General features: G+C 70.3%; 42 protein-coding genes, 2 tRNA genes and 1 pseudogene. 36 read left to right on the top strand and 9 right to left on the bottom strand.

Annotated elements, in window-relative coordinates; genetic code table 11:
• Window positions 1-248 precede the first annotated feature (248 nt).
• The 3 genes from rplU (at window position 249) to obgE (ending at window position 2434) form a co-directional block, all read left to right on the top strand.
• Complete coding sequence (gene rplU / locus ACWD4G_RS27315; protein ID WP_004931419.1) at window positions 249-569, top strand: 50S ribosomal protein L21; 321 nt, start codon at window positions 249-251, stop codon at window positions 567-569.
• A 14-nt stretch (window positions 570-583) separates the two neighbouring features.
• Window positions 584-838, top strand: coding sequence for a 50S ribosomal protein L27 (rpmA, locus tag ACWD4G_RS27310; protein WP_451297843.1), 255 nt, complete (start codon window positions 584-586; stop codon window positions 836-838).
• 150 nt (window positions 839-988) lie between these two features.
• Window positions 989-2434, top strand: a complete 1446-nt coding sequence (obgE, locus tag ACWD4G_RS27305; protein ID WP_451297841.1) for a GTPase ObgE — start codon at window positions 989-991, stop codon at window positions 2432-2434.
• A gap of 374 nt (window positions 2435-2808) precedes the next feature.
• Here the strand turns inward: obgE and ACWD4G_RS27300 are convergent, their stop codons facing one another.
• Window positions 2809-4812, bottom strand: a complete 2004-nt coding sequence (locus tag ACWD4G_RS27300; RefSeq protein ID WP_451297840.1) for a hypothetical protein — start codon at window positions 4810-4812, stop codon at window positions 2809-2811.
• A 466-nt stretch (window positions 4813-5278) separates the two neighbouring features.
• On the opposite strand from ACWD4G_RS27300, the gene proB reads away from it, so the two are divergent.
• The 5 genes from proB (at window position 5279) to ACWD4G_RS27275 (ending at window position 10375) form a co-directional block, all read left to right on the top strand.
• Window positions 5279-6385, top strand: a complete 1107-nt coding sequence (proB, locus tag ACWD4G_RS27295; RefSeq protein ID WP_451298045.1) for a glutamate 5-kinase — start codon at window positions 5279-5281, stop codon at window positions 6383-6385.
• Between the two features lie 194 nt (window positions 6386-6579).
• On the top strand, window positions 6580-7047 hold the full coding sequence (locus ACWD4G_RS27290; protein ID WP_451298043.1) for a hypothetical protein: 468 nt from the start codon (window positions 6580-6582) through the stop codon (window positions 7045-7047).
• A 91-nt stretch (window positions 7048-7138) separates the two neighbouring features.
• Window positions 7139-8425, top strand: coding sequence for a glutamate-5-semialdehyde dehydrogenase (locus tag ACWD4G_RS27285; protein WP_451297838.1), 1287 nt, complete (start codon window positions 7139-7141; stop codon window positions 8423-8425).
• 131 nt (window positions 8426-8556) lie between these two features.
• Window positions 8557-9141, top strand: a complete 585-nt coding sequence (locus tag ACWD4G_RS27280; protein ID WP_451297836.1) for an SCO2584 family spore wall biosynthesis protein — start codon at window positions 8557-8559, stop codon at window positions 9139-9141.
• Window positions 9142-9310: 169 nt separating this feature from the next.
• Window positions 9311-10375 (top strand): SCO2583 family membrane protein, encoded by a 1065-nt coding sequence (locus ACWD4G_RS27275; protein ID WP_451297834.1) that lies wholly within the window; start codon window positions 9311-9313, stop codon window positions 10373-10375.
• Between the two features lie 248 nt (window positions 10376-10623).
• Here ACWD4G_RS27275 and ACWD4G_RS27270 read toward each other — a convergent pair whose 3' ends face one another.
• The gene (locus tag ACWD4G_RS27270; protein WP_451297832.1) at window positions 10624-11754 is read right to left on the bottom strand and encodes a M48 family metallopeptidase; all 1131 of its coding nucleotides are present in this window, start codon (window positions 11752-11754) and stop codon (window positions 10624-10626) included.
• Window positions 11755-11854: 100 nt separating this feature from the next.
• Between ACWD4G_RS27270 and ACWD4G_RS27265 the strand changes: the two genes are divergently transcribed.
• The 9 genes from ACWD4G_RS27265 (at window position 11855) to ACWD4G_RS27225 (ending at window position 17891) form a co-directional block, all read left to right on the top strand.
• Window positions 11855-12025: a hypothetical protein gene (locus tag ACWD4G_RS27265; RefSeq protein ID WP_451297830.1), complete on the top strand. Its 171-nt coding sequence runs from the start codon at window positions 11855-11857 to the stop codon at window positions 12023-12025.
• Between the two features lie 277 nt (window positions 12026-12302).
• Window positions 12303-12470, top strand: a complete 168-nt coding sequence (locus tag ACWD4G_RS27260) for a hypothetical protein (RefSeq protein ID WP_451297829.1) — start codon at window positions 12303-12305, stop codon at window positions 12468-12470.
• A gap of 67 nt (window positions 12471-12537) precedes the next feature.
• Complete coding sequence (gene nadD / locus ACWD4G_RS27255) at window positions 12538-13170, top strand: nicotinate-nucleotide adenylyltransferase (RefSeq protein WP_451297827.1); 633 nt, start codon at window positions 12538-12540, stop codon at window positions 13168-13170.
• Between the two features lie 16 nt (window positions 13171-13186).
• Complete coding sequence (locus tag ACWD4G_RS27250) at window positions 13187-14911, top strand: LCP family protein (protein ID WP_451297825.1); 1725 nt, start codon at window positions 13187-13189, stop codon at window positions 14909-14911.
• Window positions 14912-15756: 845 nt separating this feature from the next.
• Entirely contained in the window at window positions 15757-16203 is a 447-nt protein-coding gene (rsfS, locus tag ACWD4G_RS27245) for a ribosome silencing factor (RefSeq protein ID WP_451297823.1), read from the top strand.
• A complete protein-coding gene (locus ACWD4G_RS27240) occupies window positions 16200-16868 on the top strand; it encodes a histidine phosphatase family protein (RefSeq protein WP_451297821.1) in 669 nt (222 codons plus the stop codon). The genes rsfS and ACWD4G_RS27240 overlap by 4 nt, the downstream gene beginning before the upstream one ends.
• A 105-nt stretch (window positions 16869-16973) precedes the next feature.
• Window positions 16974-17046 (top strand) — tRNA-Ala (locus tag ACWD4G_RS27235).
• A gap of 409 nt (window positions 17047-17455) precedes the next feature.
• Window positions 17456-17689, top strand: a complete 234-nt coding sequence (locus ACWD4G_RS27230; protein ID WP_005479297.1) for a hypothetical protein — start codon at window positions 17456-17458, stop codon at window positions 17687-17689.
• A gap of 129 nt (window positions 17690-17818) precedes the next feature.
• Window positions 17819-17891: transfer RNA gene (locus ACWD4G_RS27225), tRNA-Ala, on the top strand.
• Between the two features lie 145 nt (window positions 17892-18036).
• On the opposite strand, the gene ACWD4G_RS27220 is transcribed toward ACWD4G_RS27225, so the two are convergent.
• Together ACWD4G_RS27220 and ACWD4G_RS27215 are read right to left on the bottom strand one after the other, a co-directional pair.
• Window positions 18037-19653 (bottom strand): NADH-ubiquinone oxidoreductase-F iron-sulfur binding region domain-containing protein, encoded by a 1617-nt coding sequence (locus tag ACWD4G_RS27220; protein ID WP_451297819.1) that lies wholly within the window; start codon window positions 19651-19653, stop codon window positions 18037-18039.
• The gene (locus ACWD4G_RS27215) at window positions 19650-20987 is read right to left on the bottom strand and encodes a cytochrome b/b6 domain-containing protein (RefSeq protein ID WP_451298041.1); all 1338 of its coding nucleotides are present in this window, start codon (window positions 20985-20987) and stop codon (window positions 19650-19652) included. Before ACWD4G_RS27215 ends, ACWD4G_RS27220 begins: the two co-directional genes overlap by 4 nt.
• Window positions 20988-21533: 546 nt before the next feature.
• Here ACWD4G_RS27215 and leuS point away from each other — a divergent pair.
• The 6 genes and pseudogenes from leuS (at window position 21534) to ACWD4G_RS27185 (ending at window position 31219) form a co-directional block, all read left to right on the top strand.
• Window positions 21534-24431, top strand: coding sequence for a leucine--tRNA ligase (leuS, locus tag ACWD4G_RS27210; RefSeq protein WP_451297817.1), 2898 nt, complete (start codon window positions 21534-21536; stop codon window positions 24429-24431).
• 215 nt (window positions 24432-24646) lie between these two features.
• A complete protein-coding gene (locus ACWD4G_RS27205) occupies window positions 24647-25387 on the top strand; it encodes a hypothetical protein (protein ID WP_451297815.1) in 741 nt (246 codons plus the stop codon).
• 82 nt (window positions 25388-25469) lie between these two features.
• Window positions 25470-26315 carry a DegV family protein gene (locus tag ACWD4G_RS27200; RefSeq protein ID WP_451297813.1) on the top strand — a complete coding sequence of 282 codons (846 nt, stop codon included), beginning with the start codon at window positions 25470-25472 and terminating at the stop codon, window positions 26313-26315.
• A gap of 616 nt (window positions 26316-26931) precedes the next feature.
• Window positions 26932-27730, top strand: a pseudogene (locus tag ACWD4G_RS27195) (helix-hairpin-helix domain-containing protein).
• A 218-nt stretch (window positions 27731-27948) separates the two neighbouring features.
• Entirely contained in the window at window positions 27949-30408 is a 2460-nt protein-coding gene (locus ACWD4G_RS27190; protein ID WP_451297811.1) for a ComEC/Rec2 family competence protein, read from the top strand.
• A gap of 4 nt (window positions 30409-30412) precedes the next feature.
• Window positions 30413-31219: an arylamine N-acetyltransferase family protein gene (locus ACWD4G_RS27185; RefSeq protein WP_451297809.1), complete on the top strand. Its 807-nt coding sequence runs from the start codon at window positions 30413-30415 to the stop codon at window positions 31217-31219.
• Between the two features lie 47 nt (window positions 31220-31266).
• Here the strand turns inward: ACWD4G_RS27185 and ACWD4G_RS27180 are convergent, their stop codons facing one another.
• Complete coding sequence (locus ACWD4G_RS27180; protein ID WP_451298039.1) at window positions 31267-31650, bottom strand: VOC family protein; 384 nt, start codon at window positions 31648-31650, stop codon at window positions 31267-31269.
• A gap of 93 nt (window positions 31651-31743) precedes the next feature.
• Between ACWD4G_RS27180 and ACWD4G_RS27175 the strand changes: the two genes are divergently transcribed.
• Both ACWD4G_RS27175 and holA read left to right on the top strand, forming a co-directional pair.
• Window positions 31744-31989, top strand: coding sequence for a hypothetical protein (locus tag ACWD4G_RS27175; protein WP_451297807.1), 246 nt, complete (start codon window positions 31744-31746; stop codon window positions 31987-31989).
• Window positions 31990-32150: 161 nt separating this feature from the next.
• Entirely contained in the window at window positions 32151-33137 is a 987-nt protein-coding gene (gene holA / locus ACWD4G_RS27170; protein ID WP_451297805.1) for a DNA polymerase III subunit delta, read from the top strand.
• A 467-nt stretch (window positions 33138-33604) separates the two neighbouring features.
• On the opposite strand, the gene rpsT is transcribed toward holA, so the two are convergent.
• The gene (rpsT, locus tag ACWD4G_RS27165; protein WP_451297803.1) at window positions 33605-33871 is read right to left on the bottom strand and encodes a 30S ribosomal protein S20; all 267 of its coding nucleotides are present in this window, start codon (window positions 33869-33871) and stop codon (window positions 33605-33607) included.
• Between the two features lie 259 nt (window positions 33872-34130).
• On the opposite strand from rpsT, the gene lepA reads away from it, so the two are divergent.
• Window positions 34131-35999, top strand: coding sequence for a translation elongation factor 4 (lepA, locus tag ACWD4G_RS27160; RefSeq protein WP_451297801.1), 1869 nt, complete (start codon window positions 34131-34133; stop codon window positions 35997-35999).
• A 457-nt stretch (window positions 36000-36456) separates the two neighbouring features.
• On the top strand, window positions 36457-38334 hold the full coding sequence (locus ACWD4G_RS27155; RefSeq protein WP_451297799.1) for an AMP-dependent synthetase/ligase: 1878 nt from the start codon (window positions 36457-36459) through the stop codon (window positions 38332-38334).
• Between the two features lie 15 nt (window positions 38335-38349).
• On the opposite strand, the gene ACWD4G_RS27150 is transcribed toward ACWD4G_RS27155, so the two are convergent.
• Complete coding sequence (locus ACWD4G_RS27150; RefSeq protein ID WP_451297797.1) at window positions 38350-42477, bottom strand: HAMP domain-containing protein; 4128 nt, start codon at window positions 42475-42477, stop codon at window positions 38350-38352.
• A 337-nt stretch (window positions 42478-42814) separates the two neighbouring features.
• Here ACWD4G_RS27150 and ACWD4G_RS27145 point away from each other — a divergent pair, with 337 nt between their 5' ends.
• The 3 genes from ACWD4G_RS27145 (at window position 42815) to ACWD4G_RS27135 (ending at window position 47157) form a co-directional block, all read left to right on the top strand.
• The gene (locus tag ACWD4G_RS27145; protein WP_451297795.1) at window positions 42815-45127 is read left to right on the top strand and encodes a SpoIIE family protein phosphatase; all 2313 of its coding nucleotides are present in this window, start codon (window positions 42815-42817) and stop codon (window positions 45125-45127) included.
• A gap of 118 nt (window positions 45128-45245) precedes the next feature.
• Complete coding sequence (hemW, locus tag ACWD4G_RS27140) at window positions 45246-46478, top strand: radical SAM family heme chaperone HemW (RefSeq protein WP_451297793.1); 1233 nt, start codon at window positions 45246-45248, stop codon at window positions 46476-46478.
• 100 nt (window positions 46479-46578) lie between these two features.
• Window positions 46579-47157 (top strand): Uma2 family endonuclease, encoded by a 579-nt coding sequence (locus ACWD4G_RS27135; RefSeq protein WP_451297791.1) that lies wholly within the window; start codon window positions 46579-46581, stop codon window positions 47155-47157.
• Here the strand turns inward: ACWD4G_RS27135 and ACWD4G_RS27130 are convergent.
• Together ACWD4G_RS27130 and ACWD4G_RS27125 are read right to left on the bottom strand one after the other, a co-directional pair.
• Window positions 47135-47950: a DUF3097 domain-containing protein gene (locus ACWD4G_RS27130; RefSeq protein ID WP_451297789.1), complete on the bottom strand. Its 816-nt coding sequence runs from the start codon at window positions 47948-47950 to the stop codon at window positions 47135-47137. The two genes, ACWD4G_RS27135 and ACWD4G_RS27130, sit on opposite strands and share 23 nt — an antisense overlap.
• A 68-nt stretch (window positions 47951-48018) precedes the next feature.
• Entirely contained in the window at window positions 48019-48765 is a 747-nt protein-coding gene (locus ACWD4G_RS27125) for an MBL fold metallo-hydrolase (RefSeq protein ID WP_451298037.1), read from the bottom strand.
• A gap of 167 nt (window positions 48766-48932) precedes the next feature.
• Between ACWD4G_RS27125 and hrcA the strand changes: the two genes are divergently transcribed.
• From hrcA to ACWD4G_RS27095, 6 genes are all read left to right on the top strand, one after another.
• On the top strand, window positions 48933-49949 hold the full coding sequence (gene hrcA, locus ACWD4G_RS27120) for a heat-inducible transcriptional repressor HrcA (RefSeq protein ID WP_451297787.1): 1017 nt from the start codon (window positions 48933-48935) through the stop codon (window positions 49947-49949).
• The gene (gene dnaJ / locus ACWD4G_RS27115) at window positions 49950-51086 is read left to right on the top strand and encodes a molecular chaperone DnaJ (RefSeq protein WP_451297785.1); all 1137 of its coding nucleotides are present in this window, start codon (window positions 49950-49952) and stop codon (window positions 51084-51086) included.
• A 267-nt stretch (window positions 51087-51353) separates the two neighbouring features.
• Window positions 51354-52439, top strand: coding sequence for a nitronate monooxygenase (locus tag ACWD4G_RS27110; RefSeq protein ID WP_451297783.1), 1086 nt, complete (start codon window positions 51354-51356; stop codon window positions 52437-52439).
• Complete coding sequence (locus ACWD4G_RS27105) at window positions 52439-53188, top strand: 16S rRNA (uracil(1498)-N(3))-methyltransferase (protein WP_451297781.1); 750 nt, start codon at window positions 52439-52441, stop codon at window positions 53186-53188. Before ACWD4G_RS27110 ends, ACWD4G_RS27105 begins: the two co-directional genes overlap by 1 nt.
• A 384-nt stretch (window positions 53189-53572) precedes the next feature.
• On the top strand, window positions 53573-54163 hold the full coding sequence (locus ACWD4G_RS27100; protein WP_451297779.1) for a hypothetical protein: 591 nt from the start codon (window positions 53573-53575) through the stop codon (window positions 54161-54163).
• Window positions 54164-54277: 114 nt separating this feature from the next.
• A complete protein-coding gene (locus ACWD4G_RS27095) occupies window positions 54278-57496 on the top strand; it encodes a S41 family peptidase (RefSeq protein WP_451298035.1) in 3219 nt (1072 codons plus the stop codon).
• Window positions 57497-57671: the final 175 nt, after the last annotated feature.

The raw sequence follows: 57671 nt of genomic DNA, 5'->3' as shown, positions 1-57671 counted from the left end.
CGCACCCCGCACACCCATGCTCTTCGGCGTAGCCCCACGCAGTGGACCCGGTTTGACCCCTTCAGGCGTCGGACCGTAACCTTGACCGTCGGCGTGTCCACAGATATCCGCCTCGGATGTCGCATCGGACGCGCCACATCCCCGTAAACCTCATCCTTCCGGGCGCCGGGCGCCTCGGGAGAGGCCGCATCGTTGTCGGGTGGCTGGACTGCGGGGGTGCCGTTCCCGAGCGAGAGAGTGAGTTCCGCGTGTACGCCATCGTGCGCAGCGGTGGTCGCCAGCACAAGGTTGCTGTCGGCGACATCGTTGAGGTTGACAAGATTTCCACTGCCAAGGTTGGCGACACGGTCGAGCTCTCGACCCTGCTCGTTGTCGACGGCGACGCTGTGACCAGCGACCCGTGGGTGCTGGCCGGCATCAAGGTCCAGGCCGAGGTCGTGGACCACCACAAGGGGCAGAAGATCGACATTCTGCGCTACAAGAACAAGACCGGCTACCGCCGTCGTCAGGGCCACCGCCAGCAGTACACGGCGATCAAGGTCACTGAGATCCCCGCGGCTGCGAAGTAAGGGACTGAGGAGAGATGGCACACAAGAAGGGCGCATCGTCCACCCGGAACGGTCGCGACTCCAACGCTCAGCGGCTCGGCGTGAAGCGCTTCGGCGGTCAGGTCGTCAACGCCGGTGAGATCCTGGTCCGCCAGCGCGGCACGCACTTCCACCCGGGCGCGGGCGTCGGCCGTGGCGGCGACGACACGCTGTTCGCGCTGCAGGCCGGTTCGGTGCAGTTCGGCACCAGCCGTGGCCGCAAGGTCGTGAACATCGTCCCGGTCGGCTGACCGGACGTTCACTTCGCGAGGCGGACCTCACTTCCCGGTCGGGAAGGCGGGTCCGCCTTTCGCGTGTTGAAGCAGGTAAAAAGCTGAAGCAGCTAAGGCAGCTGAAGCAGCCAAGGCAGTAAACCCGTACGTATCTGGAGGCACTGAACCATGACCACCTTCGTGGACCGCGTCGAGCTGCATGCCGCCGCGGGTAACGGAGGTCACGGCTGTGCCTCCGTCCACCGTGAGAAGTTCAAGCCGCTGGGCGGCCCGGACGGCGGCAACGGCGGGCGTGGCGGTGATGTCGTCCTCACCGTCGACCAGTCCGTCACCACCCTCCTCGACTACCACCACTCGCCGCACCGCAAGGCCACCAACGGCAAGCCCGGAGAGGGCGGCAACCGGTCCGGCAAGGACGGGCAGGACCTGGTCCTTCCCGTGCCGGACGGCACCGTCGTACTCGACCGGGCGGGCAACGTCCTCGCCGACCTGGTGGGCCACGGGACCTCCTTCGTCGCGGCTCAGGGCGGCCGTGGTGGACTCGGCAACGCGGCGCTGGCCTCCGCCCGTCGCAAGGCGCCCGGCTTCGCGCTGCTGGGCGAGCCCGGGGACCTGCGGGACATCGTCCTGGAGCTGAAGACCGTCGCCGATGTGGCCCTCGTGGGTTACCCGAGCGCCGGCAAGTCCTCCCTGATCTCCGTGCTGTCCGCCGCCAAGCCGAAGATCGCGGACTATCCGTTCACGACGCTCGTCCCCAACCTGGGTGTGGTGACGGCCGGTTCGACCGTCTACACGATCGCTGACGTGCCCGGTCTGATCCCGGGTGCCAGCCAGGGCAAGGGGCTGGGCCTGGAGTTCCTGCGGCACGTCGAGCGGTGCAGCGTTCTCGTCCACGTCCTCGACACGGCGACGCTGGAGTCCGACCGTGACCCCGTCTCCGACCTCGACATCATCGAGGAGGAGCTGAAGCAGTACGGCGGGCTCGGGGACCGGCCCCGGATCGTCGTCCTCAACAAGATCGACGTGCCCGACGGCAAGGATCTCGCCGAGATGGTGCGGCCGGACCTGGAGGCGCGGGGATACCGGGTCTTCGAGGTGTCGGCGGTCGCTCATATCGGGCTGAAGGAGCTGTCGTTCGCGCTCGCCGACCTCGTCGGCAGGGCGCGGGCCGCCAAGCCGAAGGAGGAGGCGACCCGGATCGTCATCCGGCCCAAGGCCGTCGACGACGCGGGCTTCGCCGTGTCGCGTGAGGACGTCGGCGGGGAGCCGTTGTTCCGGGTGCGGGGTGAGAAGCCCGAACGCTGGGTGCGGCAGACCGACTTCAACAACGACGAGGCGGTCGGGTATCTCGCGGACCGGCTGAACCGGCTCGGTGTCGAGGAGGAGTTGATGAAGGCGGGGGCCCGGGCGGGGGACGGCGTCGCCATCGGGCCCGAGGAGAACGCGGTCGTCTTCGACTGGGAGCCGACGCTGCTGTCCGGGGCGGAGATGCTGGGGCGGCGGGGTGAGGACCATCGCTTCGAGGCGCCCCGGCCGGCTGTGCAGCGGCGGCGGGACCGGCAGGCGGAGCGGGACGAGATCGAGCGGGAGTACGACGACTTCGAGCCGTTCTGAGACCGCCGGGGGGTTTGGCGCCCTGGGCGGGCCGGAGCCTCGCTCACCGGCGCTCGCAGGGTGCCGCTCTCTTTGGGATGGGCGCCGCCCCAGCGGCACGATTGCCCGCGTCTACGACGGCTGTGGTCGCCTGGCGGCACGGTTGTCTGCGGTTGCGGCGGTTGTGGGGTGGGTGCGCAGGGCCACTTGGGGCCGCCGGATGCCTAAGGGGCGCGGGGAACTGCGCGATCAGCCACCTACCACCCGCAGTCGCCCTCTTGCGTATCCCCCGAGCTGTCAGGCGCCCCACCCCCGAACCAAACCGAACCGAACCGAACCGAACAAGAAGGTGCGGCCCCCGGAGGTATCCACCTCCGGGGGCCGCACCTACCCCGCTACTGCAGCGGAGCGTCAACGCGGGAGTCCATCCGGACCCGCCGATCGTCAGCCTTGGCGCACAGCGCCTCGACCGCCTCCGTGAAGCGGACGATGGACGGCGGATCGGACGGCCCGAGGAGGTGTTCCTTCAGAGTGGCCCGCGCCTTGGCGAACGTGTCCTTCTCGGGGTCCCGAACCGCCTCCAACAGCCCGGGAACCTCCGTGGCGGCCGGAGAGAGGACCACACCCGCCGACACCGTCGGGAACGCCTTGCGGAAGGCCTCCTCGTCCAGCCCGGACGTATTGCCCACGGCATACGGCTTCTCACTCGACAGCCAGTCCGAGACGACCGACGAGACATCGCTGATCAGCAGGTCGGCCGCGTTGAAGCAGGCGAAGATCGCGGGGCGTGCCTCGGTGATGACGAGGTGCTCCCACTCGGGGAAGGACGCCCAGTACGCCTTCTCCCAGGCGAGCGTGGCCTCGGAGATGAGCGCCTCACGGTCGCCGGACGGAGTCCCCTGCAGCAGCATCCGCTCCAGTTCGTCCGCGCTGGCCCGGAAGGAGGTGGAGGTCAGCTCGTCCAACTCCGCCGTACGACGGGCCAGTTCGGCGGCGGCCTCGGGGCCCGGCCGCGCGCCCGAGCGCCGCGTGTTGGCCTCGCGGATCATCGCCTTGATGCGCTCGTTCGCCGCACCCGCGCGCGGGTCGACCGAGCCGGTCATCGGGTGCGGCTTGTACAGGAGCCGCACCTTGTCGTCGGCGAGCAGCGCGCGGACGATGTTCTCACCGGCGAGGACCACGGACGTGTTGCCGGGGTTGCCGTCCCAGCCCTCCCAGGTGGGGGCGTAGAGGACGGTCGTGTACGTGCCGGCGGGCGGGCCCGCGTAGGGGCGGATCGGCGCCAGCTGGGGGCGGCCCACCTCGACGACGTCCTTGTCCTCGACGCCGACCTCGGCGAGCGCGTACCGCTCGCGCGCCGCGGGACCGGCGACCCACACCTCGTCGTACGCCTTGGCGTAGGGGTTGCAGGAGGAGAGCTTGTCGCTCTCGCCGTGGTTGGTGAAGGCGTGCTTGATGGTGGGGATGCGCAGGACCTGTGAGGTCTTCGCGGCGTTGGCCGGGTGCAGCATCATCTTCAGCGTCGAGTTCTCCAGCGAGAACATCGTCGACACCTTCGGGAAGCAGATGATCGGTACGTCCGTCGCGTCGATCTTCTGCACCATGAACCGCTCACGCAGCACGATCAGCGGCTTCTTCTGCCGGGCGAGTGTGGAGAGCCACATGTTCGCCTGGTACGCGGAGGTCGTGCCGCCGGAGAAGTACATGGCGGTCGTCGGCCGGTACGCGGCGAGCCAGTCGTCCAGCCACGCCATGACCTGCTCCTCGCTCTTCGCCCGCCGCTTCGGCAGCAGCCAGGACGCGAGATACACCGTGCCGGCGGCGATCAGGACGAGACCGACGCCGAGGCCGAAGCCGCCCCAGGTGGCGTCCTTCGAGGTGGCGGTGGCCAGCAGTCCGGCGGTGATCGGCAGGGAGAACGTGAGCAGCCGGTGGGCCTGGCGGCGGGCCAGGATGCGCGGCGGGGCGGCGCTCAGGCGCAGCGCCGAGGCGTCGATGTTGCGGGTGACGATCGGCAGGGTGCGGCTGCGGCGGACCAGCACCGAGACGGCCTGGCAGAGGAAGTGCGCCGCGTAGAAGACGATCACGCCGACCACCAGGGGCGCCGCCTCGGTGCGCGGGTCGATGCCGTCGATGCGCAGCAGGCCGATGAGGATCAGCATGTCGCGCAGCAGCTGCCGTACGACCGCGTCGAAGCGGACCTTGCCCAGCGGGGCGAGCAGACCGGGGTCGCGGTACTGCAGGAACGTGTCCAGGACGAGGCCCGCCGCGCTCGCGGCGACGAACACGGGGATGTTCGGCAGCAGCGCGGAGACGATCTGGGCCGTGAAGAGCGCGAACATCGCGAGCAGCGCTGAGAGCTGCGCGATGCGGCGGGGGGCGAGGCCTGCGGAGGGCACGGGCTGGGCTCCTGCGGAGGGTGCGACGGACTGTGAGGGGGCACACGAGAGTAGTGGGGGTGACCCGCCTCGCCACGCGCGCCCCCGGGCGCCTTCCGACCCGGGGATGCCCCGTACGAGGAGGCCGATCCCAGACGGTATGACCTAGGGCGGTCGAGGGGCAATCTTCGGACCGGGCAATAGGGGTCAAGCGGGCATAGCGCCCGGAATCTCGGAGGACTTCTCGCTTCCTCCATGCAACGGCCGCAATCCGTTCACCGTGGCGCGGTGAGTTCGTTCACCCCTTTGAGGAAGGGGTGGGGTGGTCGTCGAGGGTGTGCCCCGGTGTCGTCCGTCGGCGAAGTGGCGCCGTCCGCCCAGCGAAATGGCGACGCGGCCGGTCCGCAACCTCACGTAGATTGCGAAGCACACACACTGGGCTGGTCGGAACGACTTGGGGATACGCGTGTCAGCGGCAAGGCAGGCGGTGGCGGAAGCGCACCGGATCGTCGTCAAGGTGGGTTCCTCGTCGCTGACGACGGCCTCCGGGGGCCTCGACGCGGACCGGGTGGACGCCCTCGTCGACGTCCTCGCCAAGGCCCGCAGCGGGGGTGAGCGGGAGATCGTCCTCGTCTCGTCCGGCGCCATCGCCGCCGGACTCGCCCCGCTGGGCCTGCGCCGCCGCCCCAAGGACCTCGCCCGGCAACAGGCCGCCGCCAGCGTCGGCCAAGGGCTCCTGGTGGCCCGGTACACGGCCTCCTGCGCCCGCTACGGCATCCGTGTCGGCCAGGTGCTGCTCACCTCCGACGACATGAGCCGCCGCTCCCACCACCGCAACGCCTCCCGCACCCTCGACAAGCTCCTCGCGATGGGCGCGCTGCCGGTCGTCAACGAGAACGACACCGTTGCCACGGACGAGATCCGTTTCGGGGACAACGACCGTCTCGCCGCCCTCGTCGCCCACCTCGTCAGGGCCGATCTGCTGGTCCTGCTGTCGGACGTGGACGGCGTCTACGACGGCGACCCCAGCAGGCCCGGCACCTCCCGGATAGCGGAGGTCAGGGGCCCCGAGGACCTCGCGCACGTCGAGATCGGCAGCGCCGGCAAGGCGGGCGTCGGCACCGGCGGCATGGTCACCAAGGTGGAGGCGGCCGGGATCGCCACCGGCGCGGGCATCCCCGTGGTGCTGACCAGCGCCGTCCACGCGGCCGACGCCCTGGCCGGCCGGGACACCGGTACGTACTTCCACCCCACCGGCAAGCGCTCCGCCGACCGGCTGCTCTGGCTGCAGCACGCCTCCACCCCGCAGGGCTCGCTCACCCTCGACGACGGTGCCGTCCGCGCGGTCGTCGACCGGCGCAAGTCGCTGCTCCCGGCTGGCATCGCGGCCGTCGAGGGCGACTTCGGCGCCGGGGACCCCGTCGAGCTGCGCGACGCCGAGGGCCGGGCCGTGGCACGCGGGCTGGTCAACTTCGACGCCAAGGAGATCCCCCAGCTGATCGGGCGCTCGACCCGGGAACTGGCGCGCGAGCTGGGTCCCGCCTACGAACGAGAGGTCGTACACAGGGACGACCTCGTCCTCCTGCACCCCTGACCAGCGGCCCCACCGAGGGCCGAAAGCACGGCCCTCCACCGGTGTCCGTTCCGTAAAACGGCCACACGAACGCCCTGAGCCTGCTCAACTTTGTCTCGGGGGGATTCCGCACGACCCATTGCCCAGCACCCCACTGCCCGGCACCGACGATTGCGAAGCACGAACCGTTGCGTAAGGAGGCCGTCGTGAGACGAGTGCGCCCCGGGGCCACGACGTCCCGTGGTGGTGGTACCTCCCGTGCGGCCGGCGAGGAACGCGCGCTCACCAGCGTCACCGCCTCGGACGCGTACGAGGGCGAGAGCACCGAGGAGCCCCAGGACCTGCCCCGGCTGTGGCATGTCACCCTGAGCGTCTCCGGGCCCGACACCCCGCTGCAGGAGGTACGGCGCGGCCTCGAACAGCTCGCCCACGACCATCCCTTTCTGCTGACCAGCCGCTATGCGGGCGACCACGCCGAGATCCGCTACTGGGAGGAGGCCCGCGACCTCCACGACGCCGCCGCCGTCGCCCTGCGCCTGTGGGGCGAGCACCGCCGCACCGCCGGACTGCCGCCCTGGGAGATCGTCGGTCTGGAGGTCATCGACCGCCAGACCTACCACCAGCGCATCGCCGAGGGCTACGGGCCCCCTCCGGCGACACCCGTAGGGGTTCACCCGTTCTGACCTCCGGGTCCGGCGTCCGTCTCGCGTCGGACGTGTCTCGCGTCTTGGGATAGTCGATGGACGCCTGAGCCGGGCGCACTACCCTTCCCGTATGACCACGCTCTCTCCGTACGACTCCATGTCCCCGGTCACCCGGGCCGCCTACCGTGCCAAGGCCGCCGCCGCCGACCTCGCGCCGCTGCCGCGCGCCGAGAAGGACGACGCGCTGCTCGCCATCGCCGACGCGCTGGAGGTCCGTACGAGTGAGGTCGTCGAGGCCAACGCCAAGGACATCGCCAAGGCCCGGGAGGCCGGCACCAGCGAGGCGATCATCGACCGGCTGACGCTCACCCCGGAGCGCATCCGCGCCATCGCCGCCGACGTCCGTGACGTGGCCGCGCTGCCCGACCCGGTCGGCGAGGTCGTCCGCGGCTCCACCCTCCCCAACGGCATCGACCTGCGCCAGGTCCGCGTCCCGCTCGGCGTAGTCGGCATCATCTACGAGGCCCGCCCGAACGTGACGGTGGACGCCGCCGCTCTCTGTCTGAAGTCCGGCAACGCCGTGCTGCTGCGCGGCTCGGCCTCGGCGTACGAGTCCAACTCCGCCCTCGTCCGCGTGCTGCGCGACGCCGTGGGCGGGGCCGGGCTGCCCGCCGACGCCGTCCAGCTGGTGCCCGGCGAGAGCCGCGACAGCGTGCGCGAGCTGATGCGGGCCCGGGGCCTGGTCGACGTCCTCATCCCGCGCGGCGGCGCCTCACTGATCCAGACCGTCGTCAACGACTCCACGGTCCCGGTGATCGAGACCGGCACCGGCAACTGCCATGTCTACGTCGACGCCCACGCCGACCTCGACACCGCGATCGAGATCCTGATCAACTCCAAGGCCCAGCGCGTCAGCGTCTGCAACGCCGCCGAGACCCTCCTCGTCCACCAGGACATCGCCCCCGAGTTCCTGCCCCGCGCCCTCGACGCCCTCGCCGACGCCGGGGTCACCGTCCACGCCGACGAGCGGGTCATGGCCTACGCCAAGGACTCCAAGGCGACGGTCGTCGAGGCCACCACGGACGACTGGGAGACCGAGTACCTGTCGTACGACATCGCCGCCGCCGTCGTCGACTCCCTCGACCGGGCCGTGGAGCACATCCGCCTGTGGTCCTCCGGGCACACCGAGGCGATCGTGACGAGCTCGCAGCAGGCGGCCCGCCGCTTCACCCGGCTGGTCGACTCCACCACCGTCGCCGTCAACGCGTCGACCCGTTTCACCGACGGGGGCCAGTTCGGCTTCGGCGCCGAGATCGGCATCTCCACCCAGAAGCTGCACGCCCGGGGCCCGATGGGCCTGCCCGAGCTGACCAGCACGAAGTACATCGTCACCGGTGACGGCCACGTACGCCGCTGACCGGGGCACTCTTCGACGCCGTCCGGGGCCCGTGCGGGGGCGCCGGACGGCGTCCCTGTGAACCACCTGGCAAAACGGATGAATTTCCTTACCGTCTGCCCAAATTGACCACCCCGGTCTACTCTGGATTCGTGCCGGAGGACGTGGGGGGCACGCCGTTCCCTGACGGCTGGGAGCCCGACGACGACCGCGACCGCGGAGGTATGGACGAAGAGTTCGCCTCCGTGGTCTTCGACGAGGACTTCGTACGGGCGGCAGTGGTCCATGAGCCGACCGCTGTCGAACGTCTGCTCGCAGCCGCGGAGGCCCGGGCGGCGGCCCAGGAGGCCGAGGCCCGCCGGGCGCACTCCAGAGGCGCCAGAGGCGACGACGACCGCTACGACGACGGCTTCGGCCCCGATTTCGGTCACGGCCGTGACGACGGGCCGGCCGATCTCGACGACCACGAGATCCTGGAGGGCCACTACGGCTCCGACGGGCCGTACGGCAAGCAGACCCGCTGGCATCGGCCGGTCGCCTGGGTGCTCGCCCTCGTCATGGGCATAGGCATGGTCGCCCTGGCCTTCACGGCCGTCTACCGGGGTGCCTCCTCCAGCCGTGGCGACCAGGTCCCGCCGCCTCCCACCACCGGAGTCGAACAGGGCGCCTCGGCCGGCCCCTCCGCCTCCGCCGACTTCTCCCAGCCCGCGGCCTCGGCGACACCGCGTATGCCCTGAGGGACGCGGTCCGGGCGCGGTACCGGAGGCGCTCCGGAGAGTGACCGAGCGGCCTTGGGAGAGCCTTGGTCATGGGTTCGACAGGTGTTCGAAAATCTGGTGAGGACCTGTCAGAACTTGGCGTGCGGCCGGGCGTTTACCGGCGGCCTCGGCGACCTACTCTGAAGATATGGGCGGGCCTGGCGACCCACCAGAGGGGACACCCGAGGGCGCCCCCGGCGGTGGAGAGGACGAGTACCGATCCGTCGTCTTCGACGAATCGTTCGTGCGGGCTGCCCGTCTCCAGGAGTTCTCCGCGCAGGAACGCCTCAGTGACCACGCCCCGGCCGTACGCCGCCGCGCGCCCGTCCGGCGCGGCCTCTCCCGCCAGGCCCTGGTCCTCGTCCTGCTGATCGCCCTCGCCTTCGGCACCGCGATCTACATGGGCGTCCGGCACCCGTACGAGACGCCGGCCGCGAGCCCCGCCGAGCCGCTGCGGATGACGGTGATCCCGCTGGCGCCGCAGTCCGCCGTGCCCGGTGCGCCCGACCCCGAGACCCTGTTCGAGAACAGCCCGGCCGCCGGGTTCCGGGTCGGCGCCGACGGCATCACGATGCCCGTCACTCGGCGCACCGAGCACTTCTCCGACAGCGAGGTCGTCACCTCGCTGAGGATCGCCAAGGAGTATCTGGTCGCCTCCTCGCTGGACCCGCAGGTGCTCGGTGGCACCACCGTGCAGCCGGTGCGCAGGCTGGTGGACTCGGATCAGCTGGATCAGTTCGAGCAGAGTTTCGAGCACCCCGAGGCGGACGGGCGGCACGCCCCCACCGGCTGGCTGGTCCGCTTCGATCCCTCCCGGGCCAGGCTCGCCGACCCCGACATCCGGGTCCACGGCACCCTTCAGGCCGCCGAGTTCGACTCCGGCACGCTGGAGGTCGTCGCCGCCCACACCCTGGTCTACGCGCTGCGGCCCGCGACCGAGGCCAAGGCCGAGGCTTCGCTGTTCACCGTGCGGCGCGAGCTGCACTTCCGCTTCGACCAGGACGACCTGCGCACCCGCCAGGCCGAGGTCGTCGTCTCCTACGTCCAGGCCGGCCCCCTCGCCTGCGCCGACGACACCGCGAACCATCTGCGCCCCCTCCTCGCCGGCCAGACCGACAAGAAGGGCGGCCCGGCGGGCACCGACCCGTACGCCACCGGCGGCGCCACGGCCCTGTGCGGGACGCTGGCCGCTGTGGCCCAGCCGAAGGTTTGACGGCGTTTGACGGGGGCGCCCGTCGTCCGGCGCGCGGCGGAGGAGCCGAGGGCCGAGGGGCCGAGGGGCCGACCGCCGCGCAGACCGCCGGGCCGCGCCGCTCGGGCCGCTCGCCGTTGCGGCGGAGAGAAGAGCGGGGTGTGCGGGGTTGGGTGGATGCGGAAGCGCCCGCTCGAAGGGGGCCTTCTGAGCGGGCGCTTCCGTATGGGTGAGCCGGTGGTGGTGGGCTCAGCGGGTGTCGCCGTGGGTCACTCGTCGTCCGGGCGGCGGTCCTCGGTGGCGGTGTCGGTGGCCGTGTCGGTGGCCGTGGAGCCGCCCGAGGTGGAGCCGCCGCCACCGCTCGCGAAGCCGGTGAAGCCCCGGCGGACTCGGCCGCCCAGGTCGCCGGCGCCGCCCGCGATGTCGGTGACCAGCTTCATCAGCGGGTCCTTGGAGTTCTTGACACTGGTCGTGTAGTGGGCCGCCGACTCGCGGAAGGAGTCCGTCACCGAGGTGTCCTTGTCCTCGGACCGGCGCGGGTAGTGCCCGTCCATGATCCGCTGGTAGTCACGGGACTCGGCCCACTTCTTCAGCTCGGCCGCGCGGATCGTGGCGAAGGGGTGCGAGCGGGGCAGCACGTTCAGGATCTTCAGCACGGAGTCGCGCAGATCGCCCCCGGCCTCGTACTCCTCGGCCTGCTTCAGGAACGCGTCCACGTTCATCTCGTGCAGGTGGTTGCCGCCCGCGAGCTTCATCAGGCCGCGCATCGAGGCCCGCAGATCCTGGCCGACCAGCAGCCCGGCGCGGTCGGCGGACAGCTCCGACTTGCGGAACCACTCGCGCAGCGCGGTCACGATCGCCATCACGGCGAGGTTGCCCAGCGGAATCCAGGCGATCCGCAGCGCCAGGTTCGTCAGGAACAGCAGGATCGTGCGGTACACCGCGTGACCGGAGAGGGCGTGGCCCACCTCGTGGCCGATCACCGCCCGCATCTCCTCCTCGTCGAGCAGCTCGACGAGCCCGGTCGTCACCACGATGATCGGCTCGTCCAGGCCGATGCACATCGCGTTCGGATTCGGGTCCTGGTTCACATACATCGGCGGGACCTTCTCCAGGTCCAGGATGTAACAGGCGTCCCGCAGCATGTCGTTCAGGTGTGCGAACTGCTGGTCCGAGACCCGTACGGAGTCGGAGAGGAACAGCAGCCTGAGGCTGCGCTCCGGCAGCAGACCGCTCAGGGCCTTGAACACCGTGTCGAAGCCGCTGAGCTTGCGCAGCGCGACCAGCGCCGAGCGGTCCGCGGGGTGTTCGTACGCCCGCGAGGAGATCCCCTCGAAGCGCCTGCGCTGCCTGCTGGGCACGTTCTCGTGCCCGGTCTGGTCAGGGTTGTCGTCGGACATGTCTTCCCCCATGCGTCTGTTTGCCCATGTTGGCCCCCGAAGCCGGGTCCAGCCTAGGCGGAGTTACCGTGGCAGGGCATCAACCGTAAGGAGCGAACTGATGGAGCATCTCGCCCACCTCCCGGCCACCGCCTGGTTCACGGAGGCGACGGACGCCGCCGCGAAGGAACAGGGCGCGGGCAATCTGCTGCGTGTGGTGCTGGTCGTGATGATCCTCGGCTCCGTACTGATGGCTTGGTTCCTCCTGAGGGGATACAAGCGGGACGACTGATGGCCTTCGGACAGTAAGGACGCGGGGGATTCGGAAACGGTTGTCCGGCACGGGAAGCTGTTGATGCGGCGGTCGATGGTCGATACGGCGACGGTTGTCCGGCACGGGAAGCGCGAGCGGCTCACGGTCCGGGAACGACGGTCTCGTACGAGGAGTACGCGCCCGGCGGTGGCCGCGTTCACTCCTGGGCGGAGTCGGGGTGATCGCCGACGAGGCCCCCGCTTACGATGGGCCCAGTCTTTATCCCGATCCCACACCCGGATAGGTCACGCCGACGATGAGCTTCCACCGCACAGCTGCCGACTTGGTCACGTTCGCCTCCGAGGGCGGCGGGGAGCACGGCGGCAACCACGAGAGCCTCAGCCCCTACCTGACCGGCGGCGGAGCCTTCTTCGTCCTGCTGCTCCTGCTGTGGATCACCACGCGCTTCAACCGGGACCGCTGATTCCGCCAAATCCCGCAAATGGTCGTTCGAACAAGTGACGTCGACCGGGCCGGTAGTGTTCCAAGGCATGGGAGAGCAGGAAATGCCTACCGGCCCCGTGTCCCACCAGGGCCGGCGTCGTCGTCTGGGCGTCATGGGTGGGACGTTCGACCCGATCCACCACGGTCACCTGGTGGCGGCCCAGGAAGTCGCCTCGCAGTTCCACCTCGACGAGGTGGTGTTCGTACCCACCGGCCAGCCGTGGCAGAAATCGCACACCAAGGTGTCGGCGGCCGAGGACCGCTATCTGATGACCGTCATCGCGACGGCCGAGAACCCCCAGTTCTCCGTGAGCCGCATCGACATCGATCGCAAGGGACTCACGTACACCATCGACACCCTTCGTGAGCTGCACGAGCTCAACCCGGACACGGATCTCTTCTTCATCACCGGCGCCGACGCGCTCGCCCAGATCCTCACCTGGCGCGACGCCGACGAGTTGTTCTCGCTCGCGCACTTCATCGGGGTCACCCGTCCGGGTCACACTCTGGCGGACCCCGGTCTGCCCGCGGGCGGAGTCTCGCTGGTGGAGGTCCCGGCGCTCGCGATCTCGTCCACGGACTGCCGTGCGAGAGTCGCGAAGGGCGACCCCGTCTGGTATCTGGTGCCGGACGGCGTGGTGCGCTACATCGACAAACGGCAGCTGTACCGCGGCGAGTGAGCCGAGAGGGGCACCGGTGAACGACCGATACGACGCTGGCCACGGGGGCGACCAGCAGTTCGATCAGCAGTTCAATCAACAGTACGAACTCGTGGGTTACGACGAGTACGGACAGCCGGTGTACCGCGAGGTGCCCCAGCAGCAGGCGTACGACCCCTACTGGGCGCAGCAGCAGTCGCAGTCGCAACTGCCGCAGCAGCAGCCGCAGTGGCAGTCACAGCATCAGCCGCAGCAACAGCCTCAGGGGTACGGGTACGACCCGTACAACTCCTACGACCCCTACGGGCAGGCGACGAGCACCGGGCAGCAGCAGGGTGCCCAGGTGGCTGAGCAGACCGCCTACATTCCGCAGCAGCAGGTGGGGGGCGCGGAGCGCGTTCAGGAAGGGGAGCGCGTTGCGGAGGGGGAGCGGGTTCAGGAGGGGGAGCGCCTGGGTGGTGACACCTCTGGGGGGCTGGATTCCGGGGAGCGGTACCGCACCGAGCAGTTCGCCTTCGTCGATCAGCCCGACGGTGACTCCGAGGACGTCATCGACTGGCTGAACTTCACCGAGAACCGCACCGAGCGGCGCGAGGAGGCCAAACGGCGGGCCAGGAGCCGGCTGATCGCCCTGACCGTGGTGCTCGCGCTCGTCGCGGTCGGCGGAGTTGGGTACATGTGGTTCGCGGGGATGCTGCCGGGGGCGTCCTCCGGGGAGAAGAGCGGGACCACGACCTCCGCCGCCGCGCAGAAACGCGATGTGATCGTCGTACATCTGCATGACACCAAGAAGGACGGCACCTCCACGGCGCTGCTCGTGGACAACACCACGACGAAGCAGGGCGCCACCGTTCTGCTGCCCAACTCCCTCGCCCTCACCGGCGACGACGGGACCACGACCACCCTCGCCAAGTCCGTCGAGGACGACGGGTCCTCCGGTACGCGCGAGGAACTCGACACCGTGCTCGGCACCGACATCCAGGGCACGTGGCGGCTGGACACGCCCTACCTGAACAACCTCGTGGAGCTGGTCGGCAACATCGACATCGACACCGACGTCGATGTGCCGGACCCCGAGGCGAAGAAGGGGGAGGCGCCGCTGGTGAAGAAGGGGGAGAAGCAGACCCTCAGCGGCAAGATGGCCGTCGCCTATGCCACCTACCGGGCGTCCGGGGAGTCCCAGGACGCCCAGCTGAAGCGGTTCGGGCAGGTCATGCAGGGGGTGCTGCGGAAGATGTCCTCCGACGCCGATGCCGCCACGCTGACCGTGCAGACGCTGGGGCAGATTCTCGATCCCTCGCTCAGCGACAAGGACCTGGGGGCGTTCTTCGCGAAGCTGGCCGAGCATGCCAAGGGGGGTGACTACAGGACCGAGCTGCTGCCTGTGGAGCAGGACGGGACTGTGGGGGCCGAGGCTTCCGACGGTGTGGTGAAGGAGCTGCTCGGCGGCACCGCGAAGAGTCCCGACGCCGGGGACGCGCTTCGGGTGGGTGTGCGCAACGGCACCGGGGAGAAGGACAGCACCGAGCAGGCTCGGGTGACGCTGTTGAACGGTGGCTACACCTTCCTGGACGCCGGTACGACGGACACGGCCCAGGCCGCCTCCCAGGTCACGTACGCCGACGCCGCCCGGAAGCAGGACGCCGTGGAGGTGGCCAAGACGCTGGGGTTGCCTACGAGTGCGGTGAAGAAGGGCGAGACCACGTCCAACGCGGATGTCTCGGTGGTGTTGGGGCAGAACTATGCGCCGGGGGCTGGGTGACGCCTGGGGTGTGGGGGTGGGGCGGGGCCGGGCCGGTGTGTCAGTCCGTCGCAGGCGGACGTACTGCTCGGGGGTTGAGAGGCGTGGACTTTGCTGAGCCGGCTGTACGCGACGGACATATGACACACCGGCCCGGCCCCTTCCGTCCGTACGCGGCTGACCCGCCGTCTCGTCAGCCGTCCCAACTGCGGGTGGCCATCCCGCTCCGGCTGCGGGCCGCCGTCCCATCCCAGCTGCGGGTCGTCGTCCCATCCCAGCTGCGGGTCGTCGTGCCGCTGGGCGGCTGCCTACCTAGCGGTGGTCGTGGTAGCTGTGGGCCGTCGTGCTGCCGGGCGGCTGTCCACCTAGCGGTGGTCGTCGTAGCTGTGGGTCGTCGTGCCGCTGGGCGGCTGTCCACCCGGCGGTGGTCGTCGCTGTGGGTCGTCGTGCTGCCGGGCGGCTGTCCACCCGGCGGTCGTCGTCGTAGCTGTGGGCCGTCGTGCCGCTGGGCGGCTGTCCACCCGGCGGTGGTCGTGGTAGCTGTGGGTCGTCGTGCTGCTGGGCGGCTGCCTACCTAGCGGTGGTCGTCGCTGTGGGCCGTCGTGCCGCTGGGCGGCTGCCTACCTAGCGGTCGTCGTCGTAGCTGCGGGCAGTCGTGCCGCTGGGGCGGCACGGGTGGGCGCAGCGGCACCCTGCTCGCGCCGGTAAGCGAAACCCCGGCCCGGCCGACACCCGCGGCGGCTGAGCTTGCTGCAGCGGGGCCGGAGCGGCGGTGGCTTCGTTAACCCGTGGGGGCCTGTCGGTGGGGCGTGAGACCCTGGGGGTAGCCCGTATGGGTTTCCCGACCGTCTAGCGAAAGCCTCGTAGTGACCGCAACCGATCGCTCTGTCGAGCTCATCAACACCGCCGCCCAGGCGGCCGCCGACAAGCTCGCGCACGACATCATCGCGTACGACGTCAGCGATGTGCTGTCCATCACGGACGCCTTCCTGCTGGCCTCCGCGCCCAACGACCGCCAGGTCAAGTCGATCGTCGACGAGATCGAGGAGCGGCTGAACAAGGAACTCGACGCCAAGCCGGTCCGCCGCGAGGGCGACCGCGAGGCCCGCTGGGTGCTGCTCGACTACGTCGACATCGTGGTGCACGTCCAGCACAGCGAGGAGCGGGTCTTCTACGCCCTGGAGCGGCTGTGGAAGGACTGCCCCGAGCTGGAGCTGCCCGAGGACGCCAAGGCCACCCGTGGCAAGGGCGAGGAGCACGCCAAGCTGCAGGCCGCCGAGGAGGCCGCCGAGCTGGGCGGGGACCTGCGGTGACTGCCGGAATCGACTCCGCGGACCGCAAGGGCCGCGGGCGTCGCATCATCCTGTGGCGGCACGGGCAGACCTCGTGGAACGTGGAGCGCCGGTTCCAGGGGACTACGGATGTCGAGCTGACCGAGACGGGTCTTGGTCAGGCTCGGCGTGCGGCCCGGTTGCTCGCTTCTCTCAAGCCGGATGTGATCGTCGCCTCCGATCTGCTGCGCGCCGCGCGCACCGCCGGCGAGCTGGCCGTGCTCACCGGGTTGGAGATCACCCACGACGAGGGCCTGCGCGAGACGTACGCGGGTGTCTGGCAGGGGCTCACGCACGACGAGATCATCGGGCGGTACGGCGAGGAGTACGCCGCCTGGAAGCGCGGTGAGCCCGTCCGCCGGGGCGGTGGGGAGCTGGAGACCGAGGTCGCCGACCGTGCGGCTCCCGTCGTGCTGCGGCATGCCGAGAAGCTGCCCGAGGACGGCACTCTGGTCGTCGTCAGCCACGGCGGCACCATCCGCACCACCATCGGGCGCCTCCTCGGTCTGGAGCCCCGCAACTGGGAGAGCCTCGGCGGTCTCTCCAACTGCTGCTGGTCCGTCCTCGGAGAGGGCGCCAGGGGCTGGCGTCTGCTGGAGCACAACGCCGGCACCCTGCCGGAGCCGGTGCTCGGCGACGACGACTGAGGTGCGTACCGGGCACGGTCGGCCGGGGCGGGGAGCGGATTTCACTTTCCGGCTGGTCGCAGGCTAGAGTTCTTCTTGTTCGCCCCGCCGAGCGGGGGAACACGAGGGGCTATAGCTCAGTTGGTAGAGCGCCTGCATGGCATGCAGGAGGTCAGGAGTTCAATTCTCCTTAGCTCCACAAGATCACTGGAGATCGGTACAAAGATCCCGCCCACGTCAGGGGGCGGGATCTTTCGTGTGTGACCTGCGTCCCTGCTTGAGCACACACGCCATCGGAGGCGTATACCTCTGCGGACGGCCTTCTTCCCTGCCCCGTGTCCGGACTGGTACGAAGGCGTCGCTGACCGTATTGGTCCGGCCGTGGCAGAATCAAACGGCCGGAAGGGGGCGCGGCCCGACGGGAGGGAGAAGCGATGCCTGCGAGCATCCGCGGGGAGGTCCACGACCTTCCCCGGCCGGTGGTGATGCGGAGCAAAACCACCCTCCTGTGCCCTTCCTGCGGCTCGCTCCACGTTGCCCAAGTCCTCGGTGACAACGGAGGGATCTCCTACGTGTGCACGGCCTGCGGCCACATCTGGAGCTGAGCGATGGGTGCACACAGGAGGAAGTGCGACTGGTGCGGCAGCGGTACGCCGATCGTCCGCGACATGGAGCCCGTGAACGCCGACTACCAGTACTGGTGCGAGGAATGCGCAAGGGCGCTGATCATAAAAGGCGACCCCATCGAGACGTACCGCGAGCTGGAGGGTGAGCCGATCTACGGCCGGCTCCTCGAAGAGCACTGCACCCTCAAGCGGTTCTACTCGTTTGTGACGGCTTGAGGGGGTTAGGGGGCGGTGATCCGCCGTCCAATACGGTGCCAATCCGTACAGAGCGGAAACGATTTGGAAGTCCGCCGGGGGGACCGGTAATGTTTACCTCGTCGCCAGGGAGACCGGCGGCAGAAGCAAGGGGCTATAGCTCAGTTGGTAGAGCGCCTGCATGGCATGCAGGAGGTCAGGAGTTCAATTCTCCTTAGCTCCACAAGAAGGTAGAAGATACGAAGACCCCGTCCGCTTGGGCGGGGTTTTTGTGTTGTCGGGGCGTCAGGTGGTTGTTGACGGGCGCGGGACGACCGAGGGCGGGTCCACCCGGTCGGTGACCCGCCCTTCGGCTTCGTACGAGCCGCTCAGCGGCCGCTGCCCAGGGCCCTGCGGCCTCGGCCCTGGGAGAGGACCGGGAGGTTGCGGGACGGAGCCTGGGCGCGGTTGTCCTCCTCGATGCGGAGGGCCAGCGCGGGGCAGCGGCGGACCGCGCGGAGCGCCTTCGCCTCGGCGTACTGCGGGACCTTCGCCTGGGCGACGGTGGGGAAGCCGTCGGCGCCCAGTTGGAAGACCTCCGGGAGGATGTCGGCGCACAGGCCGTGGCCGCGGCAGAGCGTCCAGTCGACGTAGATCTTCTGGCGGCTGGCTCCGCTCTCCTCCGGCTGGGCGCCGCCCGGGATGCCCGTCGGTGCCCTGCCGCCCTCGAACAGCGGCAGCACACCTTCCACGGGACGGCCGCAGCCGTTGCCGAGGACATGGGCGGCGAGATCGTCCGTGAACGCCTTGACCGTCGACTCCAGGAACATCGCCGAGCCGTCCGGGTGTGAGCAGGCGCCGCGCCGCTTCACGTTCTTCGCGACCTGCTTGAGGGCCTCCAGGGCGGCCGGACCGCCGCCGTTGAGGATGTCCTCCATGCCGCGCGCGGCGGCCGGCAGCCCCAGGTAGCAGGGGCCGCACTGGCCCGCGCTCTCCTCGGCGAGCCACTTGGCGACCTGGAGGGACTCGCCGAGCGGACAGGTCTCCTGGCTGATCGGCAGGATGGCGCCGGCGCCGAGCGCACCGCCGACCGCGTCCAGCGAATTGCGGGAGACGACCGCCTCGTTGACGGTCGCCGCGTCGATCCACTTGCCGTGGTAGCCGCCGGTCAGCACGCCCTGAGGGACCGGCGGTGCCCCGGCCAACTGCAGGATGTAGCGGAGGGGGACGCCCGTGGGCGCCTCGATGACCATGGGGGTGGCGACCGCGCCGGAGACGGTGAGCATGACGGTGCCCGGCTCGTCGTACAGGCCGGTGTTGCCGTAGCGCTCGGCGCCGATACGGGCGCCGATGGCCAGTTGGGCGAAGGTCTCGGCGTTGGAGAGCAGGGTGGGCGCGCCGCCGACGCCGCTCTTGGAGGCGCTGGTCTTGCGGCCCGGCGGGATGGCGGGGCCGCCGTCGATGGAGCGGATCAGTGAGGCGGCGGCGCCCGTGACCATACGGACCGGGTTGCGCTGGACGCTCGCCCGGATCGCCGCTCCGCGCCGGTTGCTCAGCCCGCGTTCGGCGAGGGCGGCCTCCATGGACCGCTGGGTGGATTCACGTGTCACCCCCACCACCAGCTGGCGGGCGCCCAGGGCCTCCGCGACGAGGAGGGCGCCGTCCAGGATGAGATGCGGGGCACGGTTGATCAGCACCGTGTCCTTGCGGCAGGCGGGTTCGTCCTCACTGCCGTTGACGACCACGACCGGACGGATACCGCGTTTGATCGCCGACTCGGCGACCGAGCGCAGCTTCTTGTGGAAGGGGAAGCCCGCGCCTCCGCGCCCCTTCAGGTTGATCCGGTCGGCCAGCTGGGCGAGTTGCTCGCCGCCCATCGGTTCGAGCGGACCGTGCACCTTCAGGTGCATGGGGAGGTCGAGTCTCTCGACGAGGTCGAAGCCCGAGGTGAGCTGGGGGAGCCCCACCACTCGGACTTCGGGGACGTCGGGAAGGGCCTCGTTCACTTAAAGCCTCCGGAAGGCGCGTTCCAGGGTTCGCCTGAGCCCGGCTGCTGGTCGTAGTCGTAGCCGGACAGCGTTTCAGTGGCGGGACCGCTGTTGTACGTGTCGTTCGGGTTGTACGTGCCGAAGGGGGCGTTCGTCTCAGCCGTTCCGTAAGAAGTTTCCTGACCCGTCTGGTACGCCTGGCCCGGGTAGGTCTGACCGGTCGCGAAGGACTGGCCCGCGAAGGTGTCCTGCATCGGGTCGTACGCCGACGGGGGCGCCTCGCCGACCGGCGGCGGGGACGGCGCCGGCCAACGGGTGCTCCCCGTGGTCGAGCTGTCGTCCAGGCGGGGCATGGCCTGCGTGGGCTGCATGTCCAACGGCGGCTGCTGCTGGGTCAGATACGGAGCGGTGGGCTCCGCCTTGCGTGGGGTCATCGACGTGGCGCGGTACGCGGCGGCGAAGCCGGGGCCGGAGTCGGCCGTCGCGGGGGAACCGCCGCGCTGCGGGGGCACCAGGGGGTCGCCCATGTCGAGCGGGGCCTGTCCGCCGCCGAAGCCGGGCAGCGGGAACTGGCCGGTGTCGCGCATCTGGTCGCGCCCGCCGCCCGCCCGTACCTGGTCCCGTCCGTCGCCCTCGCGTTCACGGCGACCGCCGCCGGGCTCCTGGTTCTGGGCCAGCGCCGTACGGGACTTGACCAACTCATCGACCTCCGGGGGACGCTGGCCGTCGGTGCCCAGGATCGCGGTGACGCGCTCGACCACCTCGCGCTTGACCGAGCGGGGCGCGGCACGCAGCAGCAGGGCGGCGGCCACGGCGACCAGGCCCAGCGAGTAGAGGATCACGAAGATCGGCTTGGCCTCGCGACCCGCGTAGAGCCCGTGGACAAGGGCCAGACACCAGGCCGGGTACGCCATCATGTGCATCGCCCGCCAGCGCGCGGCGACCGGCGCCGGGGAGGCGAAGTTGCTGCGCAGCGCGCCGGTGATGGCGACGAAGACCATCAACGACCCCGCGGTGGCGCCGAATCCGATGAGCGCGCCCGAGCCCGTCACCCCGAGGGCGAAGGGGAACAGGGCGATCGCGGAGACATGGTCGAGGGCCAACTTGACCGTGACGTGCAGGAAGAGGAACGCGACCGAGGCGATCGCGGCTGTCCGGTGCACGGCCTGACCGATGATGCGCTGGCGCACGCTGAGGAGGGTGCGGTCCTGGGCGACGAGCCCCCAGAGCACCGAAAGGGTCAGCGACACCAACGAGAGCACACCGGCGCCGAAGTCGAGGAACTCCCGGTACGCGTCACCTCCGACCGTCACGCTTATGGGTATCAGCAGCAGAGCGGCAGCCGTCGCCATCCCGTAGGCCGAGCGGCCGGGTTGAGGCATCGAGCTGTTACTGCGACGAGGGTTCATGGGGGCAACTCCGAACAGTTCGGGAAAGCGGTCCCGTCGTCGAACTGTAAGTGGTGCCAAACCGAGCGGTACGAGGTTTGAGTTATTGCGTTGTTATCAAGGGGCAATCTCACATCTGTGATGTCCCTTAGAGGTCGTTACGCGAAGTAATATTTGAATAATGTTCAACTTTTTTGGCCGGATGCGGTGGCTGACACGCCGCGCCCGGGTGTCCGGGGCGGGTCCCTGTGGCGGTGCCGCGCAGGGGATGCGGCCGTGCTGTGTGCGCGCCGGAACCGCGTCGCGACCGCCTCCGGGCCTGCGGTACCCTGACCCCATGCGTGCCGTACGCCTTCTGCTTAGCGAGCCGCGCTGATCAGTCCCGACCGCCGATGAACGGCGAGGTCGGAATCGGCGCGGCGTCCCCTCCTGTGCGAGGGGATTTTTCGTTTCCGGACCATCCGGACGACCGGACCGCTGGCAGAGACGATCGATGGAGCTTTGAGGATCATGAGCGAGACGAACCCCGCTGCCACCGCCGAGGTGGCGGCGCCGCACCGCTACACGGCAGCCATGGCGGCCGAGATCGAGGCACGCTGGCAGGACTTCTGGGACGCCGACGGCACCTACGCGGCGCCGAACCCCAAGGGCGACCTGGCGGGCGCGGCCGAGCAGGCCGCCCGGCCCAAGAAGTTCATCATGGACATGTTCCCGTACCCCTCCGGTGCGGGCCTGCACGTGGGCCACCCGCTGGGCTATATCGCCACCGACGTCTTCGCCCGCTTCCAGCGCATGACCGGGCACAACGTCCTGCACACCCTGGGCTTCGACGCCTTCGGCCTGCCCGCCGAGCAGTACGCCGTGCAGACCGGCACGCACCCGCGCGTGTCCACCGAGGCCAACATCGAGAACATGAAGTCCCAGCTGCGCCGGCTGGGCCTGGGCCACGACAACCGCCGGTCGTTCGCCACGATCGACCCGGACTACTACAAGTGGACCCAGTGGATCTTCCTGCAGATCTTCAACTCCTGGTACGACGACGAGGCACGCAAGGCCCGCCCGATCGCCGAGCTGGTCGCCCAGTTCGAGTCCGGCGAGCGTGCCGTACCGGCTGCCGAGGGTGACGCCGACGGCTCCACGCGCGCGTGGAACGAGCTGAGCGCCGCCGAGCGCGCCGACGTCCTGGGTGGGTTCCGCCTGGCGTACGCCTCCGACGCGCCGGTCAACTGGTGCCCCGGCCTGGGTACCGTCCTGGCCAACGAGGAGGTCACCGCCGACGGACGCTCCGAGCGCGGCAACTTCCCCGTCTTCAAGGCCAAGCTGCGCCAGTGGAACATGCGGATCACTTCTTATGCCGACCGCCTCCTTGACGACCTGAACGAGCTGGACTGGCCCGAGGCCATCAAGCTGCAGCAGCGCAACTGGATCGGCCGCTCCGAGGGCGCCCGCGTCGACTTCCCCATCGACGGCGAGCACATCACCGTCTTCACCACCCGCCCCGACACCCTGTTCGGCGCGAGCTACATGGTGCTGGCCCCCGAGCACCCGCTGGTCGACAAGTTCACCCCGGACGCGTGGCCCGAGGGCACCCACGACGTCTGGACCGGCGGCCACGCGACCCCGGCCGAGGCCGTCGCCGCCTACCGCGCCCAGGCCGCCTCCAAGTCCGACGTCGAGCGGCAGGCCGAGGCCAAGGACAAGACCGGCGTCTTCATCGGCTCGTACGCCACCAACCCCGTCAACGGCGAGCAGATCCCCGTCTTCGTCGCCGACTACGTCCTGATGGGCTACGGCACCGGCGCGATCATGGCCGTGCCGGCGGGCGACCAGCGCGACTTCGAGTTCGCACGCGCCTTCGAGCTGCCGATCATCTGCATCGTCGAGCCGACCGACGGCCGCGGCACGGACACCTCCACCTGGGAGGACGCCTTCTCGTCGTACGACGCGAAGATCATCAACTCCAGCGGTGAGGGCATCTCCCTGGACGGGCTGCCCGTCGCCGAGGCCAAGGAGCGCATCACCGAGTGGCTGGAACGCAAGGGCTTCGGGCAGGGAACCGTCAACTTCCGGCTGCGTGACTGGCTGTTCAGCCGCCAGCGCTACTGGGGCGAGCCCTTCCCGATCGTCTACGACGAGGACGGCGTCGCCCACGCCCTGCCCGAGTCGATGCTGCCGCTGGAGCTGCCCGAGGTCGAGGACTACAGCCCGCGCACCTTCGACCCGGACGACGCCGACACCCGGCCCGAGCCGCCGCTGTCCCGCAACGACGACTGGGTCAACGTCACCCTGGACCTGGGCGACGGCGCCGGTCCGCGCAGATACCGCCGCGAGACCAACACCATGCCCAACTGGGCCGGTTCCTGCTGGTACGAGCTGCGCTACCTGGACCCGCACAACAGCGAGCAGCTGGTCGACCCCGAGATCGAGCGGTACTGGATGGGCCCGCGCGAAGGACAGCCGCACGGCGGTGTCGACCTGTACGTCGGCGGCGCCGAGCACGCCGTGCTGCACCTGCTGTACGCGCGCTTCTGGTCGAAGGTCCTGTACGACCTGGGCCATGTCTCGTCGGCCGAGCCGTTCCACAGGCTGTTCAACCAGGGCATGATCCAGGCGTTCGTCTACCGCGACAGCCGGGGCTTCGCGGTGCCGGCCGCCGAGGTGGAGGAGCGCGACGGCGCCTACTACTACGAGGGCGAGAAGGTCTCCCGGCTGCTGGGCAAGATGGGCAAGTCCCTGAAGAACGCGGTCACCCCGGAGTCCATCTGCGCCGAGTACGGTGCCGACACCCTGCGGCTGTACGAGATGGCCATGGGCCCCCTGGACGTCTCCCGGCCGTGGGACACGCGCGCGGTGGTGGGCCAGTTCCGGCTGCTGCAGCGGCTGTGGCGCAATGTCGTCGACGAGGCCACCGGTGAGGTGACCGTGGTCGACGCCGAGCCCGACGAGGACACCCTGCGTGCGCTGCACAAGGCGATCGACGGGGTCCGCCAGGACCTGGAGGGCCTGCGCTTCAACACGGCGATCGCCAAGGTCACCGAGCTGAACAACCACCTGACCAAGGCGGGCGGCCCGGTACCGCGCTCGGTCGCCGAGTCCCTGGTGCTGCTGATCGCGCCGCTGGCTCCCCACATCGCCGAGGAGCTGTGGCGCAAGCTGGGCCGCACGGACACGGTCGTCCACCGGGACTTCCCCGTCGCCGACCCCGCGTACGTCGTCGACGAGGCCGTGACCTGCGTCGTTCAGATCAAGGGCAAGGTCAAGGCGCGTCTGGAGGTGCCGCCGGCGATCTCCGAGGAGGAACTGGAGAAGGTGGCCCTGGGCGACGAGAGGATCGTCGCGGCGCTGGGCGGGGCCCCGATCAGGAAGGTGATCGTCCGGGCGCCGAAATTGGTGAACATCGTCGTCTAGGCGGAACGCGGGAGAACCGCGCCTCGTGGCTGTCGGCGGTCGTGGCTGCCGGCGGTCGTAGCCGGCGGTAGTCGTTCGGACGGCGCCGGGTCGCGGTTCGGGGGCGTCCCCTACGGGCAGGTTCAGGGTTCCGGTGGAACCCCGGACCTGCCCGTTGCGTTTACCGTGGAAGAGCGCAGCAGTATGTGCCGCGCGGGTCGAAGGAGGAGCGCGCCGTGGAAGCCGTCATCGCAGTGGTCGCCCTGCTCTTCGTGCTGTTCGTGGTGCTGGGGGCGTACGCCACGGTGAAGGCGGTCGGCGCGGCCAAGCGCGGCGTGGACCGTACGATCACACAGGCCAAGCGGTCGGTCGAGGACACCACCCTGCGGGCCAGAAGCCTCGCCCAGCCCGGCCCGGTGGGGCAACTCGCCGATCTGCGGCTGAAGTTGCGCACCTCGATGCGGGCCACTCAGGAGGCCTTGCGGGCAGGTGTGGGCGAGGACGAGTCCCTGAAGGAGTCCCTGGCCCTCTTCGAGCAGCTCAGCAGGCACGGCCGGGAGTTGGACGACGAGCTCAAGCGCCTGGAGCCCGAGCCCGACCGCGCCAAGCTGGCCCAGCGGCTGCCCGCGCTGCGCGAGCGTACGGAGCGGATCATCAAGTCGGCCGACTCCCTGCGCTGGGCGGCGCACGATAGGGCCCGCAAGTTCGCGGAGGACGACCTGGACACGCTCAGCGCTCAGATAGACGTCGAGGCGGACGCGCTGCGGCACTGGACGACGGAGCCCGCACCGGTCTGGCCCGAGGCCCCGAAGCCCGAACCCACCGACTCCACCGGGCAGACCCGGCGGGAGACCCCCGGGGCCCGCACCGCCGAGTCCCGGTCCGGCGAGGAACCGCCCCGGCCCGCGATCGACCCGTCGGGACCGCGCCCGACGTATCCGTGGCAGAAGAAGCCCCGCCCGGAGAGCACGACTTGATCCGGGCCCGCGCCTGACGTGTGTGTGCAGGTGGGAGGGGCCGGGCTGCCGTTGGCGGGGCTTGGCGGGTAACCTCCCGTTCATGTCCCGCCATGTCGCGATCGTCACCGATTCAACGGCCTACCTGCCGCCGCCGGCGATGGAGCGTCACGGCATCATCGCGGTGCCGTTGACCGTGGTCCTCGGCGACCAGGCACTCGACGAGGGCACCGAGATCTCGGCCCGCTCCCTGGCCCAGGCCCTGCAGAAGCGACGGCCCGTCACCACGTCCCGCCCCAGCCCCGAACTGTTCGCAGAGACCTATCGCCAGGCCGCCGAGGCCGGTGCCACGGGCATCGTCTCGCTGCATCTGTCCGCCGAGTTCTCGGGTACGTACGACGCCGCCGTCCTCGCGGCGCGTGAGGCACCCGTGCCGGTGCGCGTGGTGGACACCGGGATGGTCGCGATGGCCCTCGGCTTCTGCGCCCTGGCCGCCGCCGAGTCCGTGGGGACGGGCGGCACGGTGGACGACGCGGTCACGGCCGCCGAGAAGCGGGCGTCGGGCACCTCCGCGTACTTCTACGTCGACACCCTGGACTATCTGCGCCGGGGCGGCCGGATCGGCGCGGCGCAGGCGCTGTTCGGCTCGGCGCTCGCGGTGAAGCCGTTGCTGCAGCTGGACGGCGGCCGTATCGAGATGCTGGAGAAGGTGCGGACGGCGTCCAGGGCGATCGCCCGCCTGGAGGAGATCGTCACCGAACGCGCGGGCGCGGCGCCGGTCGACATCGCCGTCCACCATCTCGCCGCGCCGGAGCGGGCCTCGGCGTTGGCGGAGCGGTTGCGGGAGCGGGTGCCGGGGCTGGTCGATCTGCATGTGAGCGAGGTCGGCGCGGTCATCGGGGCGCACACCGGGCCCGGGTTGTTGGGGGCGGTCGTCTCTCCTCGGTGAGGGGAACCGCTGCGGCGGGTCACTCGTGTGGGTGGCGGAGTTATCCACAACTGGGTGGTAATCCACGGGAATTGAGCAAGATCATCGCGGGTGGGCGGTCTTGCCCGATCCTCGTGGCATGGCACTTCGATCACGTTCACGTACAGCGACAGTCACCAGCGGTCCGGGCCGGAGCCCGTCATCCGACGGCCGCGCCCGGCACCGCTCACGACAGCTCCGGGGCCAGTCCGCACGTCGTCGGGCATCGGCGGAGACCCTCCGACTGCGCGCCGAGGCACTCTTCGCCGAAAGGGCGGCGGAGCCACGGCAGTTGGGGCATGGGCCGCCGGGGAAGCCGACGGGCAGGACGGTGGCGGGGGCCGGGGTCGCCTGGGCGGAGGAGGCCGATGACACCGGTGACTCGCGTGGGGAGCGCGTCGCGGAGGCGCCGAGGAGGCGGGCCGAGCCCGGTTTTTGGGGTGGGGATGTTGGCGATGCATCGGCCGGGGATCGGCTTGGTGGGGGCGGCGCGGTGGGCCGCGGTATCCGTAGTGGCGTTGTGGGCGGTGGCGGTGGTGGGGCCGGTGGTCCTGTTCAGGTTGGTCGCGAGGCCGCTGGTGGTGATGTCGCTGGTGGTGTGAGAGGGGGCCGACGGGAGCGGGTCGGGGTGGCTGTGTGGGAGCGGCTGCCGTTGTGGTTGCAGGTGCGGTGCGGCATCGAGCGGAAGAGCGTGGTCGCGCTGAGCGTCGTGCTGGTGGTCGCGGCGGTCTTCGCGGCGCAGCACTTCTGGACGGGGCGAGTCCAGTCGGTGAGTGCCCCTGAGGTCGTACGGGCGGGGGACACGGCGGCACCCATGGGCCCGGCGGGGGTGCTCGGTGAGCCGGGTGCCGTTCCCGGCGCGGGGCCGGGGCATGCTCATGGCTCGGGAGCGGGCGCCTCGACCGGGGCGGTGCCTCCCACGGCCGGGCCCTCGATCGTCGTGGACGTCGGCGGCAAGGTGCGCAACCCGGGTGTTCAGCAGCTGCCGGCCGGTTCCAGGGTCGCCGACGCGCTCCGGGCGGCGGGCGGGGTACGACCGGGTGCCGACATCGACGGGCTCAACCGGGCCCGCCTCCTCGTCGACGGCGAACATGTCCTGGTCGGGGTCCCGGCACCCGTGGCGGGGGGCGGTACCGGGCGCGGCCGGCGGTGGTACGGCCGGGGTGGGCGGAGCGGTGGCCGGGGTGGTCGGCGCGGCGCCCACGACGCCGGTGTCCCTCAATACGGCCACGGTGGAGCAGCTGGACACCTTGCCCGGTGTCGGCCCCGTCCTCGCCCAGCACATCATCGACTACCGCACCCAGCACGGCGGCTTCCGCTCGGTCGACGAGCTCCGCGAAGTGAACGGCATCGGCGACCGCCGCTTCGCCGACCTACGGAACCTCGTACGGCCATGAGGGCGCCGGAAGCGGGGGACCGGGCGCGGCCGGTGAGCGGGGCCGGGCGTGGGCCGGTGAGGGGGGTGGGGCGTGGGCCGGTGGCGGTGGGCGGAGGGCAGCCGGTCCCCGTCGAGGGGTCGCCCGTGGCACCGCGCGGTGTTCTCCCTCGCCGGGCGGGCGCTCGCCTCGTCGTCGTTGAGGGACTCGGTGAGAAGGAGCCGGGACGAGAAGGGCCGATGGATCTGCGACTGGTGCCGCCGGCGTTGGCGGCCTGGGCGACGGCCGGTCTGATGGTGTGTGCCTCGGCCGAGTGGGTCGTGGGTGTGGTCGTGGTCTGCGTGGTCGTGGGCGTCGTTCTGCTGGGGACCCGCGAGCGGTGGGGGCGGCGTGGGGCGGCCTGGACGAAGGTGTCGGCGGCCGCGGTGCTGCTGTGCGTCGCCGCGGCCGCCGCTTCGGCCGGGCTGCATGGGGCCGATCTGCGGCGGGGGCCCGTTCCCGCCCTGGCCGAGCGGTACGCGCAGGTGACGGCCGAGGTCGAGCTCACCTCCGATCCACGGTTGAGCCGGCCTCGGATCAAGGGCAGCCATGTCGTCCCGACCGCCGTGCTCCTCCAGGCCGAGGTGCGGCGGGTGAAGGGCCCGGACGGGGCGGTCGTGGACACGCGGACACCGGTGCTGGTCATCGTCGACGTGGAGAGGGAGGGGGAAGGGGAGGGGGAGGGAGAAGAGGACGAGAGTGGGGCTGGGCGGCGGGGCTCCGGTGGGCGTTCGGGCTGGTTGGCTCTGCTGCCGTCCACTCGGGTGCGGGTGGCCGCGCAGGTGGTGCCGGCCATGGCCGGGGGTGATCGGGTCGCGGCGGTGCTGCGGGTGCGTGGGGGCGGGGCTCCCGAGGTGGTGGGCGAGCCGAGCGCGGCGCAGCGGGTGGCCGGGCGGTTGCGCGCCGGGCTGCGGGAGGCGACCGAGGGGCTGGACGGTGATGCCAGGGCGTTGCTGCCGGGGTTCGTCGTGGGGGACACCTCGCGGGTGCCCGCGGAGCTGGACGAGGCGTTCAAGGCGACCGACCTCACGCACCTTTTGGCGGTGAGCGGCGCCAACTTCACCATTCTGCTCGCCCTGTTCATCGGGCCGCCCGGGTTGGCCCAGCGGGCGGAGCGGCGGGGGCTCGCGCCCCGGATCGGGATCTCGCTGCGGGGGACCGCGCTGGTCGGGGGCGGGCTGACGCTCGGGTTCGTGATCGTGTGTCGGCCGGAGCCGAGTGTGGTGCGGGCCGCGGCCTGTGGGGCGATCGCGTTGCTGGCCATCGCGACGGGGCGCCGCAGGTCGCTCGTCCCGGCGCTGGCGACGGCGGTGCTGCTGCTAGTGCTGTACGACCCGTGGCTGGCCCGGAGTTACGGCTTCCTGCTGTCGGTGCTCGCGACCGGGGCCCTGCTCGTGCTGGCCCCGCGCTGGAGTGCGGCGCTGCGTCGGCGTGGGGTGCGGCCACGACTGGCCGAGGCGTTGGCGGCGGCGGGCGCGGCACAGGCGGTGTGCGCGCCGGTCGTGGCGGTGCTGTCGGCCAAGGTGAGTCTGGTGGCGGTGCCGTGCAATCTGCTGGCGGAGTTCGCGGTGGCCCCGGCGACGGTGCTGGGGTTCGCCACCCTGGCGACGGCTCCGGTGGCGATGCCGGTGGCCGAGTGGATCGCCTGGTGCGCGAGTTGGCCGACCGGGTGGATCGCGGACATCGCCCGCACGGGGGCGGCGCTGCCGGGCGCGGGGGTGGACTGGCCGGGGAGCTGGACGGGGGCGTTGCTGCTGGTCCTCGTCATGGTGGTCATGGTGTTCGTCGGACGGCGGCTGGTGAGCCATCCGTGGGCGGCCGGGGCCTGTCTGGTGGCGTTTGTGCTGGTCGTGGTGCAGCCGTCGCCGTTGACCAGGGTGATCACCCGGTGGCCGCCGCCCGGCTGGCGGTTCGCGATGTGCGATGTGGGGCAGGGGGACGCGACAGTGCTCGCGGCCGGTGACGGGGTCGGGGTGGTCGTGGACGCCGGGCCCGATCCGGTGCTGGTCGACCGTTGTCTGACGGCGCTCGGTATCACCGAGGTGCCGCTGGTCGTCCTCACGCACTTCCACGCCGACCATGTGGCGGGGCTGCCCGGGGTGCTGCGGGGGCGGTCGGTGGGGGCGATCGAGACGACGGGGTTCGAGGAACCGGCGGACCAGGCCGAGTTCGTGCACAGGCAGGCGGCGGAGCGGCGTATCCCGGTGACCCGGGCCGTGGCCGGGTTGGAGCGGCGTACGGGCAGCCTGGCCTGGCGGGTGCTGTGGCCGCCGGGTGACGCGAGCAGCCCCGACGGGCCGAACGACGCCAGTGTGACCATGCTCGTCCGCACCTCCGGGCTGACCCTGCTGCTCCTCGGCGACCTCGAACCACCCGCCCAGCGTGAACTGGCGAGATCCCCGGCCGCCGCCGGTTTCGCCTCCGTGGACGTACTGAAGGTCGCCCATCACGGGTCGGCGTATCAAGATCCCGGCCTCATACGGACCATGGCCCCGAAGCTGGCGCTGATCTCGGTGGGCGCGGACAACACCTACGGGCATCCGGCGCCCAGCACGGTCGCGGCGCTGCGGGCCGGGGGTGCCACGGTGCTGCGTACGGACGAGGACGGTGCGATCGCCGTCGCGGGTACGGCCGAGGAGTTGCTGGTGGCGAGAGACTGACGGTATGGACACCGCAGAGCTTGATGCCTACCTCCGCCGCATCGGGGCCGAGCACCCGGCCTGGCCCACCGTCGACGTACTGCGTGATCTGCATCTGCGCCATCTGCGAACCGTGCCGTTCGAGAATCTATCGATCCACCTCGGAGAGGAGATCGTGCTGGAGGAGGGACGGCTGTTCGACAAGGTGGTCGGGGAGCGCAGGGGCGGCTTCTGCTACGAACTGAACGGGCTGTTCGGGGCGTTGCTGGCGGCGCTGGGCTTCGATGTGACGCTGCTCGCGGCACGGGTGTACGGCGACGAGGGGCGGCTGGGGATTCCGTTCGACCATCTCGCGCTGCGGGTGCGGACGGTCGACGGGGGTGACTGGCTGGCCGATGTGGGGTTCGGGTCGAACAGCCACTGGCCGTTGGAGTTCGGGAATCGGGGGGAGCAGGTGGACCCGGCCGGGACGTTCCGGGTGATGGAGGCGGATCGGGAGAGCGGGGCGCGGGAGTTCGGCGATCTGGACGTGCTGCGGGACGGCAAACCGCAGTACCGGCTGGAGGTCCGGCCGAGGTCGCTCCGGGACTTCGTGGCCGGGGCCTGGTGGCACAGCACCTCGCCGGCCTCGCACTTCACCCAGTCCCTCGTCTGCTCTCGGGTCGGCGAGAGCGGCGGGAGGGTCACGATCAGCGGGCGCACGCTCATGGTGACGTCCGCCGAGGGTGAGCGGGAGGAGACCGAGTTGAAGACGGACGCGGAGGTGCTGGCGGCGTATCGGGAGTGGTTCGGGATGGAGCTGGGGAGGGTGCCGGAACTGCGGGGGAGTTAGGGCGTGGCGTGTACGTGTATCGGAAGGGGGTCTTGGGCGCCGCAATGTCAGGAGTTCACCGCGGCTCGTTCGGACTCGCTGCGAAGGACGCAGAATTCGTTGCCCTCGGGGTCGGCGAGGACTGCCCAGCCAGAGCCGTCGGGGTTCCGGTGATCGGTGACGAAGGTGGCACCGAGGCCCAGCAGCCGTTCCACCTCCTGCTCACGCGAGGTCTCAGGGCGCAGGCACAGATGAATCCGGTTCTTGGTCTTCTTGGGCTCGGGCACCTGGTTGAAGTACAGCACCGGGCCCTCCGCCAGCAGCACCTGGGTCTCCCGGTCGCCCGGTCTGTCCTCCGGATGCTGTGGGCGGCCGGTCACCCTGCTCCAGAACCGGGCCAGCTCGTAGGCATCCGCACAGTCGATCGCCACGTTCTGCAACACCGAAACCATGCGCACGAGCCTTCCTGACTTCCGCTCCGGACGCCACCGAGTCGCGTAGTCCACTGGGGAGGGAGGGGAGCCGGGTTCGCTGAGAATGGGGGCGTGAGTGATGTGAGACATGTGCTGGTGTTGCCCGACCGGGATGCCGCGGAGGAAGCGGCCGAGGCGCTGGGGGCGCGGTTCGGGGTGGTCGAGGAGCCGCGGTTGGTGCGGGACGCGTTGGCGGGGGAGGACGATGCCGAGGACGCGCAGTGGCTCCTGGTTCTGGAGGACGAGGGCGGGCGGCTTGATCCGGTGGCGTTGGACGAGTTCGCGGGGGAGTGGGAGGGGTGGAGGGAGGAGCCGTAGGGACGACCCGCAGGGGAAGAGGCGTAGGGGCGTAGGGGAGCCTGTCCGGTCCGTGTGGGGTGGGGGAGCCGGGGAGCCGGTGAATTCGTGGCTCTCGGTCCGATGACCGGGCGTTGCGGCTTCGTGGGGCGTTGTCGGTGGGGCGTGGGATGCTGTGGGAGATGGCCAAGAAGACCGTGAATGATGATCCGCTCGCCTCCGTCACGCTCGCCGTGGGGCAGGAGGAGTTGCTGCTCGACCGGGCTGTGCAGGAGGTGGTGGCCGCCGCGAGGGCCGCCGATGCCGACACCGATGTGCGTGATCTGTCGCCGGAGCAGTTGCAGCCGGGGACGTTGGCCGAGTTGACCAGTCCGTCGCTCTTCGCTGAGCGGAAGGTCGTGGTCGTACGCAATGCGCAGGATCTCTCGGCCGACACGATCAAGGATGTGAAGGCGTATTTGGGGTCTCCCGCCGAGGAGATCACGTTGGTGCTGTTGCACGCGGGGGCGGCCAAGGGGAAGGCGTTGCTGGAGGCGGCGCGCAAGGTGGGGGCGCGGGAGGTGGCGTGCCCCAGGATGACGAAGCCGGCGGAGCGGCTGGCGTTTGTGCGGGGGGAGTTTCGGGCGCTGGGGCGGTCCGCGACGCCTGAGGCGTGTCAGGCGCTCGTCGATGCGATCGGGAGTGATCTGCGGGAGTTGGCGTCGGCGGCGTCGCAGTTGGTCGCGGATGTCGAGGGGACGATCGACGAGGCCGTGGTCGGGCGGTACTACACGGGGCGGGCCGAGGCGTCGAGTTTCGAGGTGGCGGATCGGGCCGTCGAGGGGCGGGCGGCCGAGGCGTTGGAGGCGTTGCGGTGGTCGTTGGCGACTGGGGTGGCGCCGGTGTTGATCACCAGTGCGTTGGCTCAGGGGGTGCGGGCGATCGGGAAGTTGTCGTCTGCGCGGGGTGGGCGGTCGGGGGATCTTGCGCGGGAGTTGGGGATGCCGCCCTGGAAGATTGATCGGGTGCGGCAGCAGATGCGGGGGTGGACGCCGGAGGGGGTTGCTGTGGCGTTGCGGGCTGTGGCTGAGGCTGATGCGGGGGTGAAGGGGGGTGGGGATGATCCTGAGTACGCCCTGGAGAAGGCTGTGGTGACCATTGCGCGGGCGGCTCGGTCTCGGCGGGGGTGACGTTCTCGTCGGGTGGCGTTTTTCGCCCCCGCCGCCCTTACCCGTTCCCATCACCAGGGGCGCTGCCCCTTCGACCCCGGGCGGTGCCTGGGGCTGGCGGCCCCCGGGCCCCCGATGGGGGAGGGGTGTTGGGGGTGGGTGGGGTGGTGCGGGTTGAGTGTGGTTGCTCGCGCAGTTCCCCGCGCCCCTGGAAGGACGGCCCTTCGGGCCTGTCCCCCCCCCCGCCGGGTGCCGCTTCCCCCCCGCCGGGTGCCGCTTCCCCCGCCAGGTGCCGTCCCGTATGTCGAGCATGTCGAAGGCCCCGGCCTCGGCCCTGGGGAAGGGTGGGAGGCGGGGCCTTCGGGTTGTGCGGGTGTGGAGTCGCGCCCGCGTGGCGAACGCAGGCCGCGCGCGAATCCGGGGGGCCGGGTGGGAGCGGATGAGAGAGGGCCCGCTCTGGGTCCAGCCGGCGGTCAGATCAGAAGGGCTCAGCCCTGGAGGGACGTGACCTTGGAAGCAAGCGCCGACTTCTTGTTGGCGGCCTGGTTCTTGTGGATGACGCCCTTCGAGACGGCCTTGTCGAGCTGACGCGCGGCAGCGCGCTGGTACTCGGTGGCCTTCTCGACGTCACCCGCGGCAGCGGCCTCACGGGCCTTGCGGATAGCGGTCTTCAGCGACGACTTGACGGCCTTGTTGCGAAGGCGCGCCTTCTCGTTCGTCTTGTTCCGCTTGATCTGGGACTTGATGTTCGCCACGAAGGAGCCTTTTCAGCTGCAGGCGCGGGAGGACATGAACACATGCGGGGCATGCCGGACACGGCTTCTCGCACCGGTTGGGTTTCTTGAGGTGTGCCTCCTGCTGAGAGGGCATGAGACACAGCCACCCAGGCTACCAGTGGCTCCACGACTGGCCCAAACCCGCCTCAGTCCCGCGGCCGTGGGACCATGGAGCCTACGTATCGATCCGACCCGAGACCGCAGACGGCTGCGGACGCCTCAAGAATCAGGACCCTGCGTGCCCGCGATCCCTAGCCATGTGCCCGAGCCGAGCCGTACCGCCCCGGCTCTGATCCGCAATTTCTGCATCATCGCGCACATCGACCACGGCAAGTCCACGCTCGCCGACCGGATGCTCCAGCTGACCGGCGTCGTCGAGCAGCGGCAGATGCGTGCTCAGTACCTCGACCGTATGGACATCGAGCGTGAGCGCGGTATCACGATCAAGTCCCAGGCGGTGCGTCTGCCCTGGGCGCCGACCGATGATCCGGGTAACACCCATATCCTCAACATGATCGACACTCCGGGGCACGTCGACTTCACCTATGAGGTCTCGCGGTCGCTCGCCGCCTGTGAGGGGACCATCCTCCTCGTCGACGCCGCCCAGGGCATCGAGGCCCAGACCCTCGCCAATCTCTATCTGGCGATGGAGAACGATCTCACCATCATTCCGGTGCTCAACAAGATCGATCTGCCGGCCGCCCAGCCCGAGAAGTTCGCCGAGGAGCTCGCCAATCTCGTCGGGTGCGACCCGAGCGATGTGCTCAAGGTCTCCGCCAAGACCGGGCTCGGCGTCGAGGCGCTGCTCGACAAGGTCGTCGCCGAGATCCCGGCGCCCGTCGGGGTCCAGGACGCGCCCGCCCGCGCCATGATCTTCGACTCCGTGTATGACTCGTACCGGGGTGTCGTCACCTACGTCCGTGTCATCGACGGGCAGCTCAACAAGCGTGAGCGGATCAAGATGATGTCGACGGGAGCCACGCACGAGCTGCTGGAGATCGGGACCAACTCGCCCGAGATGCTGCCCGCCGACGGGCTCGGGGTCGGTGAGGTGGGGTACCTCATCACCGGTGTGAAGGACGTCCGCCAGTCCAAGGTCGGTGACACCGTCACCAGCCAGCAGAAGGGGGCCACCGAGCCCCTGGGCGGGTACAAGGACCCCAAGCCCATGGTCTTCTCGGGGCTGTATCCCCTCGACGGCTCCGACTACCCCGAGCTGCGTGAGGCCCTCGACAAGCTGCAGCTCAACGATGCCGCGCTCGTCTACGAGCCGGAGACCTCCGCCGCGCTCGGGTTCGGGTTCCGCGTCGGCTTCCTGGGGCTGCTGCACCTCGATGTCATCCGGGAGCGGCTGGAGCGCGAGTTCGGACTCGATCTGATCGCCACCGCGCCCAACGTGGTGTACCGGGTCGTGATGGAGGACGGCAGCGAGCATGTCGTCACCAACCCGAGCGAGTTCCCCGAGGGCAAGATCAACGAGGTGTACGAGCCGGTCGTACGGGCCACGATCCTCGCGCCGACGGAGTTCATCGGCTCGATCATGGAGCTGTGCCAGACCCGGCGCGGCACGCTGTTGGGGATGGACTATCTGTCGGAGGACCGGGTCGAGATCCGGTACACGCTGCCGCTCGCCGAGATCGTCTTCGACTTCTTCGATCAGTTGAAGTCCAAGACACGCGGGTACGCGTCGCTGGACTACGAGCCCACCGGCGAGCAGACCTCCAGCCTCGTCAAGGTCGACATCCTGCTGCACGGCGACAAGGTGGACGCCTTCTCGGCGATCACCCACAAGGACGCCGCGTACGCGTACGGGGTACGGCTCGTCGCCAAGCTGCGCGAGCTGATCCCCCGGCAGGCCTTCGAGGTGCCGATCCAGGCCGCCATCGGCTCCCGGGTGATCGCCCGCGAGACCATCCGCGCCATCCGCAAGGACGTCCTCGCCAAGTGCTACGGCGGTGACATCTCCCGTAAGCGGAAGCTGCTGGAGAAGCAGAAGGAAGGCAAGAAGCGGATGAAGATGGTGGGCTCTGTGGAGGTTCCGCAGGAAGCCTTCATCGCCGTGCTGTCGAGTGACGACAGCGCGGGTGGCGGAAAGGCCAAGAAGTAACCCTCGTACGACGGTGGGAACCGGCCATCGGCGCCGGTTCGGACGATCCTCCGGTGGCCCTGCGGTGGCCCTTCGGGGAGGGGCCATCGGCCCCGTAGACCTGGGCGAACACGGGTCCGTCGCGCTTCGGCGCGGCGGGCCCGTTCGTCTTCGGCGGCGGCCTCGGCGTACGTTCGTCGAGGGTGTGCCGTGTGTCCGTACGGTCGCTCTCGGTTCGTCCGCGGTGGAAAGTGGCGGGCCGCCTCCTCTTACGTACCAGGCGGACGCGCTCTACTCTGATCACCACTCGATGGTTACTCGCTAGTTAAACAACAGCTTTTTGAGCCAGCCGTACCTGTGCGTACCCGCGCGAGCCTTTTGAGCCAGCCCGCGCAGTTCAGTAGTTCAGTACTTGAGCAGTCCAGCACGTCCAGCAAGTCCATGAGCCAGCCGCGCTGCCGCGGGCCCGGAGGATGTCGTGAGCGACACACAGACCCTGATCGAGAACCGTCCGCCGTCCGTGGCGGCCCTCTTCCTGGAGCGCGTGGCGGCCACGCCCGATGCCGAGGCCTACCGCTACCCCGTGCCCCCGGCGTCCGGTGAGGGTCCCTCGGACTGGAAGGCGCTGAGCTGGGCGCAGGCGGCCGACCGGGTCCACGCCATCGCGGCGGGGCTCGTCGAGCTGGGTGTGGAGCCCGAGCAGCGGGTCGCCCTCGCCTCGTCCACGCGGATCGAGTGGATTCTCGCCGACCTCGGCATCATGTGCGCCGGCGCGGCCACCACCACCGTCTATCCGCAGACCAACGCCGAGGAGTCCGCGTACATCCTCGCCGACTCCGGCAGCCGGGTGCTGTTCGCCGAGGACGCCGCCCAGCTCGCCAAGGCGCGCGAGAAGAAGGGTGAGCTGCCCGAGCTGACGTATGTCGTCGTCATCGACACCGAGGGCGCCGATCTGTCCGAGGACTGGGTGCTCTCCCTCGCCGAGCTGGAGGAGCGCGGCACCGCGTACCTGGGGAAGAAGCCCGAGCTGATCAAGGACAAGGTCGGCGCGATCACCAAGGAACAGCTGGCCACTCTGATCTACACCTCCGGTACCACCGGTCGTCCCAAGGGGGTGCGCCTCCCGCACGACAACTGGTCGTACATGGCGAAGGCCATCGCCGCGACCGGGCTGCTCAACGCCGACGACATGCAGTATCTATGGCTGCCGCTCGCGCATGTGTTCGGCAAGGTGCTCACCAGCGGTCATATCGAGGTCGGGCATGTCACCGCCGTCGACGGGCGCGTGGACAAGATCATCGAGAATCTGCCGGTCGTGCGGCCTACGTACATGGCGGCCGTGCCGCGCATCTTCGAGAAGGTCTACAACGGGGTCGTCGCCAAGGCCCGTGCGGGCGGGCCCGCCAAGTACAAGATCTTCCAGTGGGCCGCCGGGGTCGCCCGCGAGTACGCCAAGGTCAGCCAGGACAACTTCCGCCGCACCGGCACCGCGTCGGTTCCCTTCGCGCTCGGTGCCAAGCACAAGGTCGCCGACACCCTCGTCTACGCCAAGCTGCGGGAAGCCTTCGGCGGGCGGCTGCGGGCCTGTGTCTCCGGGTCGGTGGCGCTCGCGCCCGAGATCGGGTTCTTCTTCGCGGGCGCCGGCATCCACATCCTTGAGGGGTACGGGCTGACGGAGACCTCCGCCGCGTCGTTCGTGAACCCCGGCGAGGCGTACCGCACCGGGACCGTGGGCAAGCCGTTGCCGGGGTGCGAGGTCCGTATCGCCGACGACGGCGAGATCCTGCTGCGCGGCCCCGGGATCATGGAGGGGTACCACGGGCTGCCCGAGAAGACCGCCGAGGTGCTGGAGGCCGACGGCTGGTTCCACACCGGGGACATCGGGGAGCTGTCGCCCGACGGGTATCTGCGGATCACCGACCGGAAGAAGGATCTCTTCAAGACGTCGGGGGGCAAGTACATCGCCCCGACCGAGATCGAAGGGCAGTTCAAGTCGCTGTGCCCGTTCACGTCGAATGTGATGGTGATCGGCGCGGACCGGAATTTCTGCACCGCGCTCATCGCTCTCGACGAGCCGGCCCTTCTTGGGTGGGCCGAGGAGAACGGGCTGGGGGGTAAGTCGTACGAGGAGGTCATCTCGGCGCCGGTCACCGTGGAGATGGTCCAGGGGTATGTCAACGACCTCAACGCGGGGCTTCAGCGGTGGCAGACCGTGAAGAAGTTCCGGTTGCTGCCGAGGGATCTCGATGTCGAGCACGGGGAGTTGACGCCGAGCCTGAAGTTGAAGCGGCCCGTGGTCGAGCGGGGGTATCAGCACCTCATCGAGGAGATGTACGCGGGGGCGCGGGAGAAGTAGCGCCGTAGGGCTTGGTCAATCGTTCTCTTCGCGCTTCTCGGGTGGCTCCGTGTTCTCCGGGTCCAGGACCTCGCAGACGATCGTGAGGAGTTGATCGACGTCCACCGGCTTGGGCACGTAGTCGTTGGCGCCCCGGGCGATGGACTTCTCGCGGTCGCCGGGCATGGCCTTCGCGGTGAGGGCGACGATGGGGAGGCCGGACCAGCGGGGGGTGCGGCGGATCGCGGAGATCGTCTCGTATCCGTCCATCTCCGGCATCATGATGTCCATCAGGACGAGTTCGACGTCCGGGTTGCGCTCCAGGGTCTCGATGCCCTCGCGGCCGTTCTCCGCGTACAGGACGATCATGCCGACGCGGCCGAGGACATGGGTGAGCGCGAAGACGTTGCGGATGTCGTCGTCCACGATCAGTACGCGACGGCCGGGCAGCACCTGGCCGGCGCGGCCCACCTTCCACGCCTCCAGCTTCGTCGGCATCGGCCAGCTGTCGTCGCCGCCGTCGTGCGTGGACGGGTACGGGTCGGCCGTGAGCCGCTCGGGGACGAGGGGCGCCGTACTGGTGCCGGGCGCGGGGGCGGGGGCCGTGTGGCCCGGGCCGACGACCGGGACGTACAGGGTGAAGGTCGAGCCCTTGCCCGGGACGCTCTCGGCGATGATCCGGCCGCCGAGCAGATTCGCGATCTCGCGGCTGATGGACAGGCCGAGGCCGGTGCCGCCGTACTTGCGGTTCGTGGTGCCGTCGGCCTGCTGGAACGCCTCGAAGATCACCGGGAGTTTCTCCGACGCGATACCGATGCCGGTGTCGGAGACCGCGAAGGCGATCACCTCGTCCTGGTCCTCGCGGGTGTAGCGGTGGTCGGGGTCCTTGACCCGGCCGACGGTCAGTTCGACACGGCCGGACGCGGTGAACTTGATCGCGTTGGAGAGGAGGTTGCGGAGGATCTGCTGGAGGCGCTGCTCGTCCGAGTACATCTCGCGGGGGACGTCCTCGCCGACCGTGACATCGAAGGCCAGGCCCCGGTCCAGGGTGAGCGGTCGGAACGTGGCGTGGACGTAGTCCAGGAGTTTGATGAGCGGGAGGCGTTTGGGGCGTACGTCCATCCGGCCGGCCTCGATCTTCGACAGGTCCAGGATGTCGTTGATCAGCTGCAGCAGGTCGGAGCCCGAGCGGTGGATCGTGCTCGCGAACTGGACCTCCTGGTCCGAGAGATGGCCGTCCGGGTTGTCGGAGAGAAGACGGGCCAGGATCAGCAACGAGTTGAGCGGGGTGCGCAGTTCATGGGACATGTTCGCCAGGAACTCAGACTTGTACTGGGACGATGTGGCCAGCAGAGCGGCCTTCTCCTCCAGTTCGGCGTTCGAGCGCCGCAACTCTGCCTGCTGTTTCTGGAGTTCGTCGGAGCGCTCCTGGAGCTGCATGGCCAGGCGCTGGGACTCGCCGAGGAGGGACTCGGTGCGGGAGTTGGCGATGATCGTGTTGATCGCGACGCCGATGGTGTTCACGAACTGATCGAAGAACGCCAGATGGACATCGGAGAAGCGTGAGAAGGAGGCGAGTTCGATCACGCCGAGGAGTGTGTCCTCGAAGAGGATCGGGATGATGACCACGCTGGTGGGGGCGGCTTCCCCGAGACCGCTGTTGATTTTGATGTAGTCCGGCGGGGCCGACTCGACCAGGATGCGTTTCTTCTCGTGGGCCGCCTGGGCGACGAGGCCGTGGACGGGCAGACCGCCGGTCTCGACCGTGGCGCCCTGCGCCGAGCCGTAGCCCGCGATGAAGGCCAGGCCCTTGCTGGGCTCCACCGGGTGCAGGGAGGCGCCGTCCTCCTCGGGGTCGGCCAGGTAGAACGCGCCGTACTGGGCCTTCACCAGCGGGGTCAGCTCGCGGAGGATGAGGTCGGCGACCTCCATCAGATCGCGGTGGCCCTGCATCAGCGCGGCCAGGCGGGCGAGGTTGGACTCCAGCCAGTCCTTGGCGCGGGTGGTCTCGCGGAGGTTGGCCACCATCAGGTTGATGTTGTCCTTCAGCTCGGCGACCTCGCCGCGTGCCTCCACCGTGATCGAACGGGACATGTCGCCCTGGGCCACGGCCGAGGCGACCTCGGCGATGGCGCGGACCTGGGTGGTCAGGTTCAGAGCGAGTTCGTTGACGTTCGTCGTCAGCCGCTTCCAGGTGCCGTAGACGCCCTCCACCCTTGCCTGGCCGCCGAGTTGGCCCTCCGAACCGACCTCGCGGGCCACCCGGGTGACCTCGGAGGAGAAGGAGGAGAGCGTGTCGACCATGGTGTTGATCGCGGTCTTCAGTTCCAGGATCTCGCCGCGCGCGTCCACGTCGATCTTCTTCGAGAGGTCGCCGTTGGCCACGGCTGTCGTCACCTGGGCGATGTTCCGGACCTGAGCGGTCAGGTTGTCGGCCATGGAATTGACATTGTCGGTCAGATCCCGCCACACACCGGACACACCCAGTACCTGGGCGCGACCGCCGAGATTGCCGTCCGTGCCGACCTCACGGGCCACACGCGTCACCTCATTGGCGAAGGCGCGCAACTGCTCCACCATCGTGTTGACGGTGTCCTTGAGTTCGAGGATCTCGCCACGCGCGTCGACGGTGATCGTCTTGGAGAGATCGCCGTTGGCCACGGCCGTGGTCACCTGGGCGATGTTCCGGACCTGCGAAGTCAGGTTCAGCGCCATGAAGTTGACGTTGTCCGTCAGCTCCTTCCAGACGCCGGACACGCCTCTGACCTGGGCCTGACCGCCGAGGTTTCCTTCCGTGCCGACCTCGCGCGCCACCCTCGTCACCTCGTCGGCGAAGGCGGAGAGCTGGTCGACCATCGTGTTGATGGTGGTCTTCAGCTCCAGGATCTCGCCCTTCGCCTCGACCGTGATCTTCTTGCCGAGATCGCCCTGGGCTACCGCCGTGGAGACGAGGGCGATATTGCGGACCTGTGAAGTCAGGTTGTCCGCCATGAAGTTGACGTTGTCGGTGAGGTCCTTCCAGACGCCGGAGACGCCTCTGACCTGGGCGCGGCCGCCGAGGTTGCCCTCGGTGCCGACCTCGCGGGCGACGCGGGTGACTTCGTCGGCGAAGGCGGAGAGCTGGTCGACCATCGTGTTGATGGTGGACTTCAGCTCCAGGATCTCGCCCTGGGCGTCGACGGTGATCTTCTGGCTGAGGTCGCCGTTGGCCACGGCCGTCGTCACCTGGGCGATATTGCGGACCTGCGAAGTGAGGTTCGATGCCATGAAGTTGACGTTGTCGGTGAGGTCCTTCCAGACGCCGGACACGCCCCGGACCTGGGCGCGGCCGCCGAGGTTGCCCTCGGTGCCGACCTCGCGGGCCACACGCGTCACCTCGTCGGCGAACGCGGAGAGTTGCTCCACCATCGTGTTCACGGTGAGCTTCAGTTCCAGCAGCTCGCCGGTCGCCTCGACGGTCACCGTACGGGTCAGATCGCCGCGGGCCACAGCCGTGGTGACGAGGGCGATGTCCCGTACCTGGGCGGTGAGTCGGGCCGCCATCGTGTTGACGGCCTCGGTGACATCACGCCAACTCCCCGACAGGCCCCGCACCTTGGCGCGACCGCCGAGCCGCCCCTCCGTGCCGACCTCGCGGGCGACCCGGGTCACCTCACCGGTGAACAGTGACAGCTGGTCGACCATCTTGTTCACGGCCCGGCCCAGCCGCCGTAGATCGCCCCGCAGTTGACGGTTGCCGTCGTGCAGGTCGACGCGCTGGGTGAGGTCGCCGCCGGCCACCGCGTCCAGTACGCGTGTGGCGTTGGCGACGGGGGCGACCAAGGCGTCCAGGGTCTGGTTCACCTCGTCGACGCGGGTCGCCCAGGCGCCCTGGCCCGGGCTGGCCGACAGCCGTTCGTCGAGACGGCCGTGCCGGACCAACTCCCGTCGTACGCGCTGCACTTCACCGCCGAAGTGCGTACTGCGGTCGATGATCTGGTTGAACAGGGAGCACAGCTCCGCCACCGGCGCGGGGCCGGTCTCCGGGACTTTGGTGAAGATGCCGTCGCGGGCGGCGGTCAATGCGGCCGTCAGCGCGCGCAGATCGGATACCTCGATCAATCCGTCCGTTCGGCTGTCTTTTTGACCGTCTTCGAGCACCTGCGTAGCACTCTTCTCACTCATGGTGGCCCACTTCGGTAACTCGGCGCTTATGGGCGTGGCCAGTCTGTCACTCTGTCCGTGCCGCCTGAGGCCCATTCGTCCGAACTTCTCAGGGAGCCGCCCAGTGGGGGCCATTCCTACGCAACGGGAGACCATGTCCCGTGCTCCTGATGCGCCCGCGTCCGTGGGGGACGCGGGGGTGGGTACGGGGGTATGTCCGGGGGATGCGCGCGGCGGTTTCTCAAGCCTGGCGTGCGGCTCGTGCGGCTCGTGCGCCGCTTGCGCGTCGTGCGCGTCCTGCTCCTCGTGTTCCTCGGGTTCCTCATGCGCCGGAGGCGACCGGCGTGCGGTGGCGCATGTGTCGTTGCCCGGGGGTGCGCTCGCGCCCGGCGCCGCCCGGCGCTTCGTGGGTGCGGCGCTCGCCGAGTGGGCCGAGCTGAAGCTGCCGGGCGTCTCCTCTCTCACGCCCCGTCTGGTCGAGGACACGCTGATCGTGGTCAGCGAACTGGTGACCAACGCGGTCGTCCACGCCGGTACCGATGTCGAACTCCTGTGCCGCTTCGACGCCGACGACCGTGGCGCCGCCGACGCCCCCGAGGTTTCCGCCTCCGGCCGGCTGCTCGTCGAGGTCTCCGACCACCATCCCTCCCGGGTCGTACGGGAAGAGGGCGCCGAACGCCCCTACCGGGTCGAACGCCCTTATGGAGCCGCCGAGTACGGCCGGGGTCTGCGCCTCGTCGCCGCGCTCTCGGAGGCGTGGGGGATCACCTATCGGACCGGGGTGAAGACCGTCTGGGCCCGGCTGTCGGTGGACGGGGCGCTGGGGGTGGAGGAAGAGATAGGGGCGTGCGCTGGCGGTGATGGCCCGGTTCATGCAGTTCATGAGGTTCATGACGACGTAGGTGATGACGCGGGCGCCGCGTGCGCCGATGGGGATGACGTGGGCGCCGAGCGCGCCGGGGGTGAGTGCCGGGGTGCGCGGGCGTACGCCGATGAGGAGTGGCGGGACTCGGACGCGGGCGACGGGGGCTTCGGCGAGTGGGGTCCGAGTGACTGGGGCGGCTGCAGGACGCGGGCGTACGGGCATGACGGGCAGTTCGGGGCGGCTGGTGAACGGCAGTGGTTGAACCGGGGTGCCCTGTCCTTCCTCGCGGAGGCATCCGATCTGCTGGCCGGCCAGTTGGACGAGGATCTCGTCGCCGCGCTCGCCGGGCAGTTGCTGGTGCCGAGGCTCGCCGACTGGTGCGCGGTGTGGTTGGACGACGAGGGGTTGGGCTGGCGCGGCGGCATGGACGGTTCGTTCGGCCCCCCGCCCCGGCTCGCCCGCGTCTGGCACAGCAGCGAGAACCGCATCGAGGAACTCCGCCAGGCCCTGGAGAAGAACCCGCCCCGCCTGCCCGAGTCGGTCCGCTCACGAGCGATGCCGGTGCCATGGCCGTGGCCGGAGAGCGAGGGGGAGACGGCGGGGACCGGGACGCGAGCATGTGAGGAGGGCAGCCGGGCGGCCGGGGACGGTGGGCCGGGGTGCGGGGAGGGCAAGCCGGGGGCCGGGACCGGTGGGCCGGCGTTCGCGGAGGGCAGGCCTGCGGCTCAAGGCAGTGGGCCGGGGGCTGATGATGGTGGGTCGGAGGTCTGGCGAGGTGGGCCGAGGGCCGGGGACGGCGGGCCTGTGGTCCGGGACGGCGGGGCGGCGGTGGCACAGGCCGGTGGCGCGGCGCTCGCGTATCGGTTGATCGCCGGTGGGCGGCCGCTTGGCACGCTTGTCATCGGGCGGGCCGGACTGCTCCGCTTCCCCGATGAGGTGACCGGGCTGGTCGAGGACCTCAGCCGGCGGATCGCGCTGGCCATCGGGGCGGCCCGGCAGTACGCGCGTCAGGCCACCATCAGCCGGGTGCTGCAACGGGGACTGCTGCCCGGGGCGGTCGCCGAGATCCCCGGCGTGTCGAGCGCACTGGTGTACGAGCCCTGCGACATGGGCGGACCCAGCGGTGACTTCTACGACCTGTTCCAGGCGGGGCCGGACCGCTGGTGCTTCGCGATCGGCGACGTCCAGGGCAAGGGCCCGGAGGCCGCCGTCGTCATCGGTCTCGCCCGCCCCTGGCTGCGGCTGCTCGCCCGCGAGGGCTACGGCGTCGCCGATGTCCTCGACCGCCTCAACCAGCTCCTCCTCGACGACGCCACCGAGGCCGCCGACGCCGCCGCGCGCGCCCTCGTCACCGCCGGCGACCCCAGTCTCGTCGACCCCGAGGGCCCCCAGACCCGCTTCCTCTCCCTCCTCTACGGCGAACTCGTCCCCTACGACGGCGGCGTCCGCTGCACCCTCGCCTCCGCCGGCCATCCGCTGCCGCTGGTCCTGGTCCCCGACGGCGCTGTACGGGCGGTCGGGCCGCAGGAGCAGGCCCTGCTCGGGGTGATCGAGGACGAGACCTACGCCTCGGAGACATTCGAGCTGCGCTCCGGGGAGACGCTGCTGTGCGTCACGGACGGGGTGACCGAGCGGCGCAGCGGGCCGCGCATGTTCGACGACGGGGACGGGCTCGCCCATGCCCTCACCGGCTGCGTCGGCCTGAGCGCCCAGCTGATCGCCGAGCGCATCCGTGCCCTCGTACACGACTTCGGGCAACGGCCACCGGAGGACGACTTGGCGCTGCTGGTGCTGCAGGCGGAGTAGCGGACCCCGCAGGCCGCCCCCCCCGCAGGCCGCGGGCCCCGCAGACAGAGCCCCCGCAGGCCGAGCCCCGTACGGCGCGGGGCCGGTCCGTGTCGGGCGGTGCTGGACAATGGAAGGCATGCCTTCCGCACTCCCTGACGGCGAACCGGTCCCCGACGACGGCGCGCTCCCCGCGTCCGCGCTCGCCGGGGCCCCGACGCGTCCCCTCGGGTTCTATCTGCACGTCCCCTACTGCGCGACCCGCTGCGGCTACTGCGACTTCAACACCTACACCGCGACCGAGCTGCGCGGCACGGGCGGTGTGCTGGCCTCCCGCGACAACTACGCCGACACCGTCATCGACGAGATCCGCCTCGCCCGCAAGGTCCTCGGCGACGCCCCCCGGCCCGTCCGCACGGTCTTCGTCGGCGGCGGTACGCCCACGCTGCTGGCCGCCGCCGACCTCGTACGGATGCTGGGGGCGATCCGCGACGAGTTCGGTCTCGCGGACGACGCCGAGGTGACCACCGAGGCGAACCCGGAGTCCGTCGACCCGGCGTATCTGGCCACCCTGCGCGCGGGCGGCTTCAACCGGATCTCGTTCGGTATGCAGAGCGCGCGGAAGCACGTCCTGCGCGTGCTCGACCGTACGCATACGCCGGGGCGCCCCGAGCGTTGCGTCGCGGAGGCGCGCGCCGCCGGGTTCGAGCACGTCAACCTCGATCTGATCTACGGCACGCCCGGCGAGTCCGACGACGACTGGCGGGCGTCGTTGGGGGCCGCGCTCGGTGCCGGACCGGACCACATCTCCGCGTACGCGCTGATCGTCGAGGAGGGTACGCAGCTGGCGCGGCGCATCCGCCGGGGCGAGGTCCCGATGACGGACGACGACGTCCACGCCGACCGGTACCTGATCGCCGAGGAGGTCCTTTCGTCGGCCGGTTTCGACTGGTACGAGGTGTCGAACTGGGCGACCTCCGAGGCCGGGCGGTGCCTGCACAACGAGCTGTACTGGAGGGGCGCCGACTGGTGGGGCGCCGGACCGGGGGCGCACTCGCACGTCGGGGGCGTGCGCTGGTGGAACGTCAAGCATCCAGGGGCGTACGCGGGCGCGCTGGCGGCAGGGAAGTCACCGGGCGCCGGGCGCGAGCTGCTCTCGGAGGAGGACCGCAGGGTCGAACGCATCCTGCTGGAGCTACGGCTGCGGGAGGGGGTGCCGCTGGGTCTGCTGAAGGAGGTGGGACTGGCGGCTTCCCGGCGGGCGCTGGGAGAGGGGCTGCTGGAGGTCGGGCTGTACGAGGAGGGGCGGGCTGTGCTGACGCTGCGGGGGCGGTTGCTGGCGGACGCGGTGGTCAGGGATTTGGTGGATTGATCACTCGGTGGAGTGAATCGGCGCGGAACGCCGGTTCGGTCCCTAACCTGGTTCGTAGGCTGCCGCCAAAAGGACGCGGCGGATGTGGAGGGCCACGGAGATGACCGCTGTGGACGAGCGTGGGATGACCAAGTACTTCGAGGAGCTCGAGCCTCCCGAGGGCGTCAAAGTCGAGCTTCTCCGGGGGGAAATCGTGATGATGGCCAGCCCTGATCTTGTGCACAACATGATCATCGAGGATGTGCTGGACCAGATCCCACGCAAGCGGTGGTCTCGCCTGCAGACCCAGGACGTCGACATCCTCGATGAGGCCAGCGAGCCAGTACCGGACCTGGTGGTCCTCGAGCGCGAAGTCATGCCCGCCTCGGGACGCCTGTTGTCGTGTCGTCTGATCACGATGGTCGTCGAGGTCGTCTCCAAGACCAGCGTCCAGCGGGACTATGAAATCAAGCGCTCGATCTACGCTGCTGGCATGGTGCCTGCCTACCTGATCGTTGACCCGATCATGGCGCAGTGCGTCCTGCTGACGAGGCCCTCAGGAAAGGGAGAAGACGCCGACTACCAGCGGCAGCAGATCACCAAGTTCGGGGCACCGCTTCCGCTGGAGGAACTGGGGCTCGAAATGGACACCAGTGAGTTCGGAACTTTCCCTGGTGTCAGGCCTCACCGCTACCCGTGACGAAGTCGATCAGCTCCTCCACCCTCCCCAGCAGCTCCGGCTCCAGGTCCTTGTAGGAGCCGACCCTCCCCAGGATCGCCTGCCACACCGCCCCGGTGTTCTCCGGCGGCCAGCCCAGCGCCCGGCACACCCCCGTCTTCCAGTCCTGCCCGTGCGGTACGCGCGGCCACCCCGCGATCCCCAGCGAGGCCGGCTTCACCGCCTCCCAGATGTCGATGTACGGGTGGCCGACCACCAGCGCGTGGTCGCTGGTCACCGACTGGGCGATGCGCCACTCCTTCGTGCCCGGCACCAGGTGGTCCACGAGGATGCCCAGGCGGGCGTCCGGGCCCGGGGCGAACTCGGCCACGATCGACGGGAGGTCGTCCACACCCTCCAGGTACTCCACCACCACGCCCTCGACGCGCAGATCGTCGCCCCAGACCTTCTCGACCAGCTCGGCGTCATGGCGGCCCTCGACGTAGATACGGCCGGCGCGGGCCACACGCGCGCGGGCGCCCGGGACGGCCACCGAGCCCGAGGCCGTACGGGAGGGGCGGACGGGAGCCGGCGACGACGGCCGTACCAGGGTCACCACCCTGCCCTCCAGCAGGAAACCCCTCGGCTCCAGCGGGAACACCCGGTGCTTGCCGAAGCGGTCCTCCAGCGTCACCGTGCCCGCCTCGCAGCCGATGACCGCGCCGCAGAAGCCGGTGCCGGGCTCCTCGACCACCAGACCGGGCTCGGCCGGCACCTCGGGGGCGGGTTTCGGCTTCTTCCACGGCGGGGTCAGATCCGGTGAGTACTGGCGCATTCGGATGACGATAGGAGAAGACCCGCCCCGATCTCGCTCGGGCGCAGGTCGACACGCCGGGGCCGTGCTCAGATCGACACGCCGAAACGCGTTGCCAGGGCGTCGCGTTGGGCCCGTACGAACGCCGCGTCCACCACCGCGCCGTGGCCGGGGACATACAGCGCGTCCTCGCCACCCAGGGCCAGCAGACGGTCCAGGGCCGCCGGCCAGTGGGAGGGGATCGCGTCGGGACCGGCCTGGGGCTCACCGGACTCCTCCACCAGATCACCGCAGAAGACGATCTCCGGGGAGGAAGGGGAAGAGGGGGCGGCCGGGACCAGTACGGCCAGGTCGTGGGGGGTGTGGCCGGGGCCCACGTTCGCCAGGAGCACCTGGTGGCCGCCGCCCAGGTCGAGGGTCCACTCGCCGGAGACATGGTGGTGGGGGCGTACGAGGAGGTCGGCGGCCTCGGCGGCGGTCTCGGGGGCGAGGCCGTTGCGTACGGCGTCGGTGTGGAGGTCGTCCCGATGCTCGGTCAGGGCGGTGTCGAGGCCCACGGCGCCGTAGATCTCCACTCCGGCGAAGGCGGCGGCGCCGAAGACATGGTCAAAATGGGCGTGAGTGAGCGCGAGATGTGTCACACGGGCGCCGTTCAGCAGCTGTCGCGCCACGGTGCGCAACCGCGCGCCCTCCCTCAGGCTCGACCCCGCGTCGACGAGGAGGGCCGAGCCCTGCCCCACCACGAGCCCGACCGTGCAGTCCCACCCGGGCAGCCGACACCGCCCCACCCCGGGGGCCAGCCCCTCCCACCCGACCTCTTCCCAAGCCACCGTCATAGCCACCGCCATGCTCCGACGCTAACGGGCCGCTCCGCAGGACATGGCTGAACCGGCCTTGCCGGGGGCGTACCCCACCGCCGTACACTGGGCGGGAAGTGTTGGCACTCGTCCGGGGTGAGTGCCAAGGGGGAAGTCACCGGAGAGACGAGCTGGAGGTGTGCGCGATGCTCAGCGAACGCAGGCTTCAAGTGCTGCGCGCCATCGTCCAGGACTACGTCGGCACCGAGGAGCCGGTGGGGTCGAAGGCCCTCACCGAGCGGCACAACCTCGGGGTCTCCCCGGCGACCGTACGCAATGACATGGCCGCCCTGGAGGACGAGGGGTTCATCGCCCAGCCGCACACCAGCGCCGGGCGCATCCCCACCGACAAGGGCTATCGGCTGTTCGTCGACAAGCTGGCGGGCGTCAAGCCGATGACCGCGCCCGAGCGGCGGGCCATTCAGAACTTCCTCGACGGGGCCGTCGATCTCGACGACGTGGTGGCCAGGACCGTGCGGCTGCTCGCGCAGCTGACGCGGCAGGTCGCCGTCGTGCAGTATCCGTCCCTCACGCGTTCGACGGTGCGGCACGTGGAGCTGTTGTCGCTCGCCCCGGCCCGGCTGATGCTCGTGCTGATCACGGACACCGGCAGGGTGGAGCAACGGCTGGTCGACTGCCCGGCGCCCTTCGGAGAAACGTCACTCGCCGATCTGCGCGCCCGGCTCAACAGCAGGGTCGCAGGCCGCCGTTTCACCGACGTACCGCGCCTGGTCGAGGACCTGCCCGAGGCCTTCGACGTCGAGGACCGGGGCACGGTCGCGACGGTGCTCTCCACCCTCCTGGAGGCGCTCGTCGAGGAGAGCGAGGAGCGGCTGATGATCGGCGGCACCGCCAATCTCACCCGCTTCGGACATGACTTCCCCCTCACCATCCGGCCCGTGCTGGAAGCGTTGGAGGAACAGGTCGTCCTCCTCAAGTTGCTTGGCGAGGCAGGGGATTCGGGCATGACCGTACGCATCGGTCATGAGAACGCGTATGAAGGACTCAACTCCACGTCGGTCGTCTCCGTCGGCTACGGTTCGGGCGGCGAGGCAGTAGCGAAGCTGGGCGTGGTCGGACCTACGCGCATGGACTATCCGGGAACGATGGGAGCGGTACGAGCGGTGGCACGGTACGTCGGACAGATCCTGGCGGAGTCGTAAGTGGCCACGGACTACTACGCCGTACTCGGCGTGCGCCGCGACGCTTCCCAGGACGAGATCAAGAAGGCGTTCCGGAGGCTCGCGCGCGAGCTGCACCCGGACGTCAACCCCGATCCGAAGACGCAGGAGCGGTTCAAGGAGATCAACGCCGCGTACGAGGTGTTGTCGGACCCGCAGAAGAAGCAGGTCTACGACCTCGGCGGTGACCCGCTCTCGCAGAGCGGCGGCGGAGGCGCGGGCGGCTTCGGCGCCGGTGGCTTCGGGAACTTCTCGGACATCATGGACGCGTTCTTCGGTACGGCGTCCCAGCGCGGCCCCCGGTCGCGTACGCGCCGGGGCCAGGACGCGATGATCCGGCTGGAGGTCGACCTCGACGAGGCCGCCTTCGGTACGACGAAGGACATCCAGGTCGACACGGCCGTGGTGTGCACCACCTGCAACGGCGAGGGCGCGGCGCCCGGGACCACCGCCCAGACCTGTGACATGTGCCGCGGCCGCGGTGAGGTCTCGCAGGTCACGCGGTCCTTCCTCGGACAGGTCATGACCTCCCGGCCCTGTCCGCAGTGCCAGGGCTTCGGCACGATCGTCCCGAACCCGTGTCCCGAGTGCGCCGGTGACGGGCGGGTGCGGTCGCGGCGGACGCTGACCGTCAAGATCCCGGCCGGTGTCGACAACGGCACGCGCATCCAGCTCGCCGGTGAGGGCGAGGTCGGGCCCGGTGGCGGTCCCGCCGGTGACCTCTACGTCGAGATCCACGAGCTTCCCCACGCCGTGTTCCAGCGGCGCGGCGACGACCTCCACTGCACGGTGACCATTCCGATGACGGCCGCCGCGCTCGGTACGAAGGTGCCGCTGGAGACCCTGGACGGGCTGGAGGAGGTCGACATCCGGCCCGGCACGCAGTCCGGGCAGTCGATCCCGCTGCACGGGCGGGGCGTCACGCATCTGCGGGGCGGCGGGCGTGGCGATCTCATCGTCCACGTCGAGGTCCAGACCCCGACGAAGCTCGACCCCGAGCAGGAGCAACTGCTGCGGCAGTTGGCCGCGTTGAGGGGGGAGGAACGGCCTACGGGGCAGTTCCAGCCGGGGCAGCAGGGGTTGTTCTCGCGGTTGAAGGATGCGTTCAACGGGCGATAGGGGTTTGTTGTCGGGTGCGGGTCAGTGGGGGCTGGTCGCGCAGTTCCCCGCGCCTAAAAGATCCGGCCCTGCGGGCCGAAAAGCGCGGGGCGAAGCCCCGCTTCTGATCGGCCCGCAGGGCCATCAAGGGGCGCGGGGCTGTGACATGTGCGGCTCCGCCGCGTGGGCGCGACCAGCCCCCACCCACCCGCAGTCGCCCACGCTCCGTACCACCCCACCCCGTAGGCGATTCGGCACCCCCCGGAGGGCCATGGCACCATGCCAGTCATGTCCTCCGCACTGACCGATCTCGCCCCCCTCCCGATCGTGCAGGCCCCCATGGCCGGCGGCGTATCCGTGCCGGCCTTGGCCGCCGCCGTGTCCGAGGCCGGGGGGCTGGGGTTTCTCGCCGCCGGATACAAGACGGCCGATGGGATGTACCAGGAGATCAAACAGCTGAAGGGGCTGACGGCCCGCCCGTTCGGCGTCAACCTGTTCATGCCGCAGCCCGAGCACGGCGACCCGGCGGCCGTCGAGGTGTACGCCGAGCAACTCGCCGGTGAGGCCTCCTGGTACGGCACCGAACTGGGCGACCCCGACAGCGGGCGCGACGACGGCTACGAGGCCAAGCTCGCCGTACTGCTGGACGACCCCGTCCCGGCGGTGTCGTTCCACTTCGGCTGCCCCACCCCCGAGGTGATCGAAGCCCTCGCCCGCAGGGGCACGTTCACCCTCGTCACCGCGACCTCGGCGGAGGAGGCGGAGGCCGTGGAGCGGTCGGGCGCCCATGCCGTGATCGTGCAGGGCGTCGAGGCCGGCGGCCATCAGGGCACCCACCGCGACGACCCCGAGCGCGACCGGGCCGGCCTCGGTCTGCTCACCCTGCTCGCCCAGGTCCGCGAGGCCGTGGCCCTGCCGATCGTCGCGGCCGGCGGCATCATGCGCGGCGGCCAGATCGCCGCGCTCCTCGCCGCCGGGGCCGGCGCCGCCCAGCTCGGTACGGCCTTCCTCGCCACCCCCGAGTCCGGCGCCCAGCCCGTGCACAAGCGGGCCCTCACCGACCCGCTCTTCGTCCGCACCGAGCTGACCCGCGCCTTCTCCGGGCGCCCCGCACGCGGTCTCGTCAACCGTTTCATGCGCGAGCACGGGCCCTACGCCCCCGCCGCCTACCCCGAGCTGCACCACCTCACCTCGCCGCTGCGCAAGGCCGCCGCCAAGGCCGAGGACCCGCAGGGCATGGCCCTGTGGGCCGGGCAGGGGCACCGGATGGCGCGTGATCTGCCCGCCGGGGACCTGGTCAAGACGCTGGCCGGGGAGATCGCCGCCGCGCGGGGCGCCGTGGAGTCCGCCCCCGGGGCCGGGAGCGAGGGCTGATGACCGCGCCCGTCTTCGTGGTGGAGTCCCTGGAGCTGCCGGACCACTGCGGTGGGGAGTTCGTGCTCGACGGGCCCGAGGGGCGGCACGCCGTCTCCGTGAAGCGGCTGCGGGCCGGGGAGGACGTCGTCCTCACGGACGGGCGCGGGCGGTGGGCCGAAGGGGTCGTCAAGGCCGCCGAGGGCAAGGACCGGCTCGTCGTCATGGACCTGGAGACGGTTCATGAGGAGGAGCCGGAGCAGCCTCGTATCACCGTGGTGCAGGCGTTGCCCAAGGGGGATCGGGGTGAGGTCGCCGTGGAGACCATGACCGAGGTCGGGGTCGACGCGATCGTGCCGTGGGCTGCCGCGCGTTGCATCACCCAGTGGAAGGGTGAGCGGGGGGTGAAGGCCCTCGCGAAGTGGCGGGCCACCGCTCGGGAGGCGGGGAAGCAGGCTCGGCGGGTGCGGTTTCCTGAAGTGGGGGAGTTGGCCGGCGGCAAGGAGGTTGCCGCGTTGTTGGCCGGGGCCGATTTCGCGGCTGTGCTGCATGAGAGCGGGGATGCGGCGTTGGCCGGGGCCGAGTTGCCGGCCCGTGGGGAGATCGTGTTGGTGGTCGGGCCCGAAGGGGGGGTGTCTCCGGAGGAGTTGGCGTTGTTCGGGGAGGCTGGGGCTGTGGCTTATCGGTTGGGGCGGAGTGTGTTGCGGACGTCTACGGCGGGGACGGTGGCGGGGGCGTGGGTGATGGGGCGGACCGGACGCTGGGCTTGATCGCCGGGTTTTCTCGCCCCCGCCGCCCCTACCCTCCCCCACGCTCGACTTCGCTCGCGCGGGGGGACCCCCATCATCCCCAGGGGCTGTGCCCCTTTGACCCCCTGGCGCCCAATAGCTCGGGGGGATGGGTGCGTTGGCGGGTGCGGGTGGGTGGGTGGTTGCTCGCGCAGTTCCCCGCGCCCCTAAAAGCTTGGGGCTGCGCCCCGCTTTTGATCGGCCCGAAGGGCCATCAAGGGGCGCGGGGCTGTGACATGTGCGGCTCCGCCGCGTGGGCGCGACCAGCCCCCACTCACCCGCACCCGACGAACCCGCCCCCAAAACGCCCCGTATGGCCACATCGCTCCCTTCCCCCGAGTGGAGCGGCCTGGCAGGCTGCCCTGTATGGGGGTTATGCGGCGAGTGCTTGTGGGGCTGGGGCTCGGGGGGATCGGTGTGTTCGGGCTGGTCGGGTGTGAGATGGGGGACGGGCTCAGTACCGGGGCCGTCGCCATCACCACCGATCAGATGGGGACCAAGGAACTGGAGCGGCAGGGCGTCGACGTCCAGTGGCTCAACTGCACGGCGTCCTACGGCAATGGCGGCAATGGCGGCGGCGGCAAGTCCGCCTCGCCCTCCGCCTCCGCCAACACCGTCGCGAACGTCGACTGCGAGGGCGAGGACAAGCAAGGCCGGAAGATCACCCTCACCGGGAAGGTGACACAGGAGGTCGACGGCAAGTGCGTACGCGGGGATCTGACCGCGAAGGTGGGCGGGAAGGAGTGGTTCCATGTGGATGTGCTGGGGAACTGCAACGCCCCCGATCCCACCCCGACGGTCGGTGTTCCCGGTCCGGGTCAATCGGATCAGCCGGATCAGCCGGATCAGCCGGGTCAGTCGGATCGGCCGGGCCGGCCCGGGCCGACCGTGACCGTCACCGTTACGCAGACCGTCTACTGCCAGAAAGATCCGCAGTGCTGGCCCGAGGGCAAATAGGCGGGGACGAAGAGGGGTAAGCCGGACAACTGGGGTCTACGGGCGGAGACATGATCCAAACCTCTCCCCAACTGGCCCGACGCTGCTTAGAGTGACCGGGTGACTCAGACCGTACTGTCTCCGCAGTCCGCGTATTTCCGGTATCCGCATCCGCACGGCGATCTGGTCGCCTTCACCGCCGAGGACGACGTCTGGGTCGCCCCTCTCGACGGTGGTCGTGCGTGGCGGGTCAGCGCGGACAACATGCCCGTGAACCATCCGCGTATCTCTCCGGACGGTACGACCGTCGCGTGGACCTCCACGCGGGACGGGGCGCCCGAGGTGTTCGTGGCGTCCATCGACGGGGGCCCAGCCAAGCGCCTCACCTACTGGGGGAGTTGGCGCACCCAGGTGCGCGGCTGGACCCCGGACGGGCAGGTGCTCGCGCTCAGCACGCAGGGGCAGGCCAGCCTGCGGCGCAGCTGGGCGCATGCCGTGCCGCTCGACGGCGGTCCCGCCACGAGGCTGCCGTACGGTCCCGTCGGCAATGTCGCGCACGGTCCGGCCACCGTGCTGCTGTCGGCCCCGATGGGGCGCGAGGCGGCGTGGTGGAAGCGCTACCGGGGCGGTACGGCGGGCAAGTTGTGGATCGGGCGAGATGTCCAGGACGGGGAAGGGGCCGGTGAATTCGTCCGGCTGCACGCGGACTTGGACGGGAACCTTGAGTACCCGATGTGGGTGGGGGAGCGCATCGCCTTCCTGTCCGATCACGAGGGCGTGGGGGCGGTGTACTCCTCCCTCGCCGACGGGTCCGATCTGCGGCGGCACACAGCCGTCGACGGTTTCTACGCCCGGCATGCGGCCACCGACGGGACGCGGGTCGTGTACGCGTCCGCCGGTGAGCTGTGGCTGCTTGATGATCTGAGCGAAGGGACCGAGCCGCGTCGGCTCGACATCCGGCTCGGCGGGCAGCGTGTCGATCTTCAGCCGTTCCCGGTGAACGCCTCCCGGTGGTTCGGGTCCGCGTCGCCCGATCACACCGCTCGCGGGAGCGCGGTCGCCGTACGCGGGGCCGTGCACTGGGTGACCCATCGCTCCGGGCCCGCCCGGACCCTCGCCGCCGAGCACGGCGTACGCGCCCGGCTGCCCCGGACCTTCCGGGTGGAGGGCGAGGAGTGGGTGGTGTGGGTGACGGACGCGGAGGGCGACGACGCGCTGGAGTTCGCCCCGGCGACCGGTGTCGGGCCCGGCGCCACCCCTCGGCGGCTCGCGGCGGGGCAGCTCGGCCGTGTCCTCGGGCTCGCCATGGCGCCCGACGGGAGCCGGGCCGCGGTCGCTGCGCACGACGGGCGGGTCCTGCTCGTGGAGCGGGAGAGCGGCGAGGTCAGGGAGGTCGACCGCAGCGAGGACGGGGAGGTCTCCGGGCTCGTCTTCTCGCCCGACTCCGCCTGGCTCGCCTGGTCGCACCCGGGGGCCCGACCGCTGCGTCAGCTCAAGCTCGCCAACACCTCCGACCTCTCCGTCACCGAGGCGACCCCGCTCCGCTTCCACGACTACTCACCGGCGTTCACCCTCGACGGCAAACACCTGGCGTTCCTCTCCGAGCGCGCCTTCGACCCGGTCTACGACGAGCATGTGTTCGATCTGCACTTCATGAGCGGCGCCCGTCCGCACCTCATCACGCTCGCCGCGACGACCCCGTCCCCCTTCGGGCCGCAGCGCCACGGACGCCCGTTCGAGGCGCCGGAGAAGGACGAGACCCCGGACAGCGAGGGCGCCCCCTCGACCCGTATCGACCTGGAGGGCCTGGCCGACCGGATCGTGCCCTTCCCCGTCGAGGCCGCCCGCTACTCCACGCTCCGCGCCGCCAAGGACGGCGTGCTGTGGCTGCGCCACCCCGTCACCGGAGTCCTCGGCCACTCCCGGGCGACCCCCGACGACCCCGATCCGAAGTCCTCCCTGGAGCGCTACGACCTCGCCCAGCGGCGCCTCGAATACCTCGCCTCCGACGCCGACCACTTCTCGGTCAGCGGCGACGGCAAGCGGGTGCTGCTGTGGACCGACGGCAAGCTCAAGGTCGTCCCCAGCGACCGTCGTGCCTCGGGCGACGACGAGAGCGACAGCAACATCACCGTCGACCTCGGCCGGGTGCGCCAGACCGTCGACCCGGCCGCCGAGTGGCGCCAGATGTACGACGAGACCGGCCGCCTCATGCGGGACAACTTCTGGCGGCCGGACCTGGGCGGCGTCGACTGGGACGGGGTCCTCGACCGCTACCGGCCCCTTCTGGAGCGGGTGGCCACCCACGACGACCTCGTCGACCTGCTGTGGGAAGTACAGGGCGAGTTGGGTACGTCGCACGCGTACGTCACCCCGCGCGGCGGGGGCGGCTCCGGGGACCGGCGGCAGGGGCTGCTCGGCGCGGACATCTCCCGCCACGAGGACGGGACCTGGCGGATCGACCGGGTGCTGCCCTCGGAGACCTCCGACCCCGACGCGCACGCCCCGCTCGCCGCGCCCGGGGTGGCCGTGCGGGCCGGGGACGCGATCGTCGCCGTGGGCGGGGTGCCGGTGGACCCCGTGGCCGGGCCCGCGCCGCTGCTGGTCGGGACGGCCGGCAAGGTGGTCGAGCTGACCGTGCTGCCGGCCGGTGGGGGCGATCCCCGGCACACCGTCGTGGTGCCGATCTCCGACGAGGAGCCGCTGCGGTACCACGCGTGGGTCGCGGACCGGCGGGCGTACGTCCATGAGAAGTCCGGTGGGCGGCTCGGCTATCTGCATGTGCCGGACATGGTCGGGTCCGGCTGGGCCCAGCTCCATCGCGATCTGCGGGTCGAGGTGGCGCGGGAGGGGCTTGTCGTGGACGTCCGCGAGAACCGGGGCGGGCATACGTCGCAGCTGGTCGTGGAGAAGCTGGCCCGGCGGATCGTGGGGTGGGATCTGCCGCGCGGGATGCGGGCCGTGAGCTATCCCGACGACGCGCCCCGGGGGCCCGTCGTCGCCGTCGCCAATGAGTTCTCCGGGTCGGACGGGGACATCGTCAACGCCGCGATCAAGGCGCTCGGGATCGGGCCGGTGGTCGGGACGCGGACGTGGGGTGGCGTCGTGGGGATCGACAGCCGGTACCGGCTGGTGGACGGCACCTTGGTGACCCAGCCGAAGTACGCCTTCTGGTTGGAGGGGTACGGGTGGGGGGTCGAGAACCATGGCGTCGACCCGGACGTCGAGGTCGTCCAGACCCCGCAGGACTACGCCGCCGGGCGTGACCCCCAACTGGACGAGGCGATCCGGATCGCCTTGGCCGGGCTGGAGGAGACCCCGGCCAAGTCGGCACCGGGGCTGCCGGGTTCCTGACGGGGTGTTTTCGCCCCCGCCACCCCTACCCGTCCCTTCCCCAGGGACTGCGCCCCTTCGACCCCCGTCGGGGGATTGGGGGTCGGTTTGTCGGGTGCGGGTGAGTGGGGGCTGGTCGCGCAGTTCCCCGCGCCCCTAAAAAGGCGGGGCGCAGCCCCAAGCCTTTAGGGGCGCG

It is taken from the genome of Streptomyces sp. NPDC002643, from assembly GCF_053592555.1.
Note: the sequence above shows the minus strand (reverse complement) of the source record. Positions and strands in the feature narration are given on the sequence as shown.

Bases quoted from the DNA above. Each gene is read 5' to 3' on its own strand.
- rpmA (WP_451297843.1), top strand. From the start codon at position 584: ATGGCACACAAGAAGGGCGCATCGTCCACCCGGAACGGTCGCGACTCC.
- obgE (WP_451297841.1), top strand. From the start codon at position 989: ATGACCACCTTCGTGGACCGCGTCGAGCTGCATGCCGCCGCGGGTAAC.
- ACWD4G_RS27285 (WP_451297838.1), top strand. From the start codon at position 7,139: ATGACCACGCTCTCTCCGTACGACTCCATGTCCCCGGTCACCCGGGCC.
- ACWD4G_RS27275 (WP_451297834.1), top strand. From the start codon at position 9,311: ATGGGCGGGCCTGGCGACCCACCAGAGGGGACACCCGAGGGCGCCCCC.
- ACWD4G_RS27270 (WP_451297832.1), bottom strand. From the start codon at position 11,754: ATGTCCGACGACAACCCTGACCAGACCGGGCACGAGAACGTGCCCAGC.
- ACWD4G_RS27265 (WP_451297830.1), top strand. From the start codon at position 11,855: ATGGAGCATCTCGCCCACCTCCCGGCCACCGCCTGGTTCACGGAGGCG.
- ACWD4G_RS27260 (WP_451297829.1), top strand. From the start codon at position 12,303: ATGAGCTTCCACCGCACAGCTGCCGACTTGGTCACGTTCGCCTCCGAG.
- nadD (WP_451297827.1), top strand. From the start codon at position 12,538: ATGGGAGAGCAGGAAATGCCTACCGGCCCCGTGTCCCACCAGGGCCGG.
- ACWD4G_RS27230 (WP_005479297.1), top strand. From the start codon at position 17,456: ATGGGTGCACACAGGAGGAAGTGCGACTGGTGCGGCAGCGGTACGCCG.
- ACWD4G_RS27215 (WP_451298041.1), bottom strand. From the start codon at position 20,987: ATGGCGACGGCTGCCGCTCTGCTGCTGATACCCATAAGCGTGACGGTC.
- leuS (WP_451297817.1), top strand. From the start codon at position 21,534: ATGAGCGAGACGAACCCCGCTGCCACCGCCGAGGTGGCGGCGCCGCAC.
- ACWD4G_RS27200 (WP_451297813.1), top strand. From the start codon at position 25,470: ATGTCCCGCCATGTCGCGATCGTCACCGATTCAACGGCCTACCTGCCG.
- ACWD4G_RS27190 (WP_451297811.1), top strand. From the start codon at position 27,949: ATGGATCTGCGACTGGTGCCGCCGGCGTTGGCGGCCTGGGCGACGGCC.
- ACWD4G_RS27185 (WP_451297809.1), top strand. From the start codon at position 30,413: ATGGACACCGCAGAGCTTGATGCCTACCTCCGCCGCATCGGGGCCGAG.
- ACWD4G_RS27180 (WP_451298039.1), bottom strand. From the start codon at position 31,650: ATGGTTTCGGTGTTGCAGAACGTGGCGATCGACTGTGCGGATGCCTAC.
- holA (WP_451297805.1), top strand. From the start codon at position 32,151: ATGGCCAAGAAGACCGTGAATGATGATCCGCTCGCCTCCGTCACGCTC.
- ACWD4G_RS27150 (WP_451297797.1), bottom strand. From the start codon at position 42,477: ATGAGTGAGAAGAGTGCTACGCAGGTGCTCGAAGACGGTCAAAAAGAC.
- hemW (WP_451297793.1), top strand. From the start codon at position 45,246: ATGCCTTCCGCACTCCCTGACGGCGAACCGGTCCCCGACGACGGCGCG.
- ACWD4G_RS27135 (WP_451297791.1), top strand. From the start codon at position 46,579: ATGACCGCTGTGGACGAGCGTGGGATGACCAAGTACTTCGAGGAGCTC.
- ACWD4G_RS27130 (WP_451297789.1), bottom strand. From the start codon at position 47,950: ATGCGCCAGTACTCACCGGATCTGACCCCGCCGTGGAAGAAGCCGAAA.
- ACWD4G_RS27125 (WP_451298037.1), bottom strand. From the start codon at position 48,765: ATGACGGTGGCTTGGGAAGAGGTCGGGTGGGAGGGGCTGGCCCCCGGG.
- hrcA (WP_451297787.1), top strand. From the start codon at position 48,933: ATGCTCAGCGAACGCAGGCTTCAAGTGCTGCGCGCCATCGTCCAGGAC.
- ACWD4G_RS27110 (WP_451297783.1), top strand. From the start codon at position 51,354: ATGTCCTCCGCACTGACCGATCTCGCCCCCCTCCCGATCGTGCAGGCC.
- ACWD4G_RS27105 (WP_451297781.1), top strand. From the start codon at position 52,439: ATGACCGCGCCCGTCTTCGTGGTGGAGTCCCTGGAGCTGCCGGACCAC.
- ACWD4G_RS27100 (WP_451297779.1), top strand. From the start codon at position 53,573: ATGGGGGTTATGCGGCGAGTGCTTGTGGGGCTGGGGCTCGGGGGGATC.